The sequence below is a fragment of the Streptomyces oryzae genome (genome assembly GCF_017676365.1).
Taxonomy (GTDB): Bacteria; Actinomycetota; Actinomycetes; order Streptomycetales; family Streptomycetaceae; genus Streptomyces; species Streptomyces oryzae.
The window spans coordinates 1-41,376 of the sequence record NZ_JADKMA010000042.1 but is presented as its reverse complement, the minus strand read 5'-3'; the positions used below and the strand labels follow the sequence as shown (position 1 = coordinate 41,376).

The 41,376-nt window shown below is 70.6% G+C and carries 31 protein-coding genes, 1 pseudogene and 1 riboswitch; of the genes and pseudogenes, 15 read left to right on the top strand and 17 right to left on the bottom strand.

Features of this window, described 5'->3' with window-relative positions; genetic code table 11:
- Positions 1–111 precede the first annotated feature (111 nt).
- Positions 112–1,581 (top strand): molybdopterin-dependent oxidoreductase, encoded by a 1,470-nt coding sequence (locus tag ITI46_RS11005; RefSeq protein WP_209239282.1) that lies wholly within the window; start codon positions 112–114, stop codon positions 1,579–1,581.
- Positions 1,582–1,655: 74 nt separating this feature from the next.
- Positions 1,656–2,210: a hypothetical protein gene (locus tag ITI46_RS11000; protein ID WP_209239281.1), complete on the top strand. Its 555-nt coding sequence runs from the start codon at positions 1,656–1,658 to the stop codon at positions 2,208–2,210.
- Here ITI46_RS11000 and ITI46_RS10995 read toward each other — a convergent pair.
- Genes ITI46_RS10995 through ITI46_RS10985 form a run of 3 tightly spaced genes read right to left on the bottom strand, consistent with a single transcriptional unit; the run spans position 2,162 to position 4,418 of the window.
- Complete coding sequence (locus tag ITI46_RS10995) at positions 2,162–2,884, bottom strand: class I SAM-dependent methyltransferase (RefSeq protein ID WP_209239280.1); 723 nt, start codon at positions 2,882–2,884, stop codon at positions 2,162–2,164. The two genes, ITI46_RS11000 and ITI46_RS10995, sit on opposite strands and share 49 nt — an antisense overlap.
- On the bottom strand, positions 2,881–3,669 hold the full coding sequence (locus ITI46_RS10990; RefSeq protein WP_209239279.1) for a TIGR04282 family arsenosugar biosynthesis glycosyltransferase: 789 nt from the start codon (positions 3,667–3,669) through the stop codon (positions 2,881–2,883). Before ITI46_RS10990 ends, ITI46_RS10995 begins: the two co-directional genes overlap by 4 nt.
- Positions 3,666–4,418, bottom strand: a complete 753-nt coding sequence (locus ITI46_RS10985) for a glycosyltransferase family 2 protein (RefSeq protein WP_307808130.1) — start codon at positions 4,416–4,418, stop codon at positions 3,666–3,668. The genes ITI46_RS10990 and ITI46_RS10985 overlap by 4 nt, the downstream gene beginning before the upstream one ends.
- A 123-nt stretch (positions 4,419–4,541) precedes the next feature.
- Here ITI46_RS10985 and ITI46_RS10980 point away from each other — a divergent pair, with 123 nt between their 5' ends.
- Both ITI46_RS10980 and ITI46_RS10975 read left to right on the top strand, forming a co-directional pair.
- Complete coding sequence (locus ITI46_RS10980) at positions 4,542–5,261, top strand: response regulator transcription factor (protein ID WP_209239278.1); 720 nt, start codon at positions 4,542–4,544, stop codon at positions 5,259–5,261.
- 6 nt (positions 5,262–5,267) lie between these two features.
- The gene (locus tag ITI46_RS10975) at positions 5,268–6,416 is read left to right on the top strand and encodes a sensor histidine kinase (RefSeq protein WP_209239277.1); all 1,149 of its coding nucleotides are present in this window, start codon (positions 5,268–5,270) and stop codon (positions 6,414–6,416) included.
- Between the two features lie 39 nt (positions 6,417–6,455).
- On the opposite strand, the gene ITI46_RS10970 is transcribed toward ITI46_RS10975, so the two are convergent.
- Together ITI46_RS10970 and ITI46_RS10965 are read right to left on the bottom strand one after the other, a co-directional pair.
- Entirely contained in the window at positions 6,456–7,544 is a 1,089-nt protein-coding gene (locus tag ITI46_RS10970; protein ID WP_209239276.1) for an NAD-dependent epimerase/dehydratase family protein, read from the bottom strand.
- Between the two features lie 52 nt (positions 7,545–7,596).
- Positions 7,597–9,099, bottom strand: coding sequence for an MFS transporter (locus tag ITI46_RS10965; protein ID WP_209239275.1), 1,503 nt, complete (start codon positions 9,097–9,099; stop codon positions 7,597–7,599).
- Between the two features lie 205 nt (positions 9,100–9,304).
- On the opposite strand from ITI46_RS10965, the gene ITI46_RS10960 reads away from it, so the two are divergent.
- Positions 9,305–10,237 (top strand): LysR family transcriptional regulator, encoded by a 933-nt coding sequence (locus tag ITI46_RS10960; protein ID WP_209239274.1) that lies wholly within the window; start codon positions 9,305–9,307, stop codon positions 10,235–10,237.
- A gap of 63 nt (positions 10,238–10,300) precedes the next feature.
- Here ITI46_RS10960 and ITI46_RS10955 read toward each other — a convergent pair whose 3' ends face one another.
- Positions 10,301–10,849, bottom strand: a complete 549-nt coding sequence (locus tag ITI46_RS10955; protein ID WP_307808129.1) for a TetR/AcrR family transcriptional regulator — start codon at positions 10,847–10,849, stop codon at positions 10,301–10,303.
- 247 nt (positions 10,850–11,096) lie between these two features.
- Between ITI46_RS10955 and ITI46_RS10950 the strand changes: the two genes are divergently transcribed.
- The gene (locus ITI46_RS10950) at positions 11,097–12,170 is read left to right on the top strand and encodes an aldo/keto reductase (protein ID WP_209239273.1); all 1,074 of its coding nucleotides are present in this window, start codon (positions 11,097–11,099) and stop codon (positions 12,168–12,170) included.
- 31 nt (positions 12,171–12,201) lie between these two features.
- Here ITI46_RS10950 and ITI46_RS10945 read toward each other — a convergent pair whose 3' ends face one another.
- The 3 genes from ITI46_RS10945 to ITI46_RS10935 all read right to left on the bottom strand — a co-directional run bounded on the left by ITI46_RS10945 (position 12,202) and on the right by ITI46_RS10935 (position 14,852).
- A complete protein-coding gene (locus ITI46_RS10945; protein ID WP_209239272.1) occupies positions 12,202–13,035 on the bottom strand; it encodes an SDR family oxidoreductase in 834 nt (277 codons plus the stop codon).
- Between the two features lie 87 nt (positions 13,036–13,122).
- Positions 13,123–14,133, bottom strand: coding sequence for an RNA polymerase sigma factor SigJ (gene sigJ / locus ITI46_RS10940; RefSeq protein WP_209239271.1), 1,011 nt, complete (start codon positions 14,131–14,133; stop codon positions 13,123–13,125).
- Between the two features lie 80 nt (positions 14,134–14,213).
- Positions 14,214–14,852: an RNA polymerase sigma factor gene (locus ITI46_RS10935; RefSeq protein ID WP_209239270.1), complete on the bottom strand. Its 639-nt coding sequence runs from the start codon at positions 14,850–14,852 to the stop codon at positions 14,214–14,216.
- 18 nt (positions 14,853–14,870) lie between these two features.
- On the opposite strand from ITI46_RS10935, the gene ITI46_RS35800 reads away from it, so the two are divergent.
- The 4 genes from ITI46_RS35800 to ITI46_RS10915 all read left to right on the top strand — a co-directional run bounded on the left by ITI46_RS35800 (position 14,871) and on the right by ITI46_RS10915 (position 21,524).
- On the top strand, positions 14,871–17,177 hold the full coding sequence (locus tag ITI46_RS35800) for a serine/threonine-protein kinase (RefSeq protein WP_307808128.1): 2,307 nt from the start codon (positions 14,871–14,873) through the stop codon (positions 17,175–17,177).
- A 368-nt stretch (positions 17,178–17,545) separates the two neighbouring features.
- Positions 17,546–18,391 (top strand): DUF4232 domain-containing protein, encoded by an 846-nt coding sequence (locus ITI46_RS10925; RefSeq protein ID WP_209239269.1) that lies wholly within the window; start codon positions 17,546–17,548, stop codon positions 18,389–18,391.
- Positions 18,392–18,465: 74 nt separating this feature from the next.
- A complete protein-coding gene (locus ITI46_RS10920; RefSeq protein WP_307808127.1) occupies positions 18,466–19,782 on the top strand; it encodes a PP2C family protein-serine/threonine phosphatase in 1,317 nt (438 codons plus the stop codon).
- A gap of 209 nt (positions 19,783–19,991) precedes the next feature.
- Positions 19,992–20,165: riboswitch (cyclic di-AMP (ydaO/yuaA leader) on the top strand.
- Between the two features lie 12 nt (positions 20,166–20,177).
- Positions 20,178–21,524 (top strand): M23 family metallopeptidase, encoded by a 1,347-nt coding sequence (locus ITI46_RS10915; RefSeq protein WP_209239268.1) that lies wholly within the window; start codon positions 20,178–20,180, stop codon positions 21,522–21,524.
- A 115-nt stretch (positions 21,525–21,639) separates the two neighbouring features.
- On the opposite strand, the pseudogene tnpA reads toward ITI46_RS10915, so the two are convergent.
- Positions 21,640–22,040: pseudogene (gene tnpA / locus ITI46_RS10910) on the bottom strand (IS200/IS605 family transposase); the annotation flags it as partial.
- A 49-nt stretch (positions 22,041–22,089) separates the two neighbouring features.
- On the opposite strand from tnpA, the gene ITI46_RS10905 reads away from it, so the two are divergent.
- Positions 22,090–23,334 (top strand): RNA-guided endonuclease InsQ/TnpB family protein, encoded by a 1,245-nt coding sequence (locus tag ITI46_RS10905; RefSeq protein WP_209239267.1) that lies wholly within the window; start codon positions 22,090–22,092, stop codon positions 23,332–23,334.
- 32 nt (positions 23,335–23,366) lie between these two features.
- The gene (locus ITI46_RS10900; RefSeq protein WP_209239284.1) at positions 23,367–24,314 is read left to right on the top strand and encodes an aldo/keto reductase; all 948 of its coding nucleotides are present in this window, start codon (positions 23,367–23,369) and stop codon (positions 24,312–24,314) included.
- Between the two features lie 32 nt (positions 24,315–24,346).
- On the opposite strand, the gene ITI46_RS10895 is transcribed toward ITI46_RS10900, so the two are convergent.
- Together ITI46_RS10895 and ITI46_RS10890 are read right to left on the bottom strand one after the other, a co-directional pair.
- The gene (locus ITI46_RS10895; RefSeq protein WP_209239266.1) at positions 24,347–24,820 is read right to left on the bottom strand and encodes a PPOX class F420-dependent oxidoreductase; all 474 of its coding nucleotides are present in this window, start codon (positions 24,818–24,820) and stop codon (positions 24,347–24,349) included.
- Positions 24,821–25,523: 703 nt separating this feature from the next.
- Positions 25,524–26,765, bottom strand: coding sequence for a helix-turn-helix domain-containing protein (locus ITI46_RS10890; protein ID WP_209239265.1), 1,242 nt, complete (start codon positions 26,763–26,765; stop codon positions 25,524–25,526).
- Between the two features lie 207 nt (positions 26,766–26,972).
- On the opposite strand from ITI46_RS10890, the gene ITI46_RS10885 reads away from it, so the two are divergent.
- Complete coding sequence (locus ITI46_RS10885) at positions 26,973–27,383, top strand: (deoxy)nucleoside triphosphate pyrophosphohydrolase (protein WP_209239264.1); 411 nt, start codon at positions 26,973–26,975, stop codon at positions 27,381–27,383.
- Positions 27,384–27,409: 26 nt separating this feature from the next.
- On the opposite strand, the gene ITI46_RS10880 is transcribed toward ITI46_RS10885, so the two are convergent.
- The 5 genes from ITI46_RS10880 to ITI46_RS10860 all read right to left on the bottom strand — a co-directional run bounded on the left by ITI46_RS10880 (position 27,410) and on the right by ITI46_RS10860 (position 36,291).
- Positions 27,410–30,535 carry a DEAD/DEAH box helicase gene (locus ITI46_RS10880; RefSeq protein WP_209239263.1) on the bottom strand — a complete coding sequence of 1,042 codons (3,126 nt, stop codon included), beginning with the start codon at positions 30,533–30,535 and terminating at the stop codon, positions 27,410–27,412.
- 147 nt (positions 30,536–30,682) lie between these two features.
- Positions 30,683–32,008, bottom strand: coding sequence for a PrsW family glutamic-type intramembrane protease (locus ITI46_RS10875; RefSeq protein ID WP_209239283.1), 1,326 nt, complete (start codon positions 32,006–32,008; stop codon positions 30,683–30,685).
- Between the two features lie 478 nt (positions 32,009–32,486).
- Complete coding sequence (gene trmB, locus ITI46_RS10870) at positions 32,487–33,329, bottom strand: tRNA (guanosine(46)-N7)-methyltransferase TrmB (RefSeq protein WP_209239262.1); 843 nt, start codon at positions 33,327–33,329, stop codon at positions 32,487–32,489.
- Between the two features lie 57 nt (positions 33,330–33,386).
- Complete coding sequence (lhgD, locus tag ITI46_RS10865) at positions 33,387–34,631, bottom strand: L-2-hydroxyglutarate dehydrogenase (protein ID WP_372451901.1); 1,245 nt, start codon at positions 34,629–34,631, stop codon at positions 33,387–33,389.
- Between the two features lie 121 nt (positions 34,632–34,752).
- Positions 34,753–36,291, bottom strand: coding sequence for an NsdA family TPR-like regulatory protein (locus ITI46_RS10860; RefSeq protein ID WP_209239260.1), 1,539 nt, complete (start codon positions 36,289–36,291; stop codon positions 34,753–34,755).
- Between the two features lie 1,421 nt (positions 36,292–37,712).
- Between ITI46_RS10860 and ITI46_RS10855 the strand changes: the two genes are divergently transcribed.
- Entirely contained in the window at positions 37,713–40,112 is a 2,400-nt protein-coding gene (locus tag ITI46_RS10855; protein ID WP_209239259.1) for an asparagine synthase-related protein, read from the top strand.
- A gap of 245 nt (positions 40,113–40,357) precedes the next feature.
- Positions 40,358–41,376, top strand: a 1,019-nt coding sequence (locus tag ITI46_RS10850) for an AfsR/SARP family transcriptional regulator (protein ID WP_307808126.1), incomplete at its 3' end; no start/stop codon positions are given.

Here is a 41,376-nt window from a genome sequence, read left to right as displayed (position 1 = left end):
GGGGCACGTTAGGCCGCGCGGGGCCGCCACTGGGCCACCGGCGGAGGATGTCAGCGTTTCGTCATGGGTCGCAGCCCCCTTCCTGGCCGTATTGCCGCTTACGGTCACCGCATGGGCGACCAACGCACCCCCTCCCGGCTGTCCTGGCTGTCCCGGCTCAGGTTCACCCGGATCCGGCCCGGCCGGTTCCGGCCCACTCGGCTCCAGTCCGTCCGGCTTCCCTCGGATCCCGGCTTCTGGCGCAGCCCGCTGCGCGGGCCGTATCTGACGGCGCTGCTCGGTGCCGTACTGCTGGCCGGTATCACCGTGCTGTTCGTCACCGGCCTGCTGTCCTACGCGGCGTACAACCCGGAGCTGCGGTCCAACGACCGGACGCCGGACCACGGGCTGTTCGGCTTCTATCTGTTCGCCTGGCCGACCGACCCGTACTGGCTCTACCGGCTCACCCAGGGAGTGCACACCACGGTCGGTGTAGTGCTGGTGCCGGTGCTGCTGGCGAAGCTCTGGTCGGTCATCCCGAAGCTGTTCACCATGCCGCCCGCCCGCTCGGCCGCGCATGCGCTGGAGCGGGTCTCGCTGCTGCTGCTCGTGGGCGGGGTGCTGTTCGAGTTCGTGACGGGGCTGCTGAACATCCAGCTCGACTATCTGTTCCCGGGTTCGTTCTACACGCTGCATTTCTATGGCGCGTGGGTCTTCATCGCCGCGTTCGTGGTGCACGTGGCGCTGCGGCTGCCGCAGGCGGTGCGGGTGCTGCGGGACGGGCCACCGGATGACCTGGCGTCCGGAAGGAGGAGACGCCGAAAGCCGGGGGACAAGCCGGCGGACAAGCCGGTGGACGGTGCGGAACGGGGCGGACCGGGCCGTACGGAGTCCGACCGGGAGTCCGACGGCGAGGGGGCGCGCGAGCCGGATCGCGAGACCGGGCTGGTCGCGCCGCGCCCGGCAGCGCCCACGCTGACGCGGCGCGGCGCGCTCGGCGCGGTGGGCGGCGGCTCGGTGCTGCTGCTGGGCGTGACGATCGGCCAGAACTTCGACGGGCCCCTGCGCCGTACCGCGCTGCTGGCACCGCACGGCGGCACCGACCCCGGCACCGGAGCGAATGCTTTCCAGATCAACAAAACGGCCGCAGCGGTCGGCGTCACCGGCGAAGAGGCGGGCAACAGCTGGCGGCTGACGATCGAGGGGGCGCATGGGCGCAAACTGCGTTTCGCCAGGGCCGAGCTGCTGAAGATGGAGCAGCACTCCGCCGCGCTGCCGATCGCCTGTGTGGAGGGCTGGTCGACCTCGGACCAGCACTGGAGCGGCGTACGGCTGCGCGACCTGGCGGAGCTCGCGGGGTTCGACCCGCGGAACGGGCTGCCCGGCGTCTTCGTCGAGTCTCTGCAGCGTGCAGGTGCGTTCCGGCACGCGTCACTGCGGGACAACCAGGTGCGCGATCCGCGGTCCCTGCTGGCGCTGCGGGTGGGCGGCGCGGATCTCTCCCTCGATCACGGCTATCCGGCGCGCGTCATCGTTCCTGCGGCCCCTGGGGTGCACAACACCAAGTGGGTCACCCGGCTGACGTTCGGGGCGGACCAGTGAGGGGGCGGTCGATGAGAGGCCGGTCGATGCGGGGCGGACCGGGGCGGGCTCGAGGTCCTGCGGCGGGTGGCCGGATGGAGGCCGGTCCCGCACCGGGTGCCGGACGGCTGCGCCGCTCGGTGGGCAGCCCGCTCCAGATCGTTCTGCTACTGGCCTCTTTCGTGCTGACCGGTTACGCCGGTGCGCGGCTGCTGGCCGACGACTGGCTGGGCGTCGCCGTGTGGTTCGTGGGGGCGGCGCTGCTGCACGATCTGGTGCTGGTGCCGGTGTACTCGTTCGCGGACCGCGTGCCCAGGGCGGCGGGCCGGTACGTGAACCATCTCCGGATTCCCGCTCTGTTGTCCCTTCTCCTGCTGCTGGTCTGGCTGCCGCTGATCGCCGGTCCGGCCGACCGGTACGCCAAGCTCACCGGGAAGCCTGAGGGGAACAACGGCTATGCGCTGCACTGGCTGTGGGTGACGCTCGGACTGTTCGCCGTCTCTGGGCTGTTGCTTGCCGTACGGGAGGTGCTGCGCAGGCGTCCCCCGCGCAGCGTGCGGCAGGCGCGCCGCGCAGAGCGCCGAGCGCGCCGAAAGCAGCGTCAGACGCGCCGCAGTGCGACGAAGAACCGTCCGCCGGACTCCCACTGACGCGCTGCCGACCACCCGGCCGGCAGCGCGTACCGCAGCAGCGCACGGGTGCCGAGCCGGGCCCAGGGGAACATCTGCCCGGCACCGGAGTCGGGGTGGGGGGCGCGCCCGTCATCGATGCGCACCTGCGCGCGCTCGTCCACGTCCAGGGGCGAGGTCTCGGCCAGTAGCAGTCCGCCCGGGGCGAGGAGCCGGGCGCAGCGCTCCAGCAGCGCCTCCGGGGCGCCGCCTATACCGATGTTGCCGTCCAGCAGCAGCACGCTCCCCCACCGGCCCTCCCCGGGCAGCGGATCGAAGACCGAACGGCACAGAGCCGTACCGCCGAGACCGACGGTGCGCGCGACGGCGGCCGGGCTCACATCGATGCCCAGGACCCGGTGGCCGAGCGAGGAGAGCGCCGCGACCAGCCTGCCGGGGCCGCAGCCGATGTCCAGCACCGCTCCCTCGCAGCGGCGCAGCACGGACATGTCGGCCGCGTCGGCGCTCGCGCACCAGCGCTCCACCTCCAATGGCAGCAGCCAGCCGTCGCTGCGGCGCAGGAAGAGCGGCCCGCGACCGCTGCGCAGCGCGTCGGCGTAGGGGTCGGCGCTCCACTGCGCCACTGCGCTCGAGGCTGCCGAGGCTGTCGGGGCCACTGCTGTAGAGGTTGCTGAGCTGGGCGTTGTGGTCGTCATGGCGCGGCCGTCCAGCGTGCTTCCAGAGCCGCCGGGTGCACGCGGCTCCCAGGGACGGCGGGGATGTCAGGAACGGTCACGGAGGGGAAGCGTTCCGGCCGCAGTTCCGGGAGGGTGGCGACGGTCGCAGCGAACCGGCCGCCGGGGGCTTCGGCGGCGACCCGTACCGCGTCCTCGGCGGTGTCCACGTCGCACAGCGGCGGCAGCTGCCGCACCCGCAGCCCCTCCCGCGCCAGCCGGTCCAGCTGTGCCTGTCCGGTCGTCGCGGTGGACATGGGGACTCCGCGCAGCAGTGCGGGATCCGGGTCGGCCAGTCCCAGTGTCCAGAAGCCGCCGTCCAGCGCCGGTCCGAACCAGGCGTCGCACTCCCGCCAGCTGTCCGGACCGAGCGCGGGAGCCAGCAGTGCGGGGGTCAGTTGCGGGGTGTCCATCCCGACGAGCAGCGCCGGACCGGTGCCCGCTTCGGCGAAGGCCGCCGCGAGCCGTTCGTCCAGCCCTCCGGCGCACTGCGGGACGACGTGGAAACCGGGCGGCAGCCACTCGCCCGGCCGTCCGGACAGCACCAGTACGCGGCGTCGCGCCGGCATCTTCCGTACGGCCTCCAGGGTGTCGTGCAGCGCGGCGGCGGCCAGGAGGGCTGCCTGGTGCGGCGTACACGGCGGGCACAGCCGCGTCTTGACCCGGCCCGGCACCGGCTCCTTGGCGATGACGAGCAGCGTGGCGGCTCCTTGCGGAAGCCCGTCCCCAGTGGCCGGCCTTTGCGGGGGACAGCAGTGCTCCGTCATCGGGCAGCCTCCTGTCCGGCCTGCCCGGCTTGTCCTGCCGGTCCTGCCGGTCCGGTGACGGGCGGCTCCTGGAGCACCGCGCGCATGTCGCGTACCGCGTGCCAGGTGCCGCGCCAGGTGCCGGTGACCTTGGACTTGCCGGTGCGGGGGCGGTAGGGCACGTCGCGCTCCTCGATCCGCCAGCCGGCGTCGGCGGCCCGTACCACCATCTGGAGCGGATATCCGCTGCGCCGGTCGGTCAGTCCGAGTCCCAGCAGTCCCTCGCGGCGTGCGGCGCGCAGCGGGCCCAGATCGTGCAGCCGTACGCCGGTGCGCGCGTGCAGCATGCGGGAGAGCGCGAGGTTGCCCGCGCGGGCGTGCGCGGGCCAGGCACCGCGCGCCTGCGGGCGCCTGCGGCCCAGTACCAGGTCGCTGCGGCCCTCGCGTACCGCCTCGGCGAACGGCACCAGGAGGGACGGGTCGAGAGAGGCGTCGCAGTCGCAGAAGCAGACGATGTCCGCCTCGGCCGCCGTCAGTCCCGCGTGGCAGGCTGCGCCGAAACCGCGCCGGGGCTCGGACACCACTGTCGCGCCGAGTTCGCGTGCCACCGCGGCTGAGCCGTCCGTCGAGCCGTTGTCCACGACGATCGCCCGCCAGCCCGGCGGGATGCGTTCCAGCACCCAGGGCAGCGCCTGCTCCTCGTCGAGGCAGGGGAGTACGACATCGGCACCGGGCACGGGCGTGGCCTCCTTCGGGCGAGGTTCGATCACGCCGCACACCCTACGAAAACAAACCGGGCATTCCGGACTTCGCGTTCTTACGAAACACGGACATCGCCCCTGCCGGTCCCGCCCCGCCTCCCGCGCCCGTCTGCGCGGTGCCACCCTGATGCCATGCAGCCACCAGTCAACGGGCGGGTCCTGGTCGTGGACGACGACCCCACCGTCGCCGAAGTCGTCAGCGGGTACCTGCACCGCGCCGGGTACGCCGTCGACCGCGCGGAGACGGGACCCGGCGCCCTGGAGCGCGCAGCCGCGCACTGGCCGGACCTCGTGGTGCTCGATCTGATGCTGCCCGAGCTGGACGGCCTGGAGGTCTGCCGCAGGCTGCGCGAGAAGGGGCCCGTGCCCGTCATCATGCTGACCGCGCTCGGCGACGAGGGCGACCGGGTGCTGGGCCTGGAGGTCGGCGCTGACGACTACGTCACCAAGCCGTTCAGCCCGCGCGAACTCGTGCTACGGGTCGAGTCCGTACTGCGCCGCAGCCGCAGCGCCGAGGACGTACCGCGGCCGACGCCGCCGCTGCGTGCCGCGGGGCTGACCGTCGACCCGCGTGCCCGGCAGGCCACCAGGAACGGTGCCGAGCTCTCCCTCACCGTGCGGGAGTTCGACCTGCTGGCCCACCTGCTGCGGCACCCGGCGCGCGCGTTCTCGCGCGAGGAGCTGATGCGCGAGGTGTGGGGCTGGGACTTCGGCGACCTCTCGACGGTCACCGTCCATGTACGCCGGCTGCGCGCCAAGGTCGAGGACGACCCGGCGCACCCCCGGCTGATCCAGACCGTATGGGGCGTCGGCTACCGGCTCGACCCTGACGCCACCGTGCAGGAGGGCTGAACGACCGTGCAGGACATGCTGCTCATCGCCCTGTTCGCCTTCCTCGGTGCCGCGGTTGCCGGACTGCTGGGCGCACTGGCGCTGCGCGCGCTGCGGCACCGTTCGCTGGCCGTCTCGCTGACGGTCGTCTCGACTGTCGCCGTGACGGCCATGTTCACCGGCACGCTCGCCGTCGCCTGGGCCATGTTCCTCTCCCGGCACGACCTGTTCGTCGTCACCACTGTCGTCGCCATGGCGGCCGTCGTCTCGCTGGCTACCGCGCTGCTACTGGGGCGCTGGGTGGCGGCCCGCAGCAACGCCCTCACCCAGGCCGCGCGCTCCTTCGGGGACGGCGGCCGTTTTCCGGCACCCGGCGCGGCCGAGGCGGGCGACCCGGCCGAGTTCGCCGCGCTCACCCGGGAGCTCGCCGCCACCAGCGAGAAACTGGCCGCCTCCCGCGACCGCGAGCGCGCACTGGAGAGCTCGCGGCGCGAACTGGTCGCCTGGATCTCGCACGACCTGCGCACCCCCTTGGCCGGCCTGCGCGCCATGTCCGAGGCCCTGGAGGACGGCATGGTGGAGGACACGGGGCGCTGTCTGCGGCAGATCCGTACGGAGGTCGAACGGCTCAACGCTATGGTCGGCGACCTTTTCGAGCTCTCCCGTATCCATGCGGGAACGCTCGCCCTGACCACACACCAGGTGCCGCTCTCCCAGCTCGTGGAGGAGGCACTTGCGGGCGCCGACCCGCTCGCCCGGCAGAACGGTGTCCGTCTGGTGGGCGACGCGGTGGCATCCGTACCCGTCGAGGTGGACGCGCACGAGATGACCAGAGTGCTCGGCAATCTGCTCGTCAACGCCATCCGGCGCACCCCGGAGGACGGCACCGTGGCGGTGCACGCCCGTACGGCGGAGGAGGACGAGAAGGTCGTCCTGTCGGTCACCGACGGCTGCGGCGGCATCCCGGAGGAGGACCTGCCGCGCGTCTTCGACACAGGGTGGCGCGGTACGCACGCCCGTACGCCCCCCGGCGCCGGCCTGGGGCTGGCCATCGTCCGCGGCATCGTCGAGGCCCACCAGGGCACGGCCGCGGTGCGCAACGTGACCGGCGGCTGCTGCTTCGAGCTCACGCTGCCGAGGGCACTGCCGGGTCCGCGGGCGAGCGCGGAGGCGTGAGAGGGCTGCCTGGGAGGGCACCACTGCTGCACGGCTTCGCTACGCCCGCTGGAGCGGCGCCGTCCTCATGCCGGAGGCGGCGAACTCCTTCATGCCCTCGGCGAAGGGGATGTGGGCCCGCCATCCGAGTTCGCGTGCGGCCCGCTGGGAGGACGCGGTGATGTGCCGTACGTCGCCCAGCCGGTACTCGCCCGTCACCACCGGGTCGGGGCCGCCGTAGCACTCGGCCAGCGCGGCGGCCATCTCGCCGACGGTGTGCGGGTGGCCGCTGCCGGTGTTGTACGCCGTGAAGCAGCCGGGCCGGTGTGCTGCCGCTCCCGTGTGCACGGCTTCCAGCGCGGTGAGGTTGGCGGCCGCGATGTCCCGCACATGGACGAAGTCCCTCCGCTGGGCCCCGTCTTCGTAGACGGTCGGTGCCATGCCTCGGGCGAGCGCGGAGCGGAAGAACGAGGCCACTCCCGCGTAGGGGGTGTCACAGGGCATGCCGGGTCCGTAGACGTTGTGATAGCGCAGCGACACGGCGCGTCCGTCGACGGCCCGCGCCCATGCCGCGGCCAGGTGCTCCTGGGCGAGCTTGGTGGTCGCGTAGGTGTTGCGGGGGTCCATTGGCGCGTCCTCGCCGACCAGTCCAGGGCGCAGCGCGGCGCCGCACTCGGGGCACGGCGGCTCGAACTGACCGGACCGCAGGTCCGGTACGGCACGCGGCCCCGGCCGGACGACGCCGTGCCGCGCGCACTCATAGCGCCCTTCGCCGTAGACGACCATCGAACCGGCAAGCACCAGCGCCCGCACGCCGGCCCGCTCCATGGCGGTCAGCAGCACTGCTGTGCCGAGGTCGTTGCAGCTGACATACACGGGCGCGTCGGAGAAGTCCTTGCCCAGACCGACCATTGCCGCCTGATGGCAGACCGCGTCCACGCCGCGCAGCGCGTCGGCGACCACGTCCGCGTCCCGGATGTCACCGCGCACATACCGGACCCCCGGTCCGGAGGCCGGGAGTTCGGCACCTCCCCCGTGTGCCGACGGCAGCAGTGCATCCAGGACGACCGCCTCATGGCCCGCGGCCGTCAGAGCCTCCACGACGTGGGAACCGATGAACCCGGCACCGCCGGTGACAAGAACGCGCATACGGCCACGCTAGGCGCGCCAGGGCGCCGCGCAGCGCTGCGCGGCGCCCGTGTCACCGGTCCGTAAGAACCTCGTCCGCAACGTCGTTCCCATGGCTCGTGTGCGCAGCAGCAACGTTCTCGTACGCGGGAACACCGGCACCCCGCTCGTGCCGTGCCCGCCGCCCGCGCAGCCCGAATCCGGCGACTGTTGCGGCCAGCAGCGCTGCGCACAGTGGGATGAAAAGTCCCGCGCGGTAGCCGTCCAGCAGCGCCGCGGGGGTGTCCGCCTCGGTGGCTGCGGCGTTGGCGGCCGCAGCGCCGGAGAGGCCGAGCGCGGCTCCGAACTGGACGGAAGTGAACAGCAATGCGCTCGCCACGCCCTGTTCCGCTCTGGGGATGCCGTCGGTCGCCATGATGGTCAGCGGCCCGTAGGCGAGCGTGAAGGCGATTCCGACCAGCGCCAGGCTCGGCAGCATCGCCAAATAGGGCCACTCCGCCCCGACCGGCAGGAACAAGGCGTACGCCGCCACTGCGGCCAGTAGTCCTACGAAAATGACCCGTGGGGTGCCGAACCGGCCCACCAGCCACGGCACGACAGTGGGTGCGAGTGCTGCGTCCAGGCCGGTCACCAGCATCGCCAGGCTCGTCTCCAGCGTCGACCAGTCGCGCAGTTCCTGCAGGTACAGGACGACCAGGAACTGGAACCCGAAGAACGCACCGACGAAGAGCAGTGCAACAGCGTTGGCACGCACAAGGGGGCCCGAGCGCAGCATGCCGAGCCGTATCAACGGTGCAGCAGTGCGACGTTCGATCAGTACGAAGACGCCCAGGAGGACCGCACCGGCAGCCAGCACCGCCAGTGTCTGTGGCCAGCCGCTGTGCGTGGCCCGCTCGATGCCCAGGACGAGCAGAACGAGTGCCGCCGTGATCGTCACCCCGCCGGCCAGGTCGAAACCGGGGCGCGGCCCCGTTGCCGTACCGGGCTGCGTCCGTGTTGCCGTACCGGGCTCCGTCCGTGGCCCGCGCGGGACGAGCACGAGTGCGGCGGCCAGGATCAGGGCCGAGAGCGCCACAGGGGCGAAGAACACCCAGCGCCAGCCGAGCCCGGTCAGCAGCCCGCCGAAGACCAGTCCGAGGGCGAAGCCCGCAGCACTCGTACCGGAGTAGATGAGCAGCGCCTTGTTCCGCCGCCTGCCCTCCGCGAAGCCTGTGGTGATCAGCGAGAGACCGGCGGGGGTCATGAACGCTGCCGCGACGCCGGTGACGAAGCGGGCCAGGATCAGCGTCCAGCCCGCGCCCGCCAGCCCACCGAGCCCGGAGAAGAGCAGGAAGACCACGAGCGAGCCCACGAACATCCGCCGCCGTCCGTACAGGTCGGCAGCGCGGCCACCCAGCAGAACGAAGCCGCCGTAGCCGAGCACATAGGAGCTCATGATCCACTGCAACTCACCCACCGGCATGCCGAGATCGGCGCGGATGGCGGGCAGGGCCACATTGAGCATGCCGATGTCGATGCCTTCGAGGAAGACAGCGCCGCACAGCACCAGCAGAATGCCCCGTTCGCGGGCAGACATAGGGAGATCAGCGGAATTCTGAGGTTTCAGGTGAGTTGCCACGCCCTCACCCTCCATTGGCAGGGCGCGGGGAACAACGGCGAACAGCGCAACGTTGCGTTCAGCCGGACTGAACGATGCAAACGATGCAGCAGCGCCGATGCAGCAGCGCCGATACAGCGGTAACGATGCAGGTAGTAGTGGTGCAGGGGGTGCGGTAGCCGACATGGAACGCGACGAGGTGACGTGCCTGCTGATCCTGGCCGAGGAGCTGCACTTCGGCCGCACCGCGGAGCGCATGCATCTCTCCCGCGCCCGCGTCAGCCAGCTCGTGCAGCGGCTCGAACGGCGGGTCGGCGCGCCGCTGTTCCACCGTACGAGCCGCACCGTGAACCTCACCGAGCTGGGACGGCAGCTGCGGGACGACCTCGCGCCGCACCAGCGCGCCATGGACGAGGCGCTGGCCCGCGCTGCGACGACCGCGGCGACCGCGGCCCGGCGGTCGGCGGGAGAGCTGCGGGGTGTGCTGAATGTGGGCTTCTCCGGACCGCTGGCCGGGGAGGCGGTGATGCGTGCGGCGAAGGTGCTGGCCGAGCGGTGGCCCGGGCTCCGGGTCGAGCCGTGCGAGGTCCCGCTGGCCGACCCGTTCGGCAAGCTCCGCGCCGGCGCCTACGACGTACAGCTCGCGGAACTCCCGGCCGGAGAGGCCGACCTGGTGGAGGGGCCCGAACTCTTCAGTGAGCCGCGGGTGCTGGCTGTGCAAGCCGCGCATCCGCTGGCCCGGCGCGGGGTGGCCTCCCCGGAGGACCTGGCCGGGCTGGGGGAGACGCCCCTGCTGACCCTGCGGGAGGGGCTGCCGGTGCTGTGCCGCGAGCAGTTGGCGCCCGCACGGACGCCTGCGGGGCGCTCGGTCCCTCCCGGGCTGCCGGTCACCAGCGTGCAGGAGGCGCTCGTCCTGGTGGCGGCAGGCAAGGGCGCCCTGCTGACCGGCGCGCACTCCGGCACGTACTTTCCGCGCCCCGGCGTCCGCTACGTCCCCCTCCCGGAAGCCGCCTCACTGGCGTACGGACTGGTGCGCCGACGAGGCCCCCTGACGCCGCAGCTCCAGGCGTTCACGGAGGCGATGACGGAGACGGTCCGGACCGGCGAACCGATGTAGGCAGCCGGCTGCAGGTGCACGTTTCGTGCGCCCTCTCCGGCCCCCTCTCGTGCGCTGCGCGCCTCACCGCCCGGTGCGGAAGGCTCCCGCGCGGGCGGCGTCGTAGGCGGCGCGCGCGGCGCGTTCGGCGGCTGCCTGGTCGAGCGGGGTGCCGGTGGTCAGCAGCTGGTAGTACAGGGGGGCGGAGACGGCGCGTACGACCTGTTCGGGGTCCGTGTCGGCCGGTACCTCTCCCCGCTCGGCGGCCTGTACGACGCACGGTGCCCACTCCGCGACCCGGGCCGCGTAGAACTGGTGCAGCGCCTCGGCGGCGAGGGCGTCGCACGTCGCGGCGGCGATCACGGCCTTGAACAGCGCGCCCTGTCTCGGGTCCGTCAGAGTGCGGCGTACCAGCGTGGCGTTGGCCTCGAGTTCCCTCAGCAGCGAGCCCACCTCTATGCGCGGCTCCGACTGCTCGGCCATGTCTTCGAGCAGGTCCGCCAGCAGCCCGGTGACCGATCCCCAGCGCCGGTAGACGGTCGTCTTGCCGACTCCGGCGCGGCGGGCGACCTCGGCGAGGTCGAGGTGGGCGAAGCCGCGCTCGGCGAGGGCGTCGCCGGCTGCGTGCAGCACCGCTTCACGTACCCGGGCCGTGCGCCCTCCGGGTCGCACCGTACCGGGCACGGCGCCGGTGTCCGGCGCGGTCGTCTTCCGCCGGCTTCCCGGCCCAGATCTCACAACGGGTCTCCAGTTCCCTTAACGGCTCGCGCCTGCTACGGTACTCGTATCGCCTAACGGGACTCGGGTCCCGTTAGGAGTGGATAAGGGTGCGCAGAAGCACATGCAGGGCTGTCTGCCAAGAGGGAAGTGGGAACGGGTCATGGAATACCGACAGTTGGGCGCCTCCGGCCTGCGGGTCCCGGCGCTGAGTCTGGGGACCGGCACCTTCGGCGGCCGGGGGCCGCTGTTCGGAGAGTGGGGCGACACCGACGCCCGCGCCGCGCGGCGCCTGGTGGACATCGCCCTCGACGCCGGGATCACGATGTTCGACACCGCCGACGTCTATTCGGCCGGAGCCTCCGAGGAAGTGCTGGGCCAAGCCGTCAAGGGCCGTCGCGACCAGGTGCTCATCGCCACCAAGGCCGGCCTGCCCATGGGTGACGGGCCGGGTGAGTACGGCACCTCACGCGCCCGGCTCGTCAAGGCGACCGAGGACGCGCTGCGCCGCCTTGGCACCGACCACATCGACCTCTTCCAGCTCCACGCCCACGACGCGGCGACCCCGCAGGAAGAAGTCCTCGCCACCCTCGACCAGCTGGTCCGCGAAGGAAAGATCCGCTACACCGGCGTCTCCAACCACTCGGGCTGGCAGCTGATGAAGTCCCTCGCCACGGCCGACACATACGGCTATCCACGGCATGTGGCGCACCAGGTGTACTACTCCTTGATCGGCCGCGACTACGAGTGGGAGCTGATGCCCCTGGGGCTCGATCAAGGGGTCGGCGCGGTGGTGTGGAGCCCACTGGGCTGGGGGCGGCTGACAGGCAGGATACGGCGCGGACAGCCGCTGCCCGAGAAGAGCCGTCTGCACCACACCGCCGCCTTCGGCCCGCCCGTCGACGACGAACTCCTCTACCGCGTGGTCGACGCGCTCGATGCCGTCGCCGAGGAGACGGGACGCACCATCCCCCAGGTCGCGCTGAACTGGCTGCTGTGCCGGCCGACCGTCTCCTCCGTCATCGTCGGCGCCCGCGACGAGGAGCAGCTGCGGCAGAACATCGGCGCGGTGGGCTGGAGCCTCACGCCCGAGCAGGTCGCCAGGCTGGACGAGGCCAGTGCGAAGGACGCGGCCTACCCCTACTTCCCGTATCAGCGACAGGAGGGCTTCGCCCGGCTCAGTCCGCCACCCGTCACCCTCAACCAGCCCGGCGTGCCCGATGCACAGGCGGCATGACCCTTCGGCCCCTTCGCCACCTTCGCCCCTTTCACCACCCTCCGCCGCAGTCCTGGCCCGCGTTCCGCGCGTTCCGCGCTGCCAGGAATTCGCCGTAGGTGACCTTGCCCGTGGCGTGGTCCGGGGCCAGGTTGCCGCCCTGGCGGAAGGCGCGGGCCGTGCGGCCGGGCAGGGGCAGCTCCACGATGCGGCGGGACCGACCGGTCGACCGGAGCGTCTCCTCGGCGAGTTCGCGCGCGGTGTGCACGTGCGGCCCTCCCATGTCCGGCACCCGGCCCGCGGGCTCGCCGCGCACCAACTCGGCGAGGCGGTGGGCGACCTCGGTGACCTCCACAGGCTGGAAGCGGAAGCCCGTCGGCGCGATGACGCGGGGCAGCCGGCGTTGCCCGGTCGTCATTGCGGCGACCAGGTCGTGGAACTGGGTGGCCCGGAGGATCGTGTACGGCAGCCCCGACTTCTCCAGCAGCCGCTCGGCCCGGAGCTTGGCCTTGTAGTAGGGGAAAGGCACGCGGTCGACGCCGACGATGGAGATGTAGACGAGGTGCGCGACGCCCGCCTCGCGCCCCGCCTCCACCACCCGGGAGAGCACCTTCACCTCCCGCCACGGGTCGGTGGCACAGTGCACGATCGCCCGTACGCCGGAGACGGCGGCGGCCAGCCCGACGCCGTTGGTGAGATCGCAGACCGCCCACTCGCAGGGCCGGTCGTCGCCCGGCCGGCGGGGCCGCCTGCTCATGACGCGTACGGGGACGCCGTCCGAGAGCAGTTCGTCCACGAGGGGGCGGCCGAGGGTTCCGGTGCCGCCGGTCACCAGCACGGGGCTGCCGTTCGGCGCGGGGTGGGCGGAGGTGTTCGGGGAAGTCATGGAAGGGTGCCTCCGGGGCGGTCGGTGTGGGTGCTCTCCCCTGGACAACCGGATGGCGGCCCCGAACGTGACAGCTTGGCTGTCCGGTTACCCGAGCGGCCGACATGCGGCGACCTGGCGGGCCGCGTACGCCAGCTTGTCCGGGTTCAGCGAGATCCGCAGCGCGGTGACGCGACCGTCGGCGATCTCCAGCGACACCACTGCGAGCAACTGCCCCTCGGCGAGCGCGAGCAGCGCGGGCCCGCCGTTCACCTCGTAGGGCACCAGGTCGACGCCGGCCGCGTACTTGGACAGCCCACGGGCCAGATAGCGCGCCACCTTCGCCGGGCCCACGATCGGGCGGCGGGCGGAGGTGATCCGGCCGCCACCGTCCGCGTACGAGACCACGTCGTCGGCCAACAGCCGCTCCAGCTGAGCGAGGTCGCCCTCGCGTGCGGCCGTCACGAAGGTCTCCACGAGCCCCACCCAGCGCTCCCGCCGCTGAGGGCCATGACGCACATCGTCGGCGGTGCTGTCGACGGTGTTGTCGTCGGCGTTGTGGGCGTGCACCGCCTGCTTGGCCCGTCGGTAGAGCTGGCGCGAGTTCGCTTCCGAGATGTCCAGCAGTTCGGCGATCTCACGGTGCGAGTAGTCGAATGCCGCACGGAGGACGAACACCGCGCGCTCGGGCGGAGTGAGCCGTTCCAGCAGGACGAGCAGCGCGAACGAGACGGAGTCGCGCTGCTCGGCGGTCTCCAGAGGCCCGAGCGGTGGCGTGGCCCCGACCGCACCGCCGACACCCACCCCTGCAGGGGCGCGTGTGCCGACGCGGCCCGTCGACTTCGCCGTCGCCGTCAGTACGGGTTCGGGCAGCCATTCACCCACGTACCGTTCGCGCCGTACGCGCGCCGAAGACAGCTCGTTGAGACTGAGATTGGTGACGACCTTCGCCAGCCACGGGCCCGGAGCTGCCACCGCGCCGCGGTCGGTACGCTCCCAGCGCAGATACGCCTCCTGGACGATGTCCTCCGCCTCGGACGCCGAACCCAGCATCCGGTAGGCGATCCCGAAGAGCCGCGCCCTGTGCGCCTGGAACTCCGCCACCGCCGTGTCCGTCATGGGGCAAGTGCATCACGCGGCGTGCCGCGCCCCGGCACCCGCCCGCACGATCCGAGTCCCTCGGCATGCGGCCGGGAGGGTCACAGCTCCTGTGAGGTGAGCCACGGCCGGATCTGCCGACGCGCGTGGTGCAGGCGTGACTTGACGGTGCCCAGCGGAATGCCGAGCCGGTCGACGATCTCGGCGTAGTCCATCTGGCACAGGTCCCGGTAGACGAGCGGCGCCACCAGATGCGGGCTCTCCTGCTCCAGCCGCTCCAGCGCTTCGAGGAGGTCCACGCGGGACCCCGCGATCACGCTCGTCGTCCGCGGGTCGGGACGGGTTTCCGGTGCTCCGGGCTGGTCAGGGAGCACATGCTGCTCCGCGGACCGGCGTTTCAGCTCGCGGTACTTCTGACGTGAACAGTTGGCAACGATCGTGTGCAGCCACGTACTGAAGCGGCTGCGGCCCTGGAAGCGCTCGATGTGCCGGGCGACTTGGAGCAGTACGTCCTGTGCGGCTTCCTCGGCGTCCTCGCGGAAGAGGAGGAACCGTCCACAATGTCGTACTACGTCCGGGCGGATAGCGCGCAGCAGGGCATCGAGAGCCGCGCTGTCGCCGCCCGCCGCCCGGCTGGCGAGGGCTTCGGTGTCGGAGGCCGACGGCGAATCACCGGGGCCCGCCGACTCAGGCCACCCGGATGGCTGGTTCACGGTGTGGGGAGAGGACGGTGGGCACATCCAGGCATCATAAGGGGCATGCCTTCACCTGATCAGATCGGCCGCTACCGGGTCGACCGTCGTATCGGCTCCGGCGCTTTCGCGGTCGTATGGCTTGCACATGATGACCGATTGGAAGCGCCTGTAGCGGTCAAGGTGATGGCCGACAACTGGGCGCACCGGATGGACATCCGGGAGCGCTTCCTGGCCGAGGCGCGGCTGCTGCGCAGGGCGTCGTCGGGCGGTGTCGTGCAGGTCTTCGACGTGGGAGAGCTGGACGACGAACGGCCGTACTTCGTCATGGAGTACGCGGACCGGGGCACGGTCGCCGACCGGATGGCGACCGGACCGCTGCCCGTGACCGAGGCGCTGCGGCTCACCGCGGAGGCGGCGCACGGGGCGGAGGCGCTGCACGAGGCGGGTGTGGTGCACCGCGACATCAAACCGTCCAACGTGCTGCTCACGAGCGGCGGTGCGCAGGGCCGGGAGCGGGTGCTCGTCGCCGACCTCGGGCTCGCCAAGAACCTCGCGCATGCGTCGGGGCTGACCGTCGTCGCGGGGTCGGTCGGCTACATGGCCCCCGAGCAGGCCGAACCCTTCGAGGGCATCGACGCACGCGCGGACATCTACAGCCTGGGCGCCGTGCTGTACCACCTGGTGACGGGGGCGGTGCCGGGGAGCCCTGAGCGGCTGATCCCGCTGGACGAGGTGCGTCCAGGGCTGCCGTGGGCGATGACGGAAGCGGTTGCACGCGCGATGGAGCCCGACCGCGAACGCCGCTGGCCGACAGCAGCCGCGTTCGCGGACGAACTTGACCGGATCGCATCGGAATTGGACCGGAAATCGTCCCCTGCGGCCGGTAAGGGCGAGCCGGGGGGTGCCGACGGGGCCGGCGAGACGGACGGGGTCGCCGGTGGGGGCGGCGCCGCGTCGGACGGGCTCGGTGGGTCCGGCGAGCCTGGTGGGTCCGGTGAGACCGGTGAGTCCAATGCGCCCGGTGGGGCCAATGCGCCCGGTGGGTCCGGTGAGGCCCGGGAGACCGACCGGTTGGGCGGACGCGCCGTTGAGGGAGAGCCGGACCGGAGTGCGGCCGGTCGGGACGGCCTCGCGCCGTCGGCGGCCCAGCTGTCCTCCCTGGCCGTACGGCCCGCGCCGCAGGGGCCCGTTGAGCCGTCGGACAGCACGGCTGAGCCGCCCTCGCCCCGTAATCCCTCGCCCGGGAATCGCGCGCCCCGCAATCCCGCATCCACGAGCTCCGCGGCCGGGCCGGGCACGCCGGGCACGCCGGGGGGTTCCGTGACCGGCGCGTCCGCGGCCGAGGCGGCCGAGGCGCCCGTTACCGGGTCGTCCGCGGCCGGAGCCGCCGCTGCCAAGCCCTCCGCGGCCGGGACCCCGCCCACCGACTCGTACGTCTTCGAGAGGCCGGCGCCCGAACGTCCTCGCGCGCCCCAGCGTCCTCTCGCCCCTGAGCGCTCCGACGCTTCCGAGCACACCGACGCTCGCGAGCACTCCCACGCCCCGGAGCACTCTCTCGCCCCCGTATCCGGACCGAGGGCGGATGCCGGCCCCGGGTCGTCCGTCGCCGAGCCGTACGGTGCGGGCGCGGGGACTGCTCGGTCGGCGCGCAGTCGTCGGCGTCGGCGCGCCGCAGCCATCGGATCCGCCGTCGCCGTGCTGGCGGGTGCGGGCGTCGCCAGCGCGATACTGGCGCCGGACCCTGAACAGGCGCTCGCAGCGGTGCGGGTGCACGACGCGAGTGGGCAGATCAGCGTCGAGATCCCCAAAACGTGGGCGAAGGAGACGGCCAACTCGGGCTGGAACCCCTCCTCGCTGGGGCTGGCCGAGAACCGCGCCCCCGGACTGCTCGTGGCGGAGGACGTGGGCCGTTGGCAGGACCTCACCTCGGGGACGAGCGGGGTCTTCGTGGGGCTCGGCACCTCGACGGACAAGGGCGACAAGGGCGACAAGGCCGGCAACGACGGCAAGGCCGATGGGGCCGGCCAGGCCGACCGGACCGGCGGGAGCAACGCGGCCACACCGGACGCGCAGGCCACACCGACCACCCAGGGGGCCGCCGGGATCCTGCCGCAGCTCCCCGCCAAGGTGGCCGGACTGAAGCACCGGGGCTGTCAGTACACGGGCAGCCGCAAATTCCAGAACAACGGCTGGCACGGACGCATTCGCACGTGGTCGGCCTGCTACTCCCCCGGGCACTCGCTGGAAGAGATCGGCCTGGCCCCCCGGCGGAAGGGCAAGCCCCCGGTGTATGTGCAGATCCGCTGCGACGAGGACTGTTCGGCCAGGACGGACCAGGTGCTCAAGAGCCTGCGCGTCAACGCGTCATAGCGCCGACGCGCCCGCTTGCGCGTACGAGCTCCCTCCTTCCCCGTACGAGCTCCGGCGTGCGGCTCCGGCGTGCGGCTCCGGCGCTCAGGGCGCGCCGTAACGCCATCCACCGCTGGACCCCTCACCAGCTCTCACCACCTCTCCGACCCCTGACGTCTCCCGTGACGCGTCCGTCACGGAGCGGACGGCCCGGCCTCGGTCGGTTGGCTGAAAAGCGCCGGTGGCCGTGAACCTTCCCGGGCAGTCGTCCATCGAAGGCTGTGTACGGCGCAGAGCCCCGGGGGCAGGCTGGAGACGAGGACGAGCCAGCGCGCGAGACCGCCGGGAGGCAGGACGACCGCAGCCAGGACGGACCAGGGACGGCAGCCATGACGAAGCGACAGGACCCGACCACCCCACACCTCTCGCAGGCCCTGTACGACACCGAGGCCCCGGCGGCCGGCCACCCGGCCGCCCCGTACCGCCGCCCCCGGCGCCGTGTGGTCCGCATCGCGGCGGCCACGACGGCCGTGCTGGCCGCGGGCGCGCTGCTGGTCGGCTGCAACAAGGATCCGGAGCCGGCCCCGCACAAGGTCAACGGCGAGCCGGCGCCCGCCGCAGGCGAGTCCGACGGCGGCTCCAAGAGCGGCGGCAAGAGCGGAGGCCGCGACGGCGGCAACACCGGCGGGAACGAAACCGGTGGCAGTGAAACCGGCGGAAGCGGCTCGCAGAGCGCCAACTCGGGAAGCGGAGACTCCTCGTCCGGCAAGAGCAGCTCGGGCAGCAGCAGCGGCTCCGGATCGGACTCCGGTTCCGGCTCCCAGTGCCACACGGCTGACCTGAAAGCCTCGTTCGGCCCCAACCACCCGGGCGCCGGGCAGGAGAACTTCGCGCTCGTACTGACCAACCGGTCCAGCACGACCTGCACCGTGCGCGGCTACCCCGGGCTCGCCTTCATCAACAGCCGCGGCGAGCAGGTCTCCTTCGACCCCCACCGGACGAGTGGCCAGATCCGGACCGTCACGCTCGCGCCCGGCAAGAGCGCCTGGGCGCCGCTGTCGTTCACCAACCCGGAGGTGACCAACGTCACCACGGTCACGCCGAGCGCCGTACGGGTCACCCCGCCCGACGAACGGGCCTCCCTCCGGACGTCCTGGTCCGGTGGGCCGGTCACCAACACGGGCAAGGCGTCCGTCCCCAAGATCGGCCCGCTGGCCCCGGGCACCGGCGGCTGATCCACCCCCACCACACGGGCCACTCGGAACGCTTCCGAGTGGCCCGCAGCCCGCTTACAGGCGAGATTGGGATCGTGCGGGAGAGGGCGGCCAGGAAGAAGACGGCGAACCAGTACAACCACGGACACAGACACGGACACAGACACAGACACGGGCGCGGACGCGGATACAGACACGGAAACGAACGCGAATACGAATACAACTACGAATACGACTACGCGTACGGGGAAACCGGGAGCCGGCTGTGGCGATGGGCGCGGCGGCTTCCCGCCGCGCTGATCATCGTGGGCCTCGTCCTCGAACTGTCGACGCCGCGCGAGGTGACCGTGGCGCCGCTGTTCACCGCCGCTCCGCTGGCCGCCGCGGCGTTCCTGTCCCTCCCCGGCACGATCCTCACCGGAGCCGTCTCTTCCGCGGCGACCATCCTGTTTTCCTTCTTCCACGACAGCGGGGGCGCGATCGAGGCCGAAGCCAGGTCCGTCACCAGCGTGACCGTCTCCGTCCTCGCCGTGGGGGTCAACCATGTGCTGGTCCGCAGCGGCAGCCGGCTCGCCTCGGCGCGTGGGGTCGCCGAGGCGGTGCAGCTCGCCGTACTGCCCAGCCCGCCCTCCCAGGTCGGCGGTCTGGCGGTGGCCACCCGCTACCGGGCGGCGCAGGCCGGTGCCCGGATCGGCGGCGACTTCTACGCGGCGGAGGAGACCCCGCACGGCGTACGGCTGCTGCTCGGCGACGTACGCGGCAAGGGCCTCGACGCGGTGGCGGCCGTGGTGCTCCTGGTCGGGGCGTTCCGCGAGGCCGCCGAGCACGAGGAATCGCTCCTGGGCGTGGCCGCCCGCCTCGAGCGGGCCCTCCAGCGGGAGGCGCGGCGGCAGCCCGGCGCGGCACAGCTGGAGGGCTTCAGTACGGCGGTGCTGGTGGAGGTCCCGAACCCGGCCGCCGCCCACCCCGCAGCCTCCGGCAAGGACCCGCCGCCGGGCCCCGCCTCGGGCGAGGGCACCGCCACGGACAGCACGCTGCTGCGCATCCTCAACCTGGGCCACCCGCCACCCGTCCTCCTCCACCATGGCCAGGCGTCCCTCGTGGAGCCGCAGGTGCCGGCGCTGCCGCTGGGCATGTCCGACCTGGGCGGATGGCCGGGCCAGGTGGACGAGGTCCACTTCCCGCCGGGTGCCCAACTGCTCCTCTACACCGACGGTCTGTCAGAGGCACGCAACGCCGACGGAGTCTTCTACGACCCTGCCGAACGCCTCACCCGCACCTATTTCGCCCACCCCGAGGAGCTGCTGGAGACGGTAGTGATCGACGTCGCGACCCATACGGGCGGCAGGTCGGTCGACGACATGGCGCTGCTCGCCTTCGCCCACGCGCCCCACCGTCCCCCTGCCCCCTGAGTTTCCGCCTCGTGAGGGGCCGTCAGGCCATGGGCGGGCGGCACGCCACGGCACGCCACGCGGTCCGCGGCCACCATCCGGAGGGACCAATTACAAAGAACGGCTTGGAATCACAGCCCCTGTTCTATTACCGTCCGATAACGCAGCACGGTCGTCACTGTCGTCACGGAAGGCGGCACCGTGCGCCGTCGCCGAATCCCGCATACGGGGCACCAGCAGCGCCCAACTGACTGGACCGCACCGTGGGAGCCGGGGAACCACCCCTTCTCGTCCGCCAGACGAGGAGGACGGGGTGAATCGGACGCCCTTGCGCGAGGACGCCCGTAGGAGACCTTCCTGCTCCGAACCCGTCAGCTAACCCGGTAGGCGAGAAGGAAGGAAAGGAGAGCGCCCCCGTGGCGTCCACACCCCAGGGCTTTACCGGTCGAGCGCCCGAGACCGTCGCGTACGACCCATCAGTCGCCCACACCGGCGCCTCCGCTCCCTACGGCGCCGTCGGCTACGACGACACCCGTTACAGCGACACCGGGTACAGCGACACCGGGTACAGCGACACCGGTCACAGAGGCCGCTCCGGCTACGACGACACCGCCGTCGGCGACATTCGCCACGGCTCCGTGCCCGCCCGGTCCGTCACCCCCCGCCTTCCCTCCGGCGCCCCCACCGCCGGCCTTCCCACCGAGCCGCCCGGCGCCGAACCGTGGGACGAGTGGAACCCCACCGAGGAGTCCACCCGCCCACTGCGCGGCAAGCACCGGGTCGCCAAACAGCGGACCGGCGGAGTGGCGCGCGGCGGTGCCGTACTCGGCGTCGGCATGATCGCCGCAGTCGGCGCGGGCGGCATGGCGACCGCCCACGACAAGGACCCGGGCGCGATTTCCGTGCCGGACCTGGACACGGCAGCCGACACCGTACGGAGCATCCCCGACCATCTGCCCGACGCCGAGGACCTGCCCGGCATCGGCTCCCTCATCTCCGACGGTTCGAACGACTCGAACGCCTCCGACGGCTCCGAGGGTTCGGAAGGCGCCGCGGCCACGGACGACTCCGCCGGTAAGGGGAGCGAGGCGGCGGGCAACTCCGACGCCGGCGAGGCCCTGCGCGCCCGCATCCTCGCGCAGGCCGAACAGCGACGCTTCGCCGAGGACTCGAAAGCCCGCGAGGAGGCCGCCAGGGAGGCGGCGAGCGCGGCAGCGGAAGAGGCCGCGAAGCGCGCGGCAGCGGAGCAGAAGGCCGAGGAGAAGGCCAAGGCCGAACGCGCACGCGAGGCCGCCGAGGCGAAGCGGAAGGCGGAGGCCGAGCGAAAGCGCAAGGCGGAGGCCCAACGCCGCGCCGAGCTCGCCCGCAGCTACACGGCGCCGCTCGCCTCCTTCCAGCTCACCGCCGGGTTCGGCCAGGCGGGCGGCATGTGGCAGAACGACCACACCGGCCAGGACTTCGCAGCGCCCAACGGCACCCCTGTCAAGGCCATCCACGGCGGCACCATCAAGGAAGCCGGCTGGGCCGGTTCGTACGGCTACCGCATAGTGCTGAAGCTGGAGGACGGCACCGAGCTCTGGTTCTGCCACCTCTCGTCCATGACCAAGTCGGCCGGCGACAAGGTCGGCACGGGCGACGTCATCGGCCGCGTCGGCTCCACCGGCAACTCCTCGGGCCCGCACCTGCACGTCGAGGTCCGCCCAGGCGGCGGCGACCCGGTGGACCCGCTGCCGTGGCTCCGCGCCAAGGGTGTGGACGTCTAGGTACTGCAGGCAGCACCCAGGGCGATCGATCCGAAGAAGCGGGCCCCGCGACAGACGAGATCACCCGTCCCCGCCCGCTCCAGAGTCACCGGACTCTGGCAGAAAGCCCCGGCGTTCACGCCGGGGATGAATGCGTCTCAAGATTGCTCTGACGTGCACGTTGGAGCGGACGTTCTTGCTGCTCGATGTACTGGCGGACGATCGCCAACGGTGCGCCGCCGCACGATGCGGAGAAGTATGAGGGCGACCACAGATGCCCATGCGTGATGGCGCGGTTGATCCGGCCGGTGAACTCCTGCCGTGTCCGGCGGGCGGAGACGCCCTTGAGGCTGTTGACCAGCTTGGAGACGGCGACCTTGGGCGGGATGGGGCCTCCCCTGCTCGAACGGAGTTGAGAGCTTGGGGAAGCACCAGCAGGTGGACGTGATCGCATGCGCCGTTGAACTCCTTCAGCTCCGCCTCAAAGTCCTCGCAGAGCAAGCGCATGCATCGCCGAAAGAACGTGTCTGCCACGCCTGTAGTCGTTTCGCCCCCCACGGGGCAAATCGCTCGTAGGATCATGCTCATGCAGCTGCGTTACAACTACCGGGCCTACCCGGACGCCGCGCAGCGCCGTGCGCTGGCGCGTGCGTTCGGGTGCGCCCGCGTGGTGTGGAACGACTGTCTGCGCGACCGGAAACAAGCGCACGCGGCGGGGCTGCCGTATGTGACGTCGGCCGAGCTGTCCCGGCTTCGCATCACCCAGGCCAAGCGCACCGAGGAACGCGCATGGCTCGCCGGCGTGTCGGCGGTCGTCCTGCAGCAGTCGCTGCGGGACCTGGATGCCGCCTACAAGAACTTCTTCGACAGCCTCAAAGGCAAGCGGCCCGGCCGCAAGGTGGGCCCTCCCCGCTACAAGTCGAAGAAGGACACCCGGCAGTCGATCCGCCTCAACACCAACGCCTTCACCCTGCAGGACAACGGCACGGTGTATGTGGCCAAGGTCGGCAACCTCAAGGTCACCTGGTCCCGCAGGCTTCCGGCCGCACCCACGTCCCTGACCGTCACCAAGGACAGCTGCGGCCGGTACTTTGTCAGCTTCGTCGTGGACGCCGAGCCGGACATCCTCCCCCAGGCGGAGACCGACGCCGGTCTCGACCTCGGCCTGTTTGCCTTCGCCGTCCTGTCCGACGGCAGGAAGATCGACAGCCCGCGCTTCCTGCGCCGGGCGGAGAAGAAACTGGGGTGTCTTCAGCGGGAGCTGTCCCGTAAGGCCAAGGGATCGAAGAACCGGGCCAAGGCCCGCATCAAGGTCGCACGCCAGCACGCCAAGGTGGCCGACCGGCGCCGGGACTGGCACCACAAGGCATCCACACGCATTATTCGCGACAACCAAGCGGTGTATGTGGAAGACCTCGCGGTGTCCGGCCTCGGTCGCACCCGGCTCGCCAAGTCTGTGCACGACGCGGGATGGTCCGCGTTCGTCGGCATGCTGGAGTACAAGGCGGTCAAGCACGGCCGCACCTTCGCCAAGGTGGACCGTGCCTTCCCGCCCTCTCAGGTCTGCTCGGCCTGCGGATTCCGGGACGGCCCCAAGCCCCTGCACGTCCGGGAGTGGACGTGCGGCGCATGCGGCACGGTGCACGACCGCGACCACAACGCAGCCCGCAACGTCCTGTTCGAAGGACGCCGAATCGTCGCCGCCGGACGAGCGGAGACACCAAACGCCTGTGGAGCGTCGGTAAGACGGGCACCCGTGCCCGCACAGCGCGGTGAAGCAGGAAGCCTCCGGAAGGGTTACACGACCCGGGCCGGAATCCCTGGACTTTAGGCCAGGGAGCACGTCAAGGTCGCGGCATGCAGATGAATGCCGACAACAAGATCGGACAGCTGTCCGTCTCACCGCTCGTGCTGGGCGGCAACGTCTTCGGCTGGACGGCCGACACGCCCACGTCCTTCGCCGTGCTCGACGCCTACACCGCCGGCGGCGGCAACGCCATCGACACGGCCGACGCGTACTCGGCCTGGGTGGAGGGCAACAAGGGCGGCGAGTCCGAGACGGTCATCGGCGAATGGCTCGCCGCGCGCGGCTCGTCCGTACGGGACAACGTCGTCATCGCCACCAAGGTCGCCCGCCACCCCGACCACATGGGCCTCGCCCCTGCCACCATCAAGGCCGCCTGCGAGGACTCGCTGCGCAGGCTGCAGACGGACCGCATCGACCTCTACTACACGCACTTCGACGACGAGTCCGTGCCGGTCTCCGACATCATCGGCGCACTCGACGACCTCGTCAGAGAGGGCAAGGTCCGCGAGATCGCCGCGTCGAACATCTCGCCGTCCCGCCTCGCCGAGTCGCTGGCGTTCAGCGACCAGGAGGGCCTGGCCCGGTACGTCGCGCTGCAGCCGCACTACAACCTCGTCTCGCGAAACACCTACGAGGGAGAGCCGGCGGCACTGGCCCAGCGCGAGTCCCTCGCCGTGCTGCCGTACTACGCGCTGGCTTCCGGCTTTCTGACCGGCAAGTACCGTCCGGGCGAGGCCGCGCCCGAGGGGGCACGTACCGGCAAGGCGGCCCAGTACCTCGCCACCGAGCGCGGCCAGCGGGTCCTCGCGGCGCTGACCACCGTGGCCAACGCGCACCAGGTCTCCGAGGCCACCGTCGCCCTCGCCTGGCTCGCCGCCCAGCCGACCGTCACGGCTCCCATCGCCAGCGCCCGCACGGTCGACCAACTCCCGGCCCTGATGGCCTTCGCCGACCTACGCCTCACCAACGACGAACTCCGCCTCCTGACGGACGCCTCGGCGTAACCCTCCCAGGGCCCACCGGCCGGGTCGGGGTTTCACCCCCGGCCCGGCTGCCCGTACACCCGCTCGACCCCGATCCGCACCACGAGCCGCCGCTGCGCCACCATGGCCTCCCGGTACTCCTCCCAGTCCGGGTGCTCACCCCGGATCGCCCGATAGACCTCGATCAGCTCCTCGACGGTCGCATCCCGCGGATCCCCCGCCACAGGCGTCAACTCCGCCATCCCGTCCACCACCGTCCACGCCCACCCATCCGCACTGGTCACGTGATAACTGGCCCGCGGATCCCGCCTCAGATTTCGCGCCTTGGCACGATCAGCGGTAACGGAGACCCGGAGCAGGCGTTTCTGGGCGTCGAAAGCGTGGTTGACGTTCGACAACTGCGGCCTCCCATCCCGCCGCAACGTCACCAACACCCCCCGGTCGTACTCGGTCAACAACTCGAGCAGCGCGTCCTCGGCCCGCTCGGCATTCTGCTCAGCGCCGCCTGCGTCACTGGTGCCGGTCATGAGGATCCTCCTGGAGTGTTCTGCCTTCAGGGACTGGCAATCCAATGCTCCATGACGCAGCTTGAGGACGTGCTCATCCGGGGTACACCGCGCATCACTTCCGGTGAGCCCCGCCCGGCCGATACCTCCAAGGCCGGGTGGGGCTCACAAGGTGCGGGCTCTTCCTCTCACCGTGACCAGCCAATGACTGAGAATTGCTCACTGTCCAGATGAGGACGAGTTCACCTGGCCATCCTCGTCAGGCTGCCCTTCGAGAATCTCGGGAATACGTCCTCCACGGCTGTCCGCAACCCTGATTGCATCGACAAGGCACTCCGAGAGCCGGAGACCGGCATACCGGAGTTCACCGTGCGGCGACAGAGGATTGTGCAGAATTGGAAGAGCTGCCTTGACGATTTCTCGCGCCATGTTCAGCTGTACGGCCTCTATGTCGTCAGCTACCCGAGAAATGATGCCGTCACCATCCGAGCTTAAATAGCACGGCTTTCCGTCTTCCTCCCACGGCAGTAGACGGAGCGGCGGGTCCGTTGATGCGCCCGTCCGACCTCGGGGTCGCTGCTTTTCGTTTTCCGTTCTTCGCTCCACTGAAGCCCCTTCCTGTTCCCAGATGGGACGAGCGTAGAAGGGAGGTAGGCGCCCATGCGACGTACAAAGAAGAGCAGTTCCGTGTCCGAAGAGCGCCAGTTGCTACGTTCCGTGGTAGCTACCCTGTGACGCCGAGGTAAGCGGCCATGCTGCGCATATCTTGGGTGAGAGTGCGCTTACGCGTCTTGAGCAGATCCCCCATGACGTACCGTGCCATCGGTTGGTGCGTTATCCACGCCCCAGAGGTGCGACGCAGTTGCAGCAACTCGTCCATTGCATCTTGATGCGATCCGAGGGTGAGATGGGCGCGCGCAACGTCTAGACGGTGACGACCCCAATTGGGTGCAGTCGGCTTGCCGAAGTTGCGCACGGCCTTCGCGCCCAACAGCCCATCGTCCGCACGCCGAAGCACCCCGCGGGCGTCGCCAAGGACGGAGAGGTCCTCCACTGCCTTTACTTCGGCCGTCACAGGGCCGAAGCCACCCCAGTGATTCGGGAAGGTCGAGTCCTCGGTGCTCAGCGCGCTGGCTGCTGTTGCCGCCATCCGCCGGGCTTCCTGGGCGAGGTCGGGCCGGTTGTTGCGAACGGACGCTGCTGCGACTCGCAACCAGAGCTCGCCCCACACTGCCAATCGCGCCGGCGAAGCCTCAGACATTCGGGGTTCGATCTCGTCAGCAGTCAGAGCTGCGAGCTTTTCGCTTTCATCGAACCGGTCTTGCCTCAGCAGCAGCCAGCACAGCCCTACAACGCCCGTGGCCGCGGTGAGAATTTGACCCGTCTCCCGAGCAAGTCGGATCGCTTCACTGAGGGCGAGATACGCCATGTCATACTGCCTCACCTGAGTGAGGTATTTTCCTGCCAGCAGAAGAGCGTGACAACGCGCGATCACTGCTCGTTGTTCTTCCTCCCCTTCCAGGGAAGAAATCGCTGCATCAGAATCTCGCAAAAGCGCCGGAAGTAGCTTCGCTACGGCTCCGTACTGATCTGCCCAGTAGAGGGCATGACCCTCCCGGACCTTCCTGTGGATAGCTGACACTTCCGCAGGTTCGGCGGGCTCAGCCAGCGGTGCGGCAATGCCGACAGCAGGCATCAACGCTTTTCGTAGCTCGGCGAGGTAGCGGCGGTTTGCCTCATCTTGAGGGCCCAGTACGGACTTCGGCGCTTCAGTCGCGAACAGAGCAGAAGTGGATACACCAAGCGCGCGGGCGAGCGAGTGCAACGTCTCCACCCGCGCATCTCCACCTTGCTCCAACTTACGAACGACGCCCACAGACAGCTCTGCCTCATGGGCGAGCTGCTCCTGACTCAGTCCGGCCGCGCGGCGGTGCTTCCTGATGTTGTCTGCCAAGCCTGTGGACATGAGATCACCGTCCCCTCACCTCCCAGCGTATGCCCTGCCGGGCACCACCAATCAGCCAAAGCCCCCAATACGTAGCCGAGTTGCAGGCCACCGCACCGCAGCGCTCTCAGAGGTGACCAGAGCCATCGCACGCCCACCCCTGAGTGGATCACCCGTGCTCTCGGAGACCGAAGCAGGCAGGCGCAGGGAAGCCATAGGCTGGCAGACATGAGTGAGTGTGTCGCCAAGCGTGTAGTCGTGGCAGGGGCAGTGATTGACGGGGGCCGGTTTCTTGCTGCGCGTCGGACGGCCCCGCCGGAGTTTGCGGGTCGGTGGGAGTTGCCTGGCGGGAAGGTTGAGCCAGGAGAGTCAGCCCAAGAGGCTCTGGTACGGGAGTTGCGGGAAGAGCTTGGAGTCGAGGTCGAGGCTCTGGGCCGTCTCCCGGGTGAGTGGGAGCTCAAGTCGGACCTTGTCTTGCACGCCTGGTGGGCGCCTCTACTCAAGGGCGAGCCTCAGCCCTTGCAGGATCATGATGAACTGCGTTGGCTCGCCCCTGAGCAGGCATTTGACGTGGATTGGCTGGAGCAAGACCTACCGTTCGTGGAAGAGGTAGTGCGCCGTTTGGACCGAACGACGTGACTCCAGACCGCTGAGGTGCCGTTTTCCTATGTGTGCGTAGGGGAGTAGGACAAGATTTCTCCCGGCACATCATGTTGCAGTTTCCAGTTGATCTGCATGGGCTTCTCCCCGGCGTGACTCACATATTCAGCCGGTCCCAGGAATGTAAACGGGGCCGCGCCAACCTCGTTGTTAATGTACTTTCGGACGAACAGGAACACGTCTGATCCGGACTCTTTATGAGTCTGGTAGCGAATCCCGCTCTTCGTGTGCGGGGCGGTGTCCTTCTGCGACTCCCAGTGGAAAAGTCGAGCATCGATCGCGTAGTCGTTGTAGCGGGTGTCTTCTGTGAAGTCTTTTTCTTTCTTCACCAAGGTAACGAACAAGATGTCAACGTTGGCTTCTTGGCACCACTCAACACCAGACTGGGATTGCGAGGGCCAGGGGCCAGTAAAGGCTGTCTGCCCAATTGCCGTGAGCACTTCCGCCCTCGTGTAGGTAGAGTGCACTCGGAGGGGCAGTTGGTCACGGGGCGGATCCAGACAGATAGGTGAGTGCTCGATACGCCTCTTGCCGTACTCTAGAATCTCACGCGCTTCTGCTCGAACGAAGGGCTGGCCTGCGAGGTGATCGAGCGCCTCTTGATACGAGGAGAATCCCGAATCCCGTGATCCCGCATCCCACAGATTGAGGATCAGCATTCGAGCGTAAAGCTGCTGGGTCGCCGAGAGCTCATCGTAGCGAGGCGCATCCAGGCTCAAGAGAGAGTGGTAGGCGTCAGCGCGCTCGGGGTCGTCTACATGGAGAAGCTTTGCCATGCGCCTCAGTAGCTTTTCCTCGCCCTCCGGCGCAGGCTCAGTGAGGAGCTTGGCATCCCGTCGTGCCTTCGTCCACGAGTTGCCGTTGCGGTAGATATCGGCGATATCTCGCATGCTACTTTCGAGATACTGGGCGATGGATTCTGGCTGATCCTTCTTCACCTCCTTGACGATTTGCGGGAAGTTAAGCCGCGCTTTGATATTACTGATGATCAAGTCTTTGGACTTGCGATCTAGGATGATCTCGCATCCGTCAGGGAGCCCATAAGAGTCGTTTTCGATTCCCTTAATGAGTCGGCCCTTGCGAAGTCCAGTCACTGCGGCAAGACGCGCCTCGAAGTCATAATTGCGCCCATGATGCCCGACGAAATCAAGAACAGTGAGGAACTCCTTCTGAGGCTGACGGCGTAGACCCCTCCCAAATTGCTGAAGGTAGACGGTAACGCTTTCAGTCGGTCGAAGGAAGAGCAGTGTATCGACGTCTGGGATGTCCAACCCTTCATTGAACAGGTTGACAGCGAAGAGCGCTTGGATTGTTCCATTGCGCAGGCCGGCAAATGCTGACTCTCGTTCAGCTGAGGGTGTGCTTCCATCGAGCGCTTTAGCGTTTAGACCCTGCTGCTGGAAGTAGTCCGCCATGAAGCGAGCATGCTCCACGGAGACGCAGAATCCGAGTGCTCGCATCGACGTGGGATCAACGAGTTTATCGTAGACCTCCGTATAGACCAGTCGTGCGTGTTCGTCTGTCGCCAGGAGTACCTGCGTCAACTCTTTGCTGTCGTAGCCGCTTCCTCGCCAGCGTAGGTGCTCAAATTGCGCGGAGTCGTCAGCGATTCCGTAATAGTGAAACGGGCTGAGGAGGTTGCTGTCGAGCGCTTCCCAGAGGCGCATTTCAGCTGCAATACGACCTTTGAAATACAGGTCATGTACGTTTTCACCGTCGTGCCGTTCTGGCGTTGCAGTGAGTCCTAGCAGTATGCGCTCTTCCGAATGAAAGCGCTCGATCACCTTCTTGTAGGTGTTGGCCGCCGAGTGGTGGAACTCATCGATGACGAGAACGTCAAAGTACGCGGGCTCGAAGGACTCTAGAAATCTCGCGTTGCTGAAGGATTGAATACTGGCGAAGACATGCTCTCGCTCGACGGCCTTGTGGCCATCTACGTGAAGCTCTCCAAACGTGCTGTCGCCGAGGATTTTTCGGTAGGTCGCGAGCGATTGCTCAAGGATTTCCTTCGTGTGTGCCACGAAGAGTAGCCGAGGTTTTTCTTCCTTCTTCTTGCATAGCGACTTGTAGTCAAGTGCGGCCATGACTGTTTTTCCTGTGCCTGTTGGGGCTACAAGCAGGGCACCTGTCTTTTTGTGTACCTCACGTTCTGCCTTGAGCCGCTCAAGCATGTCCATCTGGTGTGGCAGCGGCGCCATACTCTCTGAGGGCGTCTGCGTCTTTCCGATAGGAATCCACTTGCGCTTTTGGATTGCAGCCGAAAGGCGATCCCCATCGGTGTCTGGATCGTAGGTTTCGAACGTTCCCGACTCCCAATACTCTGCGAAAGTATCCCTGAAGGTGTCGAGAACCCCCGGGGCCGAGGCAGGAGAAACCCTCACATTCCATTCGAGCCCGGTGCTAAGCGCGGATTTTGACAGGTTCGAGCTTCCGATATACGCGGTATGGAAGCCAGTCTTGCGATGAAAGAGCCACGCCTTCGCGTGTACGTGAGAGCCTGAGGATTCGTAGTTGATGCGAACCTCCGCCCCGAAATCACGAACCAGTCGATCGATGGCTTTCGGGTCGGTTGCCCCCATGTAGGTTGTGGTGAGAATGCGAAGCGGGATACCACGTTCCTTGGCGGCACGCAGTGCGGGCCTAATGTGGAAAACGCCTGGCCACTTGATGAAAGAGCAGAGGAGATCAATGGCGTCGGCTGAGAGGATCTCGTTTCGCAGCTCTTCGCCCAATGTCATGGCATCTTGCCGGTTGGTGATGAGCGTCGCTTCTGCCATGGGGGTGCTGGGACGTGGGATAGGGAAGCCATCAGGCTCCGCACTGAGCGCGAGCAACTGTCGAGGGTGGGCTTCGGTGAGCAGTCCCTCAGGAGGCGCGTCGTCGTTGAGACGCTTCAGCAGGAGGTTGCTGTAGAGGACTCGCTCAAGGGATGAGAGCTCAGCGAACTTCTTCTCTATCGTGTCGGCGATATGCCTCGCCAGTATGCGCGGTGCCGTTCCCGAAGTAACTGGTGCTACCTCCGCTGCCCACCCCTTGTCTCGCAAGTTCTCCAGCCGAGCCTCGAGTTGCTCGGTGATCAACTGTTCATAGAGACCTGCGATCGGCTGGTCCTGGCTATGCGAGTCGGACATGTCCCCCCTCTGGGCCGCGCGTTCTGCTGAACTTTGTACCAGCGGGGTACGACAAGGGGGTCTGATTGCGTCAACCCGAAGGTGACGCTGCCAGTAGCTCGTAAGGGTGCACGCAACCCAGCAGGGGGACCTGCTAGTTGATAGCTCTCACCGCGGTGGCGGATACCCCACCCACCGCGGCCCCACCGGCCGGCTCAAGGCCAGCGCCGCGCTCGTGGTCGGGGGGCCCGAGAGGGGGCGGTTGGTCCAGAGGTGTTGGAGGAGTTCGTGCTCGCGGGTGGCGAAGTCGGGGGCGGTGGCGCCGTTGTCGGCGCGGGCGCGGAGGAGGGCGAGGGCGGTGGCGTCGTGCTGGTAGGTGGCGACGGTGCGGGCTGCCTCCGGGCCGTGGCTGCGGCGGGCCATCGCGCGGGCCATGGAGCGCGCCCGCATCGAGGAGAGGGACCACGGCTCCGGCTCGCTGAACCACCCCGCGGCGGCGTACGCGGGCAGCGTCTCCCGCACCACGCGCAGCTCGTACAGGCGTGACCAGATGGCCAGCCAGGTCAGCGCGCCGAACACCGGGATCATGAACAGGCCGTACACCGCCAGGAAGGTGTAGTTGGCGAAGGACGCCGAGCCGTTCCATATCGCGTGCAGCAGCACCGCGGTGAACCAGCCCAGCAGCGGCAGCGCCCAGCGCAGGGTGCGCCGCCGCCGTGGCAGGGCTGCGACCATGCCGAAGGCTATGCCCGTCATCGACGTGAACAGCGGGTGCGCGAAGGGCGCGAAGATGATCCGGATGAGGAATGTTCCGGCGGTCGCCGAGCGCGTGAAGCTGTCCGGGGCCAGTGCCGTGTCCTCCCCGTATGCGGTGCCCAGATAGAGGATGTTCTCCGTGAACGCGAAGCCGGCGGCGGTGATGCCCGCCGCGGCTATGCCGGAGACGACGCTGTCGAGGTGCCGGCGGCGGAAGAGGAAGAGCAGCAGGATCGCGCCCGCCTTGGTCGTCTCCTCGACAACGGGGGCGACGACGATGGCACCCACCGTGTCCGCCTGGTCCGGGGAGTCGACCACGACGGAGGAGGCCAGCCAGTCGGTGGCGAAGCCGTTGGCGAGGATCGCCACCAGCGTCGCAGCGCACGCGCCCCACGCGAAGGCGAACAGGTGGGTACGCCACGGCGCCGGCAGCGGCGCGCTCAGCCAGCGGAACGCGGTCAGCAGCAGCGGTACCGGAAAGAGTGCCAGCCCGAATCCGACCAGCAGGCCCTGCGTACCGGTCTGTTCGCGTACCAGCGCCAGGATCATCAGCCCGCACAGGGCGAGCAGCACGATCACCGCGGTGGCGCGCAGCGTGCGCTGGTTCCGCTGCCACCAGGACGGCACCGGATGCGCGGGCATGGCGTATCCGGAGCCATCCTGCCCGGTCTGCTCCATGGGGGACGGGTTGGCGGGGTACGGCGCCCGGTACGCCCCTTGGTCCGACGGCGCGGCCATCTCCGGGTAGCGCGGGCCTGCAGAGGGGACGGCACCGGGCCCGGGTGGCGCTGGGGGCGCGTACGGAGCCGGACCCGCCGGCGCGTACGGCGACGGATTCGCGGGTGCGTACGGGTCCGGCACGGCGTACGGGTTGGCGGGCGCCGGGTCGTGCCCGGTCACCGGCTGAGGCGGTGACGCAGGCGCGGGCGTACCGCCGGGAACCGGCTGCGTACCCTCCTGGAGCCACGGACCGGCTCGCTCCGCTTCCGGGACCCGGTCCTGAGGGCTCTCCGGGCGGCCAGGACGTGCGGGCGGCGGTACGGGCGCGGGGCCGTGGGAAGGCCCGGGCGTCCTGGGGTTCGGTGGCGCGCCGGGGGCGCCGGTTGCCTCGTCATGCACCCATCGACAGTAACCAGTGTGGGTGACGTACGCGGCGGCACCGCCACAACCTCGGCCCGGGAGCCGAAGCGCCTCGGCCATCGGGGACGGCGCGACCTCAGCGGCGCCGGAAGAGCAGGTCCCGCACCTTGTGCCCCTTGTCCAGCCCCTGCCCCTCGAACCGGGTCAGCGGACGGTTCTGTGGGCGGGGCGCGAAACCGCCGTCCTGCTGGGTGTTCTCGTACTCCGGGTGCGCGCTGAGCACTTCGAGCATCTGCTCCGCGTAGTCCTCCCAGTCCGTGGCGCAGTGCACGAGCGCGCCCGGCCGCAGCGGCCCGGCCGCCAGGTCCAGGAACTCGGGCTGGAGCAGCCGCCGCTTGTGGTGGCGGGCCTTCGGCCACGGGTCGGGGAAGTAGATCCGCAGTCCGGAGAGCGAGTCGGGGGCGAGCATCTCGCGCAGCAGGATGATCGCGTCGCCGTTGCCCACCCGTACGTTGGCCAGGCCCTGCTCGTCGGCGAGGCGCAGCAGGTTGCCCTGGCCCGGGGTGTGGACGTCCACGGCCAGTACGCCGGTGGCCGGGTCGGCGGCGGCCATCCGCGCCGTGGCCTCGCCCATCCCGAAGCCGATCTCCAGCACGACGGGCAGCTCCGGATCGCCGAAGAGCTCGCCGAGGTCCAGCTTCCGCAGCCCGTCCACGTCGAACCCCCAGCGCGGCCACAGCCGCTCCAGCGCCATGCGCTGGCCCTTGGTGACCCGGCTGCGACGGGGCTGGAAGCTGCGGATACGCCGCTCGTGGTGCGACCCGGCAGGGTCGGGCGAGGGCCCGGCCCCGGGCGGGAACATCCGCGCCATCGTCCGCGGCGCCGGCACGCCGCCGTCGCCACCGGCATCGCGGGCGGAGTCGCCACCGGCGTCGCGGGTGGACTGGTCGTTCTGAGGGAAGTCTTTGCTTTCGGACACGATGGTTCAATTTTACGGGGACGTGGCCGGCCGCGGCCAAGGCGTCCAGGGCGCCGCTCAGCCCTCTCCCAGCACCCCGGCCACCCGCCGCGCGATCTCCCTCCCGATGGGCAGGGACGCGGTCGCCGCCGGCGAGGGTGCGTTGAGGACATGGATGGTGTGCGGGCCCTCGGCGAAGAGGAAGTCGTCGACGAGCGTCCCGTCCCGCAGCACCGCCTGGGCCCGTACCCCGGCGGGCGCGGGGCGCAGGTCCGCCGTCGTCACCTCGGGCAGCAGACGCCGTACGGCGGCGGCGAACGCCGGGCGGGAGAGCGAGCGCCGCACCTCGCCGGCTCCGTAGCGCCAGTGGCGGCGGGCTATCCGCCAGGTGCCGGGGTGGGTCAGCAGCCCGGCCAGCTCGGCGGGGTGTACGGCCGGCCACGCGTAGCCCTCCCGGGCCAGCGCCGGCACGGCGTTCGGGCCGACATGCACGCCGCCGTGCACGCCGCGGGTCAGATGGACGCCGAGGAAGGGGAACGCCGGGTCGGGTACGGGGTAGACGAGCCCCCGCACCAGATGTTCCCGCTCGGGCGCCAGCTCCGCGTACTCGCCGCGGAACGGAAAAATGCGGGCCTGCGGGGCATCTCCGGCAAGTCGGGCGATGCTGTCGCAGTGCAGCCCGGCGCAGTTGACCAGGGCGCGCGCCCGCACCACCGCCCCGTCCGCCGTCCGGACGGCGACCCCGCGGCCCGGGCGGCGGTCGATCGCGGTGACCTGGCCGGCGGCGCCGTACCGCACCTCGGCGCCCGCGTCCTGCGCCAGCTGCGCGAGTCGGCCGGCGACGGCGGCGAAGTCGGCGACACCCGTCGTCCCCACGTGGATGGCCGCGAGTCCCTGTACGTACGGCTCGTGCTCCGCGATCTGCGCCGGGCCCAGCTCACGTACCGGGATGCCGTGCTGTCTGCCGCGCTGGATGAGGGCGTGCAGCCGGGGCAGCTCCTGGTGCTCGGTGGCGACGATCAGCTTGCCGGTGACCTGGTGCGGAATGCTGTACTCCGCGCAGAACTTCACCATCTCGGCCGCGCCCTTGAGCGCGAACCTGGCCTTGAGGGAGCCGGGTGGGTAGTAGATGCCGCTGTGGATCACGCCGCTGTTCCGCCCGGTCTGATGCCGTGCGGGGCCTGGCTCCTTCTCCAGGACGGTGACCCGGGTGCCGGGCGCCCGGCGGGTGAGGGCATGGGCTGTGGACAGGCCGACGATGCCCGCGCCGATCACGAGCACGTCGCAGTCGAGTCTTCCGGACGTCGAGGACACGTCCCCCATCATGAACTGCTTCCGCCTCCCCGACTCAGTTGCCTCCCCGCCTCACGCCCCTTCCCAGCCTGCACCTTTTCCACTCACGCCGGAGCCTGGTGCCCCCTCGGCCCCGGAGAGCCGCGAGCCCTCACGCCGGAGCCACCAGCAGCGGCCGGGCGCGTTCGCGCAGCTCGGCGACGCGCGGCTCGTCCCCGTACGGCTCCAGGCGATGCAGCAGATCACGGACGTACTCCGTGGTGCGCGCGGAGGAGATGCGCCCCGCGACCTCCACGGCACGCACCCCGGCCGCGCAGGCCGCGTCCAGGTTCCCCGACTCCAGTTCGGCGACGGCGGAGACGACCAGCCGCAGCCCGTGCGAGCGGACGAACTCCTCCTTCGGCTGGGAGAGCGCCTTCTCGGTGAACCTGCGCACTTGGCGCGGCGCCTTGAGATCGCGATAGCACTCGGCGGCGTCGGCCGCGAGCCGGTCGTAGGAGTAGAAGTCGAGCCAGGAGGGGTCGGCGTCGCCCTCCCGGGAGCGCTCCAGCCAGCTCTCGGCGGCGGACAGCGCGGCGGCGCACGCCTGCGCGTCGTTCGCCTTGGCGTGGGCGCGGGCCTCGACGAGCTGGAAGAAGCTCATCGTTCTGGCGGTGGCCAGCCCACGGTTGCGCTCCAGCGCCGCCTGCGCCAGGTCGACGCCCTCGTCGGCGAAGCCGCGGTAGGTGGCCTGCAGCGACATGGAGGCCAGGACATAGCCGCCCAAAGGCACATCGGCGGCGGCGCGGGCGAGCCGCAGCGCCTGGATGTAGTAGCGCTGCGCTGCCTCCTGCTGGCCGGTGTCGAACGCCATCCATCCGGCGAGCCGGGTCAGTTCGGCGGTCGCGCCGAAGAGGGAGCGCCCGACCTCGTCGGTGTAGGCGCCCAGCAGCAGCGGTGCGGCATCCACCCGCAGACACTCGGGGACCATGGACGAACGCCAGTCCCCGCCGCCGTACTTCGAGTCCCAGCGACGGGCCTCGTCAGCGGCCTCGCGCAGCTTGGAGACGTCGGTGTGGCCGACGCGCAGCGGGGTGCCGCCCCCCTCCGGGTCTCCGTCCCGTCCGTCCCGTCCGTCGCGCAGCCGCCCTTCGGCGAGGGCATCGAGCCCGCCGTTCGCCGCGGCGTCCGCTGCGGTCCCGTCGCCGGACGGGTGCGACCCCTCCAGATACTCGACATGGCGGGCGACCGAGCTGTCCGCCGGGGTTATGAGCCAGCGCGATGCCGGGGTGGCGTACGCGCTGACGGCGAACGAGCCGGCGAGGGACTGCCAGATGCTGCCGCCGCCGCGCCGCCCCGCCAGATCGAGGCGGTAGAGGTCGGTGGCCGACTTGACGGCGGCGCCGACGTCGCGGGGGAAGGCCAGCCCGACCTCGGGGGTCGGATCGGCGTCCGCGAGACCGATCTCGTGCAGTGGCACCGGACGGCCGAGCTTGCTGCCGATGGCAGCCGCGATGAGGTGGGGCGCCGCTCCTTGCGGCACCATCCCCTTCGACACCCAGCGGGCCACCGACGTCTTGTCGTACCGAAGAGTGAGGCCGCGTTGGGCCCCCAGATCGTTGACCCGTCGGGCCAGTCCGGCGTTGCTGATTCCTGCGAGGGCGAGGACGGTGCCGAGCTTCTCATTCGGCCCGCGTGACTCCCTGGACATGCGCACCCCTGACCACACCGACGACCGCCCCGCGGCTCTGGCGCGGGGCCCCCTCCCGTCACTGCGCACTGCGCGGCGCGGAAAGCACTGCGAACACAGCGTAGTTCGCCGCATCCCGACCGTTAAGAGGCGTCATGCCGGATGGCGAGATCTATGTCCGTACGCGTGTACGTGCGGGGGTCACGTGCCACTCCCATACTGCCCCGCGCGCAGCGGCCGGAATCGTGCGCGCCGTACACGGGACGTACGACTTCTGCGGCGCGGGTCGCTGTGCCCCGGGTGTGTGGCCGTGCGCCCACTCATGCGCCTGCCGGACCCGAAGGAGGGAGGGGTTCGATGGGAGTCGCGTGGGTCGGCCCGCTGCAAAGGATCAGTGGGCTGGGGGACACCGCCGTCTCATTCCCCGCGGGCGGCGGTCCGGGCCGGGAGGTGCGCAACGCCCTCCCGGCCCGGCAACGGGACGGGGCCGGCACGAGGTTGAAGGCGCGGTTCCGCCCGCCGGGTGAGCCACGCGGAGGCGGCGTCGCAGACGCCCCGCGTCAAGTCCGCGCCGAGCCCGTACCGAGCCTGCACCGAGCCCTCGCCCAGAAGCGCGGAAGGGCCGCGGCACCGGGGCGGACGTGGCCTTTCCGTCAGTAACAGCACGAGTCCGGAGCCGGGTACGGAGACGGGTGCCAAGGCGGGTGCGGAGATCGTTCGGGCACCCTTCTCACAGGCGTCTCGCGGCCGACGGCGCTCCGCCGGAACGCACAGGGCCGGCACGGCACTTGTCCCCGCTTCAGGTGTCACCGTCCCCATGCCGCCCCGCTCCCTCGCCCGGGATGCGGGGCCGCAGCGCCGCCTCGGCTCCGGCCGTGCGGTCGGCGCCCGGACGCGGTCACGTCCGGAACACGGCTTGCCGAGTGCCCCCTCCCATGCTTCTGTGCCCCGCGCGTGCGACGGGCCCACGCGACCGCGCACACGGCCCCGGGCGGATCGTGCCCGGCTGTCGCACTCGCCCGGTTGCCTTCAATACGCCGTCCGTTCGCTGTTGCGTCGGGAGGGGGCAAGACCGCTGTCACGGGGGTGCGGCGGCCGTCCATATTTGGCCGAATGACATCGGTCGCGTGTGCGGTGCCGGGTGCGGACGCCAGTGGTATATGCCGCGGACGATCCGGCAACTCGGCGCCCCTTCAGCGGTCCCGCAGCGATCTGGCTGCCGTCCCGCAGCGGTCCCGCAGCGGTCCTTCTGGGGCGCTCGGCGGTGCGAGAAGGGCGGCGTAACGAGCTGAGGTATGCGCCCCTTACACGCCTCCTGTGCGCCACTCTCGTGGCACCATAGCCGCAACGGCAGCGGTTTCCGGGGCGGCAGGCACCCGCAGCACCGGGCGCCGGCCTCGGGGGTGGCAGACAGCGGCGGAGTGACGCGAAGGCAGGCGGCGATGCGTTGGTTGGTGGGGTGGAGCAGCGCCGCGGCAACGCCCGACCGCCGTCGCGGATCCACCCGCAGCACCGCCGACTCACCTCACCCGGCCACCGGTTCCGCCGACCCCCACGCCGACCGTGATTCCGGTGGGTCGTACAACCCCCGTGACCCGTACGACTCCTACGGCCCGTACGGATACGCCCAGCACACCGCGCACATCCCCGACGGAAGCGACGGAGTCCTGCAGCCCGTCGGCGCACAGGTGTTGTGGGGCGGCCCCGATCCGCTGTGGGCCGTCGGCGACTGGCGGCCCGACGAGATCCGGGTCGTCGAGGCCCAACCGGGCCACCGGATCGCGGTGTTCGGCTGCTGCGGCGCCAGTGACGACGAGCTGCGCCTCGGCCTGGTGGCCGCGCGTGGCGGAGCCTTCCGTCATCTGACCGCGTGGCCCGGCAGCTACACCGCGGTCGCCTGTGTGGGGCGCCGGATCACCATCGCCGCCGACCTCGCGGGCGCCCGCCCCGTCTTCCACGTTCCCTGGGCCGGCGGCACCGCCTATGCGACGGCCGCGCTGCCGCTCGCCGACCTCACCGAGGCCGAACTGGACTTCGGGCACCTGGCCGCGCTGCTGGCCTGCCCCGACGCGCCCGAGGCGCTGGGCGAGGGCACCCCCTACCGCGGAGTGCGGCGGGTGCCGCCGGGGCACGCGCTGATCGTCCGGGACGGCGGCAGCCGGGAGATCGCCGGTTACGAGTCGTCCGCCTCGCTCGTCGTCGGCGCCCCGCCCGCCGACCCGGAGGCGGCGGTCGCGGGTGTACGGGACGCGCTCGTGGACGCCGTACGGGCCCGGCTCACCGCGCCCCGCCACGCGGCCGAACATGACGTCGGCGTACGCGAGGTACGCGATGTGCGCGCCGAACGCGATCCGGGGCCTGTGCCCGGCATGGGCCCCGCCGACCGGCAGCGGGCGCGTGGCGGTCCGGCGCCGGGCGTCGGCGCCGACCTGTCCGGCGGGCCGGCTTCGGGTACTCTCGCGCTGCTCGCCGCCGGGCTGCCCGGCACGCCGGGCACCGTCTTCGGCTCCGGCGCGGCGAGCGCGGGCGAGCGGCTGCTGGCGGTGACGTTCAACGACCTCACGCTGAGCAGCGCCGCGCACCCCGAGGGGACCCCGGGAAGCGTACCCACCGGTCGGTACGACTCCGCGGGTGTCGCCGGTCACCTGGCCGAACTGGAGCGCGCGCACGCCATCGCGGAGAACCCGCGGCTGCGCCATGTCGTGGTGACCGGCAGCGAGGAGACGCTGCCCTACGCGGACCTGGAGAACGGCCCCCTCACCGACGAGCCCGGCCCCTCCCTGGTGACCGCGGAACGCCACCGGCACCGCCTCGGCGCGGGCAGCTCCGACCACTTTCTCGGCTCCGGCGCCCGCCAAGTCATCGACGCGCACCCCGCCCGCCTGGCCGATCTGCTGCTGGACCGGCGCCGCCGCCATCTGGTGCGGCCCGTCGCCGCGTTGGCCCGCGCCGAGGGAGAGTCCGGCGGCCAGCTCGTGGGCCGCTCGCTGCTGGTGCCCGTCACCGTCTACCGGGCAGCGCGCAGGCTGGCGCGTACGCCCTACCGCGACGGGGTGGTGGAGGCGGCGGCGCAGCTGCGCGACAGTTCGTTCACGGCTGCCGCATTCGCGCCGTATCCGGAGGGCGGCGACAGCGCGGTGGACGCCTCGGTCGCCGCGCTCACTTGGTGTCGGCCAGGACCGGCCGCGCGCTGGCTGACGGGAGAGGCGCTGGCGGAGGTCTCGCTGCGGCTGGAGGCCGCCGCACAGGCCCGCCCCTCCATCGAGCGGCCCGGCGAACGGCGGTCCAGAGCCGCGCTCGCCCGCGCCGCGGCGGACCACCGGGTACTCGAACAGGCTGCGGAGATCCGCAACCAGAGGTTGCACGCCCCGTTTTTCGACAACCAGGTTGTCCGTGCGGCGGGGGAGCTGCCTGAAGCGCTGCGCGTACGTCCAGGGGCGCGCGCCTCCATACTGCGTGCCGCCCTCGCCGGTGCCGGCGTGCACGAACTGCCGCCCGGCTGGGGCGCCCCCACCCACGCCACCCACCATGCCGCGCTGCGGGCGGGAGTGCGGCTGGCCGCCGAGCAACTGCTGGAGCTTTTCCGGGCGCCGCTGCTCGCGGAGGCCGGGCTGGTGGAGGCGCGTGTCGTACGCCAGGCCATCCAGCGGGTCGCCAGGGGAGAGCAGCTGCCCGTCGAGGGCATCGCCGACCTGGTCTCGATGGAGCTGTGGCTGAGCCGTCTGCTGGCGCGGCGCGGCACTTGCTGGATCGGTTCGGGGGCGCCGCGCCACCGGGCCGCGGCTGCGGGCGTCCATCCGGACGCCCGCTACGAACGGATCCTCCCGCCTGCTGCGGGGTGATCTGTGCTGCTGGGGAGGGGGTGCCCCTGGCGGTGCCTTGCAGGCTGCGGGTTCGTCTTGGCTGGTCGCGCAGTTCCCCGCGCCCCTTCGGGGCGCGTCTTCCTTCCCCCCAGCTGCGCTTGGGCAGTCTGCTCCCCCAAGCTCTTCGAGCAGGGGGTACCCCCAGGGTGCAGGGTGTGCAAGCGCAGCCCCCATGCCGCTAAAAAGCACGTCGTGGTGTCAGCCGACCCGGGGACAATGGGGCCGTGCGGTATCTGATCCTGGGGGCGAGTGAGGCCCGCGACGAGGCTGGACGGCCCCTCCCGCTGGGTGGCCAGCGGCTGCGCGCGCTGTTCGCCGCCCTCGCGCTGCGCTCCCGCAACCGCGCCCCCACCTCTCCGGACACACTGATCGACGAGGTGTGGGCGGACGCGGAACCCGCCGCGCGGCCGGAGAAGGCGCAGGCCGCGCTGCAGGCGCTGGTGGGCAGGCTGCGCCGGACCCTCGGCAAGGGCGCCGTCGAATCGCTGCCCGGCGGCTACCGGCTGCGGGTCGACCCGGAGCGGGACGAGGTCGATCTGATCCGCTTCGAACGCCTGGCGGCGGAGGGCGAGCGCGCCCTGGAGGCCGGGGACGCCGAACGGGCCGCCGACCTGCTCCGCGAGGGCCTCGCCCTCTGGCGCGGCCCCGCTCTCGCCGACCTGCCCGACCGTACCCGCGTCGCCGCCCGCGCCGAAGCGCTCCGGCACACCGCGCTGCAGTGCCGCCTCACGGCCGACCTCGCCCTCGGCCGTGCGGCGCGGGTGCTGCCGGAGCTGCGCGAACTGGCGCCCGAACACCCGCTCGACGAACCGCTGCAGACGCTGTATCTGCGCGCCCTGCACGAGAGCGGCCGTACGGCGGAAGCGCTGGCCGGCTACGAGTCCGTACGCCGCGGCATAGCGGCCCGCCTGGGCGCCGACCCGGGCCCCGAACTGCGCGCCCTGCACGCCGAGCTGCTGGCCGCGGGCGTACCGGCAGCTGCGCCCGCACCCGCGAACGGCGCGGGCGTGCCGAGCCCCGGCGGCGCGGGCGTGCCGAGCTCAGGCGCCGCGGGCGTGCCGAGCTCCGGCGCCGCGCCCGATGTGTCCGGCACGGTGACCGCGGACGCCCGCCCCGCACCTGGGCCCTCTCCGGGTGAGCGCTCCGCCCGCGGGACTTCCGGAGCCGCGGATTCCGCTGGGTCCCCCGTGTCCGCCGCATCGACCGCCTCCCTCGCATCACACCCGTCCCCCGCATCACACCC

Excerpts from the sequence above, each read along its gene's own strand:
- ITI46_RS11005 (WP_209239282.1), top strand. The coding sequence starts at position 112 with ATGGGCGACCAACGCACCCCCTCCCGGCTGTCCTGGCTGTCCCGGCTC.
- ITI46_RS11000 (WP_209239281.1), top strand. The coding sequence starts at position 1,656 with ATGGAGGCCGGTCCCGCACCGGGTGCCGGACGGCTGCGCCGCTCGGTG.
- ITI46_RS10995 (WP_209239280.1), bottom strand. The coding sequence starts at position 2,884 with ATGACGACCACAACGCCCAGCTCAGCAACCTCTACAGCAGTGGCCCCG.
- ITI46_RS10990 (WP_209239279.1), bottom strand. The coding sequence starts at position 3,669 with ATGACGGAGCACTGCTGTCCCCCGCAAAGGCCGGCCACTGGGGACGGG.
- ITI46_RS10980 (WP_209239278.1), top strand. The coding sequence starts at position 4,542 with ATGCAGCCACCAGTCAACGGGCGGGTCCTGGTCGTGGACGACGACCCC.
- ITI46_RS10970 (WP_209239276.1), bottom strand. The coding sequence starts at position 7,544 with ATGCGCGTTCTTGTCACCGGCGGTGCCGGGTTCATCGGTTCCCACGTC.
- ITI46_RS10965 (WP_209239275.1), bottom strand. The coding sequence starts at position 9,099 with ATGTCTGCCCGCGAACGGGGCATTCTGCTGGTGCTGTGCGGCGCTGTC.
- ITI46_RS10960 (WP_209239274.1), top strand. The coding sequence starts at position 9,305 with ATGGAACGCGACGAGGTGACGTGCCTGCTGATCCTGGCCGAGGAGCTG.
- ITI46_RS10950 (WP_209239273.1), top strand. The coding sequence starts at position 11,097 with ATGGAATACCGACAGTTGGGCGCCTCCGGCCTGCGGGTCCCGGCGCTG.
- ITI46_RS10945 (WP_209239272.1), bottom strand. The coding sequence starts at position 13,035 with ATGACTTCCCCGAACACCTCCGCCCACCCCGCGCCGAACGGCAGCCCC.
- sigJ (WP_209239271.1), bottom strand. The coding sequence starts at position 14,133 with ATGACGGACACGGCGGTGGCGGAGTTCCAGGCGCACAGGGCGCGGCTC.
- ITI46_RS10935 (WP_209239270.1), bottom strand. The coding sequence starts at position 14,852 with ATGTGCCCACCGTCCTCTCCCCACACCGTGAACCAGCCATCCGGGTGG.
- ITI46_RS35800 (WP_307808128.1), top strand. The coding sequence starts at position 14,871 with ATGCCTTCACCTGATCAGATCGGCCGCTACCGGGTCGACCGTCGTATC.
- ITI46_RS10925 (WP_209239269.1), top strand. The coding sequence starts at position 17,546 with ATGACGAAGCGACAGGACCCGACCACCCCACACCTCTCGCAGGCCCTG.
- ITI46_RS10905 (WP_209239267.1), top strand. The coding sequence starts at position 22,090 with ATGCAGCTGCGTTACAACTACCGGGCCTACCCGGACGCCGCGCAGCGC.
- ITI46_RS10900 (WP_209239284.1), top strand. The coding sequence starts at position 23,367 with ATGAATGCCGACAACAAGATCGGACAGCTGTCCGTCTCACCGCTCGTG.
- ITI46_RS10895 (WP_209239266.1), bottom strand. The coding sequence starts at position 24,820 with ATGACCGGCACCAGTGACGCAGGCGGCGCTGAGCAGAATGCCGAGCGG.
- ITI46_RS10890 (WP_209239265.1), bottom strand. The coding sequence starts at position 26,765 with ATGTCCACAGGCTTGGCAGACAACATCAGGAAGCACCGCCGCGCGGCC.
- ITI46_RS10885 (WP_209239264.1), top strand. The coding sequence starts at position 26,973 with ATGAGTGAGTGTGTCGCCAAGCGTGTAGTCGTGGCAGGGGCAGTGATT.
- ITI46_RS10880 (WP_209239263.1), bottom strand. The coding sequence starts at position 30,535 with ATGTCCGACTCGCATAGCCAGGACCAGCCGATCGCAGGTCTCTATGAA.
- ITI46_RS10875 (WP_209239283.1), bottom strand. The coding sequence starts at position 32,008 with ATGGCCGCGCCGTCGGACCAAGGGGCGTACCGGGCGCCGTACCCCGCC.
- lhgD (WP_372451901.1), bottom strand. The coding sequence starts at position 34,631 with ATGGGGGACGTGTCCTCGACGTCCGGAAGACTCGACTGCGACGTGCTC.
- ITI46_RS10860 (WP_209239260.1), bottom strand. The coding sequence starts at position 36,291 with ATGTCCAGGGAGTCACGCGGGCCGAATGAGAAGCTCGGCACCGTCCTC.
- ITI46_RS10855 (WP_209239259.1), top strand. The coding sequence starts at position 37,713 with ATGCGTTGGTTGGTGGGGTGGAGCAGCGCCGCGGCAACGCCCGACCGC.